This is a genomic window from Longispora urticae, from assembly GCF_053902585.1.
Genome location: NZ_JAQZSH010000040.1, coordinates 1 through 56,481 on the forward strand (window position 1 = coordinate 1; position 56,481 = coordinate 56,481).

Annotated in this window: 52 protein-coding genes (1 of these 52 only partly in view); 27 read left to right on the plus strand and 25 right to left on the minus strand. The window is 75.1% G+C overall.

Annotated features, from left to right (window positions below; translation table 11 throughout):
• Positions 1–85: 85 nt before the first annotated feature.
• From PT931_RS26730 to bla, 4 genes are all read left to right on the plus strand, one after another.
• Positions 86–1,063 (plus strand): TolB family protein, encoded by a 978-nt coding sequence (locus tag PT931_RS26730; protein WP_456248461.1) that lies wholly within the window; start codon positions 86–88, stop codon positions 1,061–1,063.
• Positions 1,064–1,246: 183 nt separating this feature from the next.
• Complete coding sequence (locus tag PT931_RS26735; protein ID WP_456248462.1) at positions 1,247–2,800, plus strand: GMC family oxidoreductase; 1,554 nt, start codon at positions 1,247–1,249, stop codon at positions 2,798–2,800.
• Positions 2,801–2,924: 124 nt separating this feature from the next.
• Complete coding sequence (locus PT931_RS26740) at positions 2,925–3,980, plus strand: methyltransferase (protein WP_456248463.1); 1,056 nt, start codon at positions 2,925–2,927, stop codon at positions 3,978–3,980.
• A 126-nt stretch (positions 3,981–4,106) separates the two neighbouring features.
• Positions 4,107–5,003 carry a class A beta-lactamase gene (gene bla, locus PT931_RS26745; RefSeq protein ID WP_456248464.1) on the plus strand — a complete coding sequence of 299 codons (897 nt, stop codon included), beginning with the start codon at positions 4,107–4,109 and terminating at the stop codon, positions 5,001–5,003.
• Between the two features lie 19 nt (positions 5,004–5,022).
• Here bla and PT931_RS26750 read toward each other — a convergent pair whose 3' ends face one another.
• Positions 5,023–5,913, minus strand: a complete 891-nt coding sequence (locus PT931_RS26750) for a helix-turn-helix transcriptional regulator (protein ID WP_456248465.1) — start codon at positions 5,911–5,913, stop codon at positions 5,023–5,025.
• A gap of 102 nt (positions 5,914–6,015) precedes the next feature.
• Here PT931_RS26750 and PT931_RS26755 point away from each other — a divergent pair, with 102 nt between their 5' ends.
• On the plus strand, positions 6,016–7,437 hold the full coding sequence (locus PT931_RS26755) for an MFS transporter (RefSeq protein ID WP_456248466.1): 1,422 nt from the start codon (positions 6,016–6,018) through the stop codon (positions 7,435–7,437).
• Positions 7,438–7,516: 79 nt separating this feature from the next.
• Here the strand turns inward: PT931_RS26755 and PT931_RS26760 are convergent, their stop codons facing one another.
• The 3 genes from PT931_RS26760 to PT931_RS26770 all read right to left on the minus strand — a co-directional run bounded on the left by PT931_RS26760 (position 7,517) and on the right by PT931_RS26770 (position 9,374).
• A complete protein-coding gene (locus tag PT931_RS26760; protein ID WP_456248467.1) occupies positions 7,517–8,167 on the minus strand; it encodes an MFS transporter in 651 nt (216 codons plus the stop codon).
• A gap of 129 nt (positions 8,168–8,296) precedes the next feature.
• The gene (locus PT931_RS26765; protein ID WP_456248468.1) at positions 8,297–8,707 is read right to left on the minus strand and encodes a hypothetical protein; all 411 of its coding nucleotides are present in this window, start codon (positions 8,705–8,707) and stop codon (positions 8,297–8,299) included.
• Between the two features lie 25 nt (positions 8,708–8,732).
• Positions 8,733–9,374: a TetR/AcrR family transcriptional regulator gene (locus PT931_RS26770; RefSeq protein WP_456248469.1), complete on the minus strand. Its 642-nt coding sequence runs from the start codon at positions 9,372–9,374 to the stop codon at positions 8,733–8,735.
• A gap of 223 nt (positions 9,375–9,597) precedes the next feature.
• Here PT931_RS26770 and PT931_RS26775 point away from each other — a divergent pair, with 223 nt between their 5' ends.
• Complete coding sequence (locus PT931_RS26775; protein ID WP_456248470.1) at positions 9,598–10,875, plus strand: protein kinase domain-containing protein; 1,278 nt, start codon at positions 9,598–9,600, stop codon at positions 10,873–10,875.
• A 217-nt stretch (positions 10,876–11,092) separates the two neighbouring features.
• On the opposite strand, the gene PT931_RS26780 is transcribed toward PT931_RS26775, so the two are convergent.
• On the minus strand, positions 11,093–12,058 hold the full coding sequence (locus tag PT931_RS26780) for an NADP-dependent oxidoreductase (RefSeq protein WP_456248471.1): 966 nt from the start codon (positions 12,056–12,058) through the stop codon (positions 11,093–11,095).
• A 144-nt stretch (positions 12,059–12,202) separates the two neighbouring features.
• Between PT931_RS26780 and PT931_RS26785 the strand changes: the two genes are divergently transcribed.
• The gene (locus PT931_RS26785) at positions 12,203–13,165 is read left to right on the plus strand and encodes a LysR family transcriptional regulator (protein WP_456248472.1); all 963 of its coding nucleotides are present in this window, start codon (positions 12,203–12,205) and stop codon (positions 13,163–13,165) included.
• Between the two features lie 126 nt (positions 13,166–13,291).
• Here the strand turns inward: PT931_RS26785 and PT931_RS26790 are convergent, their stop codons facing one another.
• Entirely contained in the window at positions 13,292–14,836 is a 1,545-nt protein-coding gene (locus PT931_RS26790; RefSeq protein WP_456248473.1) for an MFS transporter, read from the minus strand.
• Between the two features lie 78 nt (positions 14,837–14,914).
• Between PT931_RS26790 and PT931_RS26795 the strand changes: the two genes are divergently transcribed.
• Complete coding sequence (locus PT931_RS26795; RefSeq protein WP_456248474.1) at positions 14,915–15,553, plus strand: TetR/AcrR family transcriptional regulator; 639 nt, start codon at positions 14,915–14,917, stop codon at positions 15,551–15,553.
• Positions 15,554–15,584: 31 nt separating this feature from the next.
• Here PT931_RS26795 and rph read toward each other — a convergent pair whose 3' ends face one another.
• Positions 15,585–18,320, minus strand: coding sequence for a rifamycin-inactivating phosphotransferase (gene rph, locus PT931_RS26800; RefSeq protein WP_456248475.1), 2,736 nt, complete (start codon positions 18,318–18,320; stop codon positions 15,585–15,587).
• Positions 18,321–18,837: 517 nt separating this feature from the next.
• Here rph and PT931_RS26805 point away from each other — a divergent pair.
• Positions 18,838–19,602: a 3-keto-5-aminohexanoate cleavage protein gene (locus tag PT931_RS26805; RefSeq protein WP_456248476.1), complete on the plus strand. Its 765-nt coding sequence runs from the start codon at positions 18,838–18,840 to the stop codon at positions 19,600–19,602.
• 81 nt (positions 19,603–19,683) lie between these two features.
• Here PT931_RS26805 and PT931_RS26810 read toward each other — a convergent pair whose 3' ends face one another.
• The 3 genes from PT931_RS26810 to PT931_RS26820 all read right to left on the minus strand — a co-directional run bounded on the left by PT931_RS26810 (position 19,684) and on the right by PT931_RS26820 (position 20,888).
• Positions 19,684–20,160 (minus strand): SRPBCC domain-containing protein, encoded by a 477-nt coding sequence (locus tag PT931_RS26810; protein ID WP_456248477.1) that lies wholly within the window; start codon positions 20,158–20,160, stop codon positions 19,684–19,686.
• Complete coding sequence (locus tag PT931_RS26815) at positions 20,157–20,495, minus strand: ArsR/SmtB family transcription factor (RefSeq protein WP_456248478.1); 339 nt, start codon at positions 20,493–20,495, stop codon at positions 20,157–20,159. Before PT931_RS26815 ends, PT931_RS26810 begins: the two co-directional genes overlap by 4 nt.
• Before the next feature lie 207 nt (positions 20,496–20,702).
• Positions 20,703–20,888 (minus strand): antitoxin, encoded by a 186-nt coding sequence (locus PT931_RS26820; RefSeq protein ID WP_456248479.1) that lies wholly within the window; start codon positions 20,886–20,888, stop codon positions 20,703–20,705.
• A 196-nt stretch (positions 20,889–21,084) separates the two neighbouring features.
• Here PT931_RS26820 and PT931_RS26825 point away from each other — a divergent pair, with 196 nt between their 5' ends.
• The 4 genes from PT931_RS26825 to PT931_RS26840 are packed head-to-tail and all read left to right on the plus strand — an operon-like array spanning position 21,085 to position 24,126.
• A complete protein-coding gene (locus PT931_RS26825; protein ID WP_456248480.1) occupies positions 21,085–22,245 on the plus strand; it encodes an LLM class flavin-dependent oxidoreductase in 1,161 nt (386 codons plus the stop codon).
• Positions 22,245–22,685: a MarR family winged helix-turn-helix transcriptional regulator gene (locus tag PT931_RS26830; RefSeq protein ID WP_456248481.1), complete on the plus strand. Its 441-nt coding sequence runs from the start codon at positions 22,245–22,247 to the stop codon at positions 22,683–22,685. Before PT931_RS26825 ends, PT931_RS26830 begins: the two co-directional genes overlap by 1 nt.
• Positions 22,682–23,392 (plus strand): CE1759 family FMN reductase, encoded by a 711-nt coding sequence (locus tag PT931_RS26835; RefSeq protein ID WP_456248482.1) that lies wholly within the window; start codon positions 22,682–22,684, stop codon positions 23,390–23,392. Before PT931_RS26830 ends, PT931_RS26835 begins: the two co-directional genes overlap by 4 nt.
• Positions 23,389–24,126 carry an SIR2 family NAD-dependent protein deacylase gene (locus PT931_RS26840; RefSeq protein ID WP_456248483.1) on the plus strand — a complete coding sequence of 246 codons (738 nt, stop codon included), beginning with the start codon at positions 23,389–23,391 and terminating at the stop codon, positions 24,124–24,126. The genes PT931_RS26835 and PT931_RS26840 overlap by 4 nt, the downstream gene beginning before the upstream one ends.
• Before the next feature lie 75 nt (positions 24,127–24,201).
• On the opposite strand, the gene PT931_RS26845 is transcribed toward PT931_RS26840, so the two are convergent.
• The gene (locus tag PT931_RS26845; RefSeq protein WP_456248484.1) at positions 24,202–24,837 is read right to left on the minus strand and encodes a hypothetical protein; all 636 of its coding nucleotides are present in this window, start codon (positions 24,835–24,837) and stop codon (positions 24,202–24,204) included.
• Between the two features lie 142 nt (positions 24,838–24,979).
• On the opposite strand from PT931_RS26845, the gene PT931_RS26850 reads away from it, so the two are divergent.
• The gene (locus tag PT931_RS26850) at positions 24,980–25,825 is read left to right on the plus strand and encodes a trypsin-like serine peptidase (protein WP_456248485.1); all 846 of its coding nucleotides are present in this window, start codon (positions 24,980–24,982) and stop codon (positions 25,823–25,825) included.
• 116 nt (positions 25,826–25,941) lie between these two features.
• Positions 25,942–27,261, plus strand: a complete 1,320-nt coding sequence (locus tag PT931_RS26855) for a helix-turn-helix domain-containing protein (protein WP_456248486.1) — start codon at positions 25,942–25,944, stop codon at positions 27,259–27,261.
• Between the two features lie 49 nt (positions 27,262–27,310).
• Here the strand turns inward: PT931_RS26855 and PT931_RS26860 are convergent, their stop codons facing one another.
• Entirely contained in the window at positions 27,311–28,114 is an 804-nt protein-coding gene (locus tag PT931_RS26860; RefSeq protein WP_456248487.1) for a S1 family peptidase, read from the minus strand.
• Positions 28,115–28,226: 112 nt separating this feature from the next.
• Between PT931_RS26860 and PT931_RS26865 the strand changes: the two genes are divergently transcribed.
• Entirely contained in the window at positions 28,227–31,070 is a 2,844-nt protein-coding gene (locus PT931_RS26865) for a BTAD domain-containing putative transcriptional regulator (protein ID WP_456248488.1), read from the plus strand.
• Between the two features lie 261 nt (positions 31,071–31,331).
• Here the strand turns inward: PT931_RS26865 and PT931_RS26870 are convergent, their stop codons facing one another.
• Positions 31,332–31,562, minus strand: coding sequence for a hypothetical protein (locus tag PT931_RS26870; protein ID WP_456248489.1), 231 nt, complete (start codon positions 31,560–31,562; stop codon positions 31,332–31,334).
• 99 nt (positions 31,563–31,661) lie between these two features.
• Here PT931_RS26870 and PT931_RS26875 point away from each other — a divergent pair, with 99 nt between their 5' ends.
• Both PT931_RS26875 and PT931_RS26880 read left to right on the plus strand, forming a co-directional pair.
• Complete coding sequence (locus PT931_RS26875; protein WP_456248490.1) at positions 31,662–33,338, plus strand: BTAD domain-containing putative transcriptional regulator; 1,677 nt, start codon at positions 31,662–31,664, stop codon at positions 33,336–33,338.
• A gap of 91 nt (positions 33,339–33,429) precedes the next feature.
• On the plus strand, positions 33,430–34,455 hold the full coding sequence (locus PT931_RS26880) for a hypothetical protein (RefSeq protein ID WP_456248491.1): 1,026 nt from the start codon (positions 33,430–33,432) through the stop codon (positions 34,453–34,455).
• Positions 34,456–34,468: 13 nt separating this feature from the next.
• On the opposite strand, the gene PT931_RS26885 is transcribed toward PT931_RS26880, so the two are convergent.
• Genes PT931_RS26885 through PT931_RS26910 form a run of 6 tightly spaced genes read right to left on the minus strand, consistent with a single transcriptional unit; the run spans position 34,469 to position 42,127 of the window.
• A complete protein-coding gene (locus PT931_RS26885; protein ID WP_456248492.1) occupies positions 34,469–35,608 on the minus strand; it encodes an MFS transporter in 1,140 nt (379 codons plus the stop codon).
• Positions 35,605–36,510 carry a family 3 encapsulin nanocompartment shell protein gene (locus PT931_RS26890; protein WP_456248493.1) on the minus strand — a complete coding sequence of 302 codons (906 nt, stop codon included), beginning with the start codon at positions 36,508–36,510 and terminating at the stop codon, positions 35,605–35,607. Before PT931_RS26890 ends, PT931_RS26885 begins: the two co-directional genes overlap by 4 nt.
• A 1-nt stretch (position 36,511) precedes the next feature.
• Positions 36,512–37,219 carry a sulfotransferase-like domain-containing protein gene (locus PT931_RS26895; protein ID WP_456248494.1) on the minus strand — a complete coding sequence of 236 codons (708 nt, stop codon included), beginning with the start codon at positions 37,217–37,219 and terminating at the stop codon, positions 36,512–36,514.
• A complete protein-coding gene (locus PT931_RS26900) occupies positions 37,216–38,202 on the minus strand; it encodes an aldo/keto reductase (protein WP_456248495.1) in 987 nt (328 codons plus the stop codon). Before PT931_RS26900 ends, PT931_RS26895 begins: the two co-directional genes overlap by 4 nt.
• Positions 38,199–41,051, minus strand: coding sequence for an amino acid adenylation domain-containing protein (locus PT931_RS26905; RefSeq protein ID WP_456248496.1), 2,853 nt, complete (start codon positions 41,049–41,051; stop codon positions 38,199–38,201). The genes PT931_RS26900 and PT931_RS26905 overlap by 4 nt, the downstream gene beginning before the upstream one ends.
• Positions 41,048–42,127, minus strand: coding sequence for an NAD(P)/FAD-dependent oxidoreductase (locus tag PT931_RS26910; protein ID WP_456248497.1), 1,080 nt, complete (start codon positions 42,125–42,127; stop codon positions 41,048–41,050). The genes PT931_RS26905 and PT931_RS26910 overlap by 4 nt, the downstream gene beginning before the upstream one ends.
• Before the next feature lie 298 nt (positions 42,128–42,425).
• Between PT931_RS26910 and PT931_RS26915 the strand changes: the two genes are divergently transcribed.
• The gene (locus tag PT931_RS26915) at positions 42,426–43,025 is read left to right on the plus strand and encodes a superoxide dismutase family protein (protein WP_456248498.1); all 600 of its coding nucleotides are present in this window, start codon (positions 42,426–42,428) and stop codon (positions 43,023–43,025) included.
• A gap of 216 nt (positions 43,026–43,241) precedes the next feature.
• Positions 43,242–43,601: a YciI family protein gene (locus PT931_RS26920; protein WP_456248499.1), complete on the plus strand. Its 360-nt coding sequence runs from the start codon at positions 43,242–43,244 to the stop codon at positions 43,599–43,601.
• A 207-nt stretch (positions 43,602–43,808) separates the two neighbouring features.
• Here PT931_RS26920 and PT931_RS26925 read toward each other — a convergent pair whose 3' ends face one another.
• The 3 genes from PT931_RS26925 to PT931_RS26935 all read right to left on the minus strand — a co-directional run bounded on the left by PT931_RS26925 (position 43,809) and on the right by PT931_RS26935 (position 46,885).
• The gene (locus PT931_RS26925) at positions 43,809–44,474 is read right to left on the minus strand and encodes a response regulator (protein ID WP_456248500.1); all 666 of its coding nucleotides are present in this window, start codon (positions 44,472–44,474) and stop codon (positions 43,809–43,811) included.
• Positions 44,471–45,253 carry a sensor histidine kinase gene (locus PT931_RS26930; protein ID WP_456248501.1) on the minus strand — a complete coding sequence of 261 codons (783 nt, stop codon included), beginning with the start codon at positions 45,251–45,253 and terminating at the stop codon, positions 44,471–44,473. The genes PT931_RS26925 and PT931_RS26930 overlap by 4 nt, the downstream gene beginning before the upstream one ends.
• 189 nt (positions 45,254–45,442) lie before the next feature.
• Complete coding sequence (locus PT931_RS26935; protein WP_456248502.1) at positions 45,443–46,885, minus strand: serine hydrolase domain-containing protein; 1,443 nt, start codon at positions 46,883–46,885, stop codon at positions 45,443–45,445.
• A gap of 226 nt (positions 46,886–47,111) precedes the next feature.
• Here PT931_RS26935 and PT931_RS26940 point away from each other — a divergent pair, with 226 nt between their 5' ends.
• The 3 genes from PT931_RS26940 (at position 47,112) to PT931_RS26950 (ending at position 48,745) form a co-directional block, all read left to right on the plus strand.
• Positions 47,112–47,513 carry a hypothetical protein gene (locus PT931_RS26940; protein WP_456248503.1) on the plus strand — a complete coding sequence of 134 codons (402 nt, stop codon included), beginning with the start codon at positions 47,112–47,114 and terminating at the stop codon, positions 47,511–47,513.
• A 38-nt stretch (positions 47,514–47,551) separates the two neighbouring features.
• Positions 47,552–47,992, plus strand: a complete 441-nt coding sequence (locus PT931_RS26945; protein WP_456248504.1) for a VOC family protein — start codon at positions 47,552–47,554, stop codon at positions 47,990–47,992.
• Positions 47,993–48,097: 105 nt separating this feature from the next.
• Positions 48,098–48,745, plus strand: a complete 648-nt coding sequence (locus PT931_RS26950; RefSeq protein WP_456248505.1) for a class I SAM-dependent methyltransferase — start codon at positions 48,098–48,100, stop codon at positions 48,743–48,745.
• A 29-nt stretch (positions 48,746–48,774) separates the two neighbouring features.
• On the opposite strand, the gene modA is transcribed toward PT931_RS26950, so the two are convergent.
• Together modA and PT931_RS26960 are read right to left on the minus strand one after the other, a co-directional pair.
• Positions 48,775–49,557 carry a molybdate ABC transporter substrate-binding protein gene (modA, locus tag PT931_RS26955; protein ID WP_456248506.1) on the minus strand — a complete coding sequence of 261 codons (783 nt, stop codon included), beginning with the start codon at positions 49,555–49,557 and terminating at the stop codon, positions 48,775–48,777.
• The gene (locus tag PT931_RS26960; RefSeq protein ID WP_456248507.1) at positions 49,554–49,970 is read right to left on the minus strand and encodes a TOBE domain-containing protein; all 417 of its coding nucleotides are present in this window, start codon (positions 49,968–49,970) and stop codon (positions 49,554–49,556) included. The genes modA and PT931_RS26960 overlap by 4 nt, the downstream gene beginning before the upstream one ends.
• Before the next feature lie 211 nt (positions 49,971–50,181).
• On the opposite strand from PT931_RS26960, the gene PT931_RS26965 reads away from it, so the two are divergent.
• The 4 genes from PT931_RS26965 (at position 50,182) to rho (ending at position 55,653) form a co-directional block, all read left to right on the plus strand.
• Positions 50,182–50,418, plus strand: a complete 237-nt coding sequence (locus PT931_RS26965; protein WP_456248508.1) for a hypothetical protein — start codon at positions 50,182–50,184, stop codon at positions 50,416–50,418.
• A 146-nt stretch (positions 50,419–50,564) separates the two neighbouring features.
• The gene (locus tag PT931_RS26970) at positions 50,565–52,181 is read left to right on the plus strand and encodes an ABC transporter transmembrane domain-containing protein (protein ID WP_456248641.1); all 1,617 of its coding nucleotides are present in this window, start codon (positions 50,565–50,567) and stop codon (positions 52,179–52,181) included.
• Positions 52,178–53,917, plus strand: coding sequence for an ABC transporter ATP-binding protein (locus PT931_RS26975; protein ID WP_456248509.1), 1,740 nt, complete (start codon positions 52,178–52,180; stop codon positions 53,915–53,917). Before PT931_RS26970 ends, PT931_RS26975 begins: the two co-directional genes overlap by 4 nt.
• Positions 53,918–54,231: 314 nt before the next feature.
• Complete coding sequence (gene rho, locus PT931_RS26980; protein ID WP_456248510.1) at positions 54,232–55,653, plus strand: transcription termination factor Rho; 1,422 nt, start codon at positions 54,232–54,234, stop codon at positions 55,651–55,653.
• Between the two features lie 78 nt (positions 55,654–55,731).
• Here the strand turns inward: rho and PT931_RS26985 are convergent, their stop codons facing one another.
• Positions 55,732–56,481: the 3' portion of an MFS transporter gene (locus tag PT931_RS26985; RefSeq protein WP_456248511.1), read on the minus strand. The gene runs 513 nt beyond the window's last position; only the last 750 of its 1,263 coding nucleotides appear in the window; the start codon falls outside the window, past its right edge; it ends in the stop codon at positions 55,732–55,734.

Genomic DNA, 56,481 nt, shown 5'->3' on the forward strand with positions numbered 1-56,481 from the left:
CGGCCCCCGCCCGAGTCGACACCGGGCGCGGTCCCCCGCTCCCGGCCGAGGCCGCGCCGGGTCGACCCCCACCCTGGAGGAAGCAGTGCGCCACCGTACCCCCATCGCCGTGCTCTGCGCCCTGGTTCTGGTCGCCGTGGCCGTCGGCTACACCCTGCACGTCCGGGCGGGCCAGGCCACCCCGGGCGCGCCGGACGCCACCCGGGCGGAGTCGCTGCGCGCGGCCGGTCCCCGGCTCCAGGTCCTCAGCAACGGCGCACTGTCCATGGTGGACGCCCTGCGCCCGGACGGGCCGCGCACCGTCACGTCCCAACTGTGCGACCGGGCCTACCGGGCGGCCGACACCATCGCCTGCCTGCGGCCGGTCGACGCGCTCGCCACCACCAGCCTCGTGGTCCTCGACCCCGACCTGCGCGAACAACGGTCGGTGCCGCTGGCCGGCTTCCCCAACCGGGTCCGGGTCTCCGCCTCCGGCCGGATGGTCGGCTGGACGCTGTTCGTCAGCGGGCACTCCTACGCCACCCTCGGGTTCGCCACCCGGGCCGGGATCCTCGACACCCGCACCGGCGCGCTCGCCGACAACCTGGAGGAGTTCGCGGTCACGGTCGACGGCCGGCCCCACCGGGCGGCGGACATCAACGTCTGGGGGGTCACCTTCGGGGCCGACGACAACCGGTTCCACGCCACGATGGCGACCGGCGGGCACCGCTACCTCGTCGAGGGCGACTTCGCCGGCCGGACCCTGCGCACCGTCGCCGACAACGTGGAGTGCCCGTCGCTGTCGGCGGACGGTACCCGGATCGCGTTCAAGTCCGCCGTCGACGGGGACCCGAGGAAGGGCTGGCGACTGGCCGTGCTCCGGCTCGCCGACGGCGCGGTCACCACGCTGGCCGAGACCCGCAGCGTGGACGACCAGCCGGCCTGGCTGGACGGCGCCACGGTCGGGTACGCCGTCCAGCGCCCCGACGGCGGCAACGACGTGTGGGCGGTGGCCGCCGACGGGAGCGGGCAGCCGCGGCTGGTGGTCTCCGGGGCGAACTCCCCGGCGGCCGTGACCGGCTAGCCCCGGCCGCCGGGCCGCCCGGGAGCCGGAGTGCCCGGCCGCTCGGATGCCGGGGTGCCGTGGCCCCTCCGCCCCGCCGCGAGAGCAATCTGGAAGAAGTTCCGTCCCGCAGACGTCGGTACGCTCCGCTGTGTCGCCGGCACGTTGGCAGCACAGCGAGTCCACCACGACCGGAGGACGTTCATGAGCACGCTGGACATCTACGACTACATCATCGTCGGCGCCGGCAGCGCGGGGATCCCCCTGGCGGCGCGGTTGAGTTCCGATCCGGCGGTGCGGGTCGCGCTGATCGAGGCGGGGCCGGACTACCCGACCCCGGCCGAGACGCCCGGGGACCTGCTGGACGGCAACCAGATGTCCCTGGTGGAGCACGACTGGCGCTTCACCGCCGACATGCTGCCGGACCGCCGGACGCGGTACTTCCAGGGCAAGGTGGCCGGGGGCGCGTCCTCCGTCGGGAACACGATCGCGATCCGGGGTATCCCCGACGACTTCGACAGCTGGGCCGCCGCCGGGCACACCGAGTGGTCCTGGGACAAGGTGCTGCCGCACTACCTGGCGCTGGAGAACGACCTGGACTTCGGCGGCGAGTACCACGGCAAGGACGGCCCGGTACCGATCCGGCGGTGGCGGTCGGAGGAGCTGACCACCGCGCAGCGCGCCTTCTACGACGGGTGTCTGGCGGCCGGGTTCCCCCAGGTCGACGACCACAACCATCCGACGTCCACCGGGGTGGGGCCGGCACCGTCGAACCGGTGGGACACCCACGGCCGGGTGTCGACGGCGACGGCGTACCTGGCGGAGGCGCGGTCGCGGGAGAACCTCACGATCCTGGCCGGCACGGCGGTGAGCCGGGTACTCCTCGACGACGGGGTCGTGCGTGGCGTCGAGGTGCTGACGGGGGCTACCACCCAGGAGCTGCGGGCGCGCCGGGTGGTCCTCGCGGCCGGGGCGGTGTGCACGCCCGCGATCCTGCTGCGGTCCGGGATCGGGCCGCGCGAGGACCTGCGGCGGCTCGGGATCGACGTGCGGCTCGACCGGCCGGGGGTCGGCGCGGGGCTGAGCGACCAGGCCCGGACCGGGGTCTTCATGGTGCCCAAGCCGGGAGCCGAGAACTTCGGCGCGTCGGTCGGGCAGATCGTGCTGCGCACGGCGGGTACGAGCTCCCGGCGCGACAACGACATGTACTACGCGATGGTCAACCACTTCGACCTGTCCGTGCAGTTCCCGCACCTGCGGGAGGCCGCGGGGGCCGACCGGGTGTTCTGCGTGCTGGTCGTGGCCCGCGAACCCAGCTCCCGGGGCCGGGTGACCCTGGACTCCCCGGACCCGAGGGTCGCGCCGCACATCGACCTGAACTTCCTGACGACGGAGTACGACCACCGGCTGTTCGCGGACGGGTTGCGGGTCGGCTGGGAGCTGGCGCAGACCCCGGCGATCCGGGACCTGGCCGAGCGGGTGGTGATCCTCGACGACAAGGTCCTCGACTCCCCGGACGCCGTCCGCGACTATGTGACGTCCACGGTGGACTCGGCGTACAACCCGATCGGGACGGCGCGGATGGGTACCGCCGACGATCCGCTGGCCGTGGTCGACCAGCGGTGCGCGGTACTCGGGGTCGAGGGGCTGTTCGTGGCCGACGCCTCGGTGATGCCCAGCATGGCGCGGGCGAACCTCAACCTGACCACGATCATGATCGGCGAGCGGGTCGCGGAACTGCTGCGCACCAGCCGTTGACCGGCGACATCCGCCCCGCCGGTGAGACGTCGGCGGTTCCGTGCGATCGGTGGGGCGGCGGCGGACACGCCCGTTCGGAGCGATCGGTGGGCGCGGACGGCCGGACAGAGGCGGAGGACGCACGATGACGACAGTGGACAACCATCGGGCCGGACCCGACGGGCCGCCCGGGCCGGACACTGCGACCGGGTCTGACGCGCAGGCCGTCTCCCCGGCACGGATCCTGGAACTGGTCAGCGGGTTCCGGGCCGCGAAGTTCCTGATGGCGGCCAGCGACCTCGGCGTGTTCGAGGCGCTCGCCGACGCGCCCGCCCCGATCGAGGTGCTCGCCGCGCGCACCGACCTCACCCGGCGGGCGGCCCGGATCGTCGCGGACGCCATGGTCGCGCTCGGGCTGCTCGACCGCACCGGGGACACGTACCGCAACAGCGCCGCGGCGGCCGCGTACCTGGCGGGAACCGGCTCTTCCGATCTTCGTCCCTTTCTCCGGTTCTCCGACCGGATGAGCTACCCGGCGTGGACGGACCTCGCGCGGGCGCTCCGGCACGGCCCCACCACCCAGATCACCGACCTGGACCCCGCCCGCCAGAAGGTCTTCTCCGAGGGCGTCGAGGCCCTCAACGCCGGCCCGGCCGACGCGCTCGCCGCGGGCGTGGACCTCGCCGGCCGGCACCGGCTGCTCGACGTCGGCGGCGGCACCGGCTCGTGGTCGATCAGTGTGGCGCGGGCCCACCCACGGCTGACCGCGACGGTGGTCGAGCTGCCGCAGGTGGTCGACCTCGCCCGGCGGCGGATCGCCGAGCACGGGCTGGCCGGGCGGATCGGGGTCGTCGCCGGGGACATCCGGACGGCCGACCTGCCCACCGGCCACGACTGCGCCCTGCTCGCGAACGTGGTGCACTGCTTCTCGCCGGTGGACAACCAGCTGCTGCTGGGCAACGTGCGCCGCGCGGTCGGCCGGGGCGCGCTGCTGCTGCTCGCCGACATCTGGACGGACCCGACGCACACCGAGCCGGTGATCGCCGCGCTGATGGCCGGCGAGTACGCGGTCAACATCACCGACGGCGACGTGTACAGCGTCGCCGAGGCCCGCGGGTGGCTGGCCGGCACCGGGTGGCGGTTCGTGGACCACCGGGACCTCGGGGGCGCCAAGTCGGTGGTCGTCGCCGAGGCCGTCTGACGCGACGACCCCGGCGGTGCCAGCGCCACCACGACGCGGGTCTGACGCGCCTCCAGCGCCCGCCGCGAGGTCTGTAACGTCACGTATGGCGGATGTGTCGGGGTCCGCACATACCGAGGGAGCAGCATGTCCACTCGCCGCACGTTTCTGACCACCGGCGCCGCCGCGGCGATCGGCGCACTCGGGACGACCGGGACCGCCGTCGCCAGCCCGTCCGCGACGGACGGCCTGCGGGGCCGGCTCCGACAGCTGGAGCGCGAACACGACGCCCGGATCGGCGCCTACGGACACAACCTGCGGACCGGGGTGACCGCCGCCTACCGGGCCGACGAGGTGTTCCCGATGTGCTCGGTGTTCAAGACCCTCGCCGCCGCGGCGGTGCTGCGCGCCTTCGGCTCCGGTGAGCGGGCACTGACACGCACCGTCCACTACACCCGGGCCGACGTCGACCGGGCCGGGTACTCCCCCGTCACCTCCACCCCCGAGCACCTCGCCCGGGGCATGACGATCGGCGAGCTGTGCGGGGCCGCCCTCAGCCACAGCGACAACACGGCCGCCAACCTCCTGCTGGCCGAGGTCGGCGGACCGGCCGCGGTGACCAGGCTGTGCCGCACGCTCGACGACCCGGTGACCCGGCTGGACCGCTGGGAGTCCGAACTCAACTCCGCCGAGCCCTGGCGGCGGGAGGACACCACCAGCCCCCGCGCCATCGCCGACACCTACCGGCGGCTCCTGCTGGGCAGCGCCCTCGACCGCGAGGGCCGGGCCCTGGTGGGCACCTGGCTGCGGCAGAACACCACCAACCGCGACACCTTCCGCGCCGGGCTGCCCGCCGACTGGGTCCTCGCCGACAAGACCGGGTCCGGCGGGTACGGCACCCGCAACGACGCGGGCGTCGTCTGGACGCCGACCGGTACCCCGATCGCGCTCGCCGTCCTCACCACGCACGCCGACGCCGCGGCCCAGCCGGACAACGCCCTCGTGGCCGCCACCGCCGCGCACCTGGCGGCCGCGCTCGCCTAGACCGGCGTCGGCGCCGGGGTCAGCCCGCCATCGCCCTGGGCGCGGCCGGAGGCGGCTGGGGCAGGACCCGGGGCACGATCGACGCCAGGACCTCGAAGCCGGCCCGGGTCTCCTCGTCCAACGGCAGGTGCACGGTCATCCGCACGGTGTGCTGGTCCGACAGCCACAGGTGACTGGCCTCGCACCGCAACCGGCCGGCCTGCGGGTGCCGGTACTCCTTCACGGTCGGGTCCATCGGCGCCACCTCGTTGCGTTCCCACAGCTCGCGGAACTCGGGCGAGTGCTCCCGCAGGTCCGCCAGCAGCCGGGCCCAGGCGGGGTCGCCGATCTGGGCGGCGCTGTCGGCGCGGGCCTTGGCGACGATCAGGCGGGCCCGGTCCGGCCAGTCCCGCAGCAGCCGGCGCCACTCCGGGTCGGTGAACACCATCCAGAGCGTGTTGCGGTACCTGGGCGGCATGGCGCGGTAGTCGCCGTACAGGCCGAGGTGCGCCCGGTTGCCGGCGAGGAACTCCCACCGGGGCCCGATCACCACGGCCGGGAACGGGTCGAACTGGTCGAGCATCATGCGCACCGCCGCGCTGACCCGCGGGGCCTCCGCCTCGACCAGGTCGGGGTCGGGCACCTCGGCGAGGGTGAACACGTGCGCGCGTTCCGTCGCGTCCATGCCCAGCACCCGGACCACCGCCCGGAGCACCTGGGCGGACACGTTGATCGGCCGGCCCTGCTCCAGCCACGTGTACCAGGTGATGCCCACCCCGGCCAGCAGCGCCAGCTCCTCGCGGCGCAGCCCCGGGGTACGGCGGCGCAGGCCGGGGGGCATGCCCACCATCTCGGGGGTCGTCCGTTCCCGCCTGGACCGGATGAAGTCCCCCAGGTACCGCCGGCGTTTCGCCGCCTGTTCCGCGTTCACCCGGCCATCCTGCCCCGGCGCGGACCGGCGTGCCAGGTTCTGTCAGTACCAGCATCCGCACGCACTTGGTACCAGGTGACGCCGGGCAGCAGAGTCCCGATCATGGCGAACACGAGTGTCCTACCGGGTCCGTCCGCGACCCGTCCCGCCCCGTGGCGGGCCCTTCCCGTCCTGCTGACCGGCGCGTTCCTGCCGGTGCTGGACGCCTTCATCGTCAACGTGGCCCTGCCCAGCATCGGCGGCACCCTGCACGCCGGACCGGCGGAGCTGGAGCTCACGGTGTCCGGCTACGGCGTCGCGTACGCCTGCACGCTCGTCGCGGGCGGCCGGCTCGGGGACCGGTTCGGCCGGCGGCGGCTGTTCATGGTCGGGATGCTGGCCTTCACCCTGATGTCCACCGGCTGCGGCCTCGCGCCGTCCACGGCCGCGCTGATCGGGTTCCGGGTGGCGCAGGGTCTGGCGGCGGCTCTGATGTTCCCGCAGGTCCTGGCGGCGATCCAGGCGGGCTTCTCCGGCGGGGAACGGCAACGCGCGCTCGGCGTGTTCGGGGCCGTGATCGGCGCGGCGGGCGCGGTCGGTCAGGTGTTCGGCGGCTGGCTGCTGTCCGCCGACGTGGCCGGGCTGTCCTGGCGGCCGTTGTTCCTGGTCAACGCCCCGGTCGGCGTCCTCGCCCTGCTGCTCTGCCGGCGGCTGGTGCCCGAGACCCGGTCGGACTCGTCGCCCCGGGTCGACGTGCGCGGCTCGGTGTTCCTGGCGGTCGCCATCGCGCTCGTCCTGGTGCCGGCGACCCTGGGCCGGGCCGACGGCTGGCCACTCTGGACGTGGCTGTGCCTGGCCGCCGCCGCCCCGGTCGGGATCGCGTTCGTCGTCTCCCAACACAGATCAGAGGCCTCGGGGGGTACGCCGCTCCTGCCGCCCTCGTTGCTGCGCCTGCCGGCCGCCCGCCGGGCCCTGGTGGCGATCACGCTGTTCGCGACGTGTATCGGCGGTTTCCTGTTCACCACGGCGATCACCCTGCAGGTCGGCCACGGGTTCACCCCCGTCGAGGCCGGGTTGACCATGGGCCCGTGCACCCTGGCGTTCCTCGGGGTTGCGGTGTGCACCGGCCGGCTGGTCGCCCGGTACGGCACCCGGCTGCTCGTCGGCGGCGCCGTGACCTTCGCGGTGGGGCTCGCCGGTTTCGGGGCGGTCGTCGCGCTGTCGGACCGGGTGACCGTGCCCGGGGCGGCGCTGCCGTTGGCCGTGGCCGGGGCGGGGTGGGCGGCTCTGCTCGTACCCCTCATCGGGTTGGTCCTGGCCGGGTTGCCCGCCGAGCGGGCCGGACTGGCGGGCGGGGTGCTGTCCACCGCGTTGCAGATCGGCCTGGCCCTGGGCGCGTCGGTTCTCGGGTCGGTGCTGTTCGCGATCGTCGGGACCGGCGGGGATCCGGGCCGGTGGCGGGCCGCCACGCTGACCGGGGTGGCCGTGGAGTGCGCGCTGGCCCTGACCGTGGCGGGGATCGTGGGCGGGCTCCGGGCACGGTGAACCGCGACGGCCGGATCCCGTGCCGCTCATGCCCCGGCTGTGGCCGGTCGGGCCCTGGTCGAGGGTGTCGGACGCCGGTTCAGACCAACGGTCCGGCCTGCGGCGGGGTCGGCCGGGACGCGCGGCCCGTCAGCAGGACGATCCCGCCCACCGCGGCGATCAGCAGCGCCACGATCCCGACCGGCAGGGCCAGCATGAAAGGCAACCGCCAGCTCGCCAACTGCTCCGTGACCGCCCCGACCACCGGCCCGAGCACCAGCGCCACCAGCACCGCGCCCGCGACGACGGCCGCCGGCACCCCGCGTCGCGCCATCCGCGCGACCAGCGCGCCCGTGACGCCCCAGGCCAGCCCGGCCCCGAGCCCGGTCACCGCGCGGCCGACGAGCAGCAGGACGCTGTCGGGGGCGAAGGCGGTCAGCAGCGCCCCGAGCATGAGGAGCACGCTCGCGGGCACCGCGACGGAGGTCGGCCACCGCCAGCCGACCAGGGCGCCGACCGCGACGGCCAGGATCGCCGGCAGCAGGTAGGCGACCAGCACCAGGGCGAGCATCGAGTTCGCCAGGGCCAGGCCGCGCTGGATCGCGGTCCACTCCGGCCCGACGGTCACGAGGGCCAGGAACGCGCCCAGCGACGCGGCGATCGTCGGCCCGATCAGCAGCCAGGCGGGCCGGGGGCCGGGGCCGGGACTCGGGGCGAGCTGGTGCGGGGCGGTGGGGAAGGGCTGCGTCATCCCGCAGAGGATACGGACGCGGCGCCACCCCGGCGGGTGCGCGTGACCTTCCTCATCGGAGGCCGGCCCCGGCCCCCGCCGCCGTCAGCGGCCGGTGGACGACGAGCGGGCCGCCCGCTCCCCCGTGGCTCAGGCCCGGGGCCGGAGCCGGGCCAGGGGGATCAGGACCAGCAGCGGGACGAACAGCGTCCACTGGGGCAGGGTGAACACCGCCGGGCCGAAGGCGGCCAGGTTCACGGTGAGGAACACCACGGTGAAGGTGGCCGCGAGGAACCAGGTGTAGAGGAGTACCGGGCGGGCGAGGGTCCGGTCGGCGCGGGCCGCCCAGAGCAGGGCCACGGGCAGGGACGCGAGGACCAGGGTGCACACGTGCCACAGCACGCGGAACAGCTGCCTGGTCGGGGCGTCGAGGCCGGAGGCGAGCAGCGGGTCGACGAACTCGGGGGTGCCCCCGAACACGTGGAGGGCGGTGACGGCGGCGGCGAGGGCGGCGGCCACCCACAGCGGCCAGCGGCGGGTCGGGGCGACGGCGACGGGCATGGAGTTCCTCCGGTGGGGTGGGTGACTACTCGCGGGGCGGTCGCGGCCTCGGGGAGCGGGCGCCGTCGAGGACCAGACGCACCAGGTCCTCGGCGGTGTCGGGGTCGGCGGGTTCGCCCAGGACGACGCAGCGGAAGAACACGGCGCCGCCGAGGGCCCCGCTGATCGTGTCGACCGCGACGGCGTCCCCCAGTTCCCCGCGCGCGACGGCGGTGCGCAGCACCAGCTCCACGGCCTGTTTGACCGGCGCCAGGAACTGTTCCCGGACGAGGGTGCGGAACCCCTCGTCGGCGCCGAAGTCCGCCAGCACCCCGGCGGCGGCGGCGACCGCGGCCGGGGTGCCGAACTCGGCGATCATGGCGCGCACCAGGGTGCGGAGGTCGGCCGCCACGTCGCCGGTGTCCGGGATCGTCCGCGGGCCGACGTCGGTGAAGACCGTCTCGTAGACGAGGTGGGCCTTGCTGGGCCAGCGCCGGTAGATGGAGGTCCGGGCCACCCCCGCGCGGCGGGCCACCAGCTCCAACGAGGTGCCCGGGTAGCCGACCTCCACCAGCAGCTCGCGGGTGGCGGCGGCGATGGCCTCGTCGACCCGGCCGTCCCGGGGGCGCCCGCGTGCCGGGGGCCCGGAGCCGCGGGCGGGCGGGGGTTGGCCGTCGTCTCTCACCATGGTTTTACGCTACACGACGTACCGTATCGTTAATCGGCGGCATCCCCGGCGCCACCCGTGGTCGCGCGACCGGGTGTCGGGGCGGCCGACCCGGGCCCCGGCTGCCGGTACCCGTCCCGATCCGGAGGTTGGGGGGTGGCCGGGGTGTCGGAGGAGACCGCCGTGCCGGTACCCATCCGGGGCTGGGGGTTTCTCCCGGTCCTCGGCGGGGCATCCTTATGACATGAACCCCGCGCTGCTGGGCGGTCGCTACCGTGTCGAGGAAGAGCTCGGCCGGGGCGCCATGGCCTGCGTGTGCCGCGCGACGGATCTGCGGCTCGGGCGGTCCGTCGCCGTGAAGATCCTCGACAAGGCCGACGTCTTCGGGCCGACGACGCTGAAGCGCTTCGAGCGCGAGGCCCGCACCGTGGCCTCGCTGTCGCACCCGAACATCGTCGGGGTCTGGGACACGGGCAGCGAGGCCGGGGTTCCGTACCTGGTGCTGGAACTCGTCGACGGCGACAGCCTCGCCACCCGGCTGGCCGACGGGCCGCTGTCCGTCCCCGAGGCCGTGCGGATCGCCGTCCAACTGTGCGAAGGGCTGGCCGCGGCCCACGCCGCCGGGGTGGTGCACCGCGACATCAAACCCGCCAACATCCTGCTCACCCCGACCGGCGTGGCGAAGATCTGCGACTTCGGGATCGCCCGCCTCCGGCAGACCGACGTCACCGAGGAAGCCCTGACCGCCGCCGGCATGATCATCGGCAGCAGCGACTACCTCGCGCCCGAGCAGGCCACCGGCCGGCAGGTCGACGGCCTGACGGACCTGTACGCGCTGGGCGCGGTCCTCTACGCGATGGTCAGCGGGGGCCCGCCGTTCACGGCCGACACCCCGCTGGGGGTGGTGCACCAGCACGTCACGACGGTCCCGCCCCCGCTGTCGGCGGCCGTGCCCGGGGTGCCGGCCGCCCTGGAGGACCTCGTCGCGGGGCTGCTGGCCAAGGACCCGGCCGCGCGCCCGGCGACCGCCGGGGAGGTCCGGTCCGCGCTGCTCGCCATCGGAACGGAGGCCACCGCGGCACTGTCCGGGGCCACCCGGGTCGAGGGCGGGCGGCGGCGCGGCGCCGTACTCGTCGGGGGTGGGATCGCGGCCCTGGTGGCGGTGGGTGCGCTGCTGGTGGCGGTGTCCGGGGACGGTGGGCCGACCGGGGGCGCCCCGCCCGTGACGCCGGTGTCCGTGGCGCCGTCCGGTGCGCCGGCGCCGGTGCCGGTGGTGAGCGGCGGGACAGGATCCGTGCCCTCCCCCGCCCGGTCTGCCGGCGTCGGCCCGTCGCCGTCGGCCGTCCCGAGTCCGACGGCCGCGCCCTCGGCGGAGCCGTCGGCGAGTGCCGGGCCGTCGGCGTCCCCGACCGCGCAGCCGCCCACCGGCGAGCCCTCCGCGGGGCCGGAGCCGACCGAGCCCCCGAGGACACCCGACGGTTCTCCCGTGCCGGTCGCCGGGACGCCGTCACCGGTCGGCTAGGCGGGCGCTCCCGCCCGGCATCGCAGTTCCCGGGGATGCCGGCCCACCGAGTTCGGCGGTGGCTTCGACTGCGACTCCGGACATACCCAGCGGCCGCTCCCCCTGCGACAGCGGACGGCCGGCGCCGGCACGGGTGCCCTCCGACCCGCGCCGCGACGTGCCGATCCGGAGCCGCGGAACGGTGTCGCCGCTGCGGGAACGAGGGGCGGCGCGCCGGTCAGGGGATGAGCACGAGCTTGCCGGGGGCGTGCCCGGCGAGGCCGACCTCGTGCGCCTTCGCGGCCTCCGCCAGCGGAAACGTGGTGTCGACGACGACCCGCAGCGCCCCGGACCCGGCGCGGTCGACGAGCTCACCCCTGGCCGCGTCCCGGAGCTCGGCGCCCGCGTCCTCCCCGGGGCCGTAGCCGAGCAGCCTGATGCCGGCCGTGGCGCGGAGCGGCGAGGACCCGGTGATCGACGCGATCCGGGTGCGGTCGGCCACCAGGTCGAGGGAGACGTCGAGCGCCTCGTCGGTACCGGCGAAGTCGACCGCCGCGCTGACGCCCCCGGGTGCGGCGGCGCGCACCCGGTCGGCCAGCCCGGGCCCGTAGGCGACGGGGACGGCGCCGAGCTCGCGCAGCAGTGCGTGGTTGCGTTCGGCGGCGGTGGCGATCACCGTCGCCCCCGCCGCGGCGGCCAGTTGCACGGCCATCAGGCCGACCCCGCCGGACCCGCCGTGGACGAGCACGGTGTCACCGGCGCCCACCCGGGTGGCGTGCAGCGCGTGGACGGCGGTGGTGCCGGTCAGGATCAGCGACCCGGCCTCGGCCCACCCGAGACCGGCGGGCTTGGCGAGCACCGAGGTGGCCGGGGCGGTGACGTAGTCGGCGTAGGCGGCCGTCACGGGGTACACGATGACCTCGTCGCCGGTCCGCACGCCGGTCACGTCCGGGCCGACCTCGGTGACGACGCCCGCGCACTCCAGGCCGAGCGAGGGCATCGGGGCGGCGGTCCCGGCGGCGTCCCGGTGGTCGTCGGCCACCGTGTGGAAGGCCCCGCTGTAGAGCTTCCAGTCGATCGGGTTGACCCCGGCGGCGCGGACCTCCACGACCACGCCGTCGGCGGCCGCGCGCGGGGTCGGCACCTCGGTCACGGCGAGCACGTCGGGCGTGCCGTAGGCGGTCGGACGCACGATTCTGGGCATTGCCGGACTCCTGACGTGGTGGTGGACTGCGTGCCCCGCGGTCGATCGGGGGCTCCTGGGAACCAGTATCGAACCGCTCCGGCATAATGCCCAGTGCACTGTTGGTAGCGAGTAAGTGCGTCAAACGCACGAATGGGGGTACCGGTGCCGGCGGATCTGGATCTCAACCTGCTGCGCGTGTTCGACGCGCTGATGGACACCGGCAGCGTCGCGAAGGCCGCCGTGCGCCTGCACCTGTCCGCGCCGGCGACCAGCCGGGCGCTGAGCCGCCTGCGGCGCGCGATGAACGACCCCATCCTGGTACGGGCGGGCCGCGGCCTGGTCCCCACCCCGTTCGCCCTGCGCTCGGCCGTCACGGTCAAGGCGCTGCTCGACGCCGCGGACCGCCTGCGCACCGACCCCGCCGACAGCGACCCGGGGTCCTGGCGGCGCACGTTCACCATCCGCCTCAACGACGCGCTCGTCCCCGTCATCGCCCCGCGCCTCACCCGCCGGATCGCGGGCGAGGCACCCGGGGTCCGGCTGCGGTTCCTCGGCCAGGACTCGGAGGAACCCGACCCGCTGCGCGACGGCTCGATCGACCTGGACGTCGCGGTCGGGAACCCGCCGCCGCCCGACGTGCACACCGCGACGTTGTTCACCGACCGCTTCGTCGCCGTCGTCGCCGCCGATTCGGAGCTGGGCCGGTCGCCGGGCCTCACCCTCGACGACCTGTGCCGCCATCCGCACGTCTCCGCCTCGCGCCGCGGCCTCGCCCGGGGCCCGCTCGACGACGCCCTGGAACGGACCGGGCGGTCCCGGCACGTCGCCGCGGTCGTGCCCTCCTACGCCGTGGGGGCGCTGATGGCCCTTGAGGACGACGTCATCTGCCTCGTGCCGCGGGTGATCGCCGCGCACCTGGTCGAGCGGGGCGTTCCCCTCCGGTACCACGAGGTGCCCCTCGACCTGCCGACCGCCGACGTGGAACTGCGCTGGCACCGTCGGGTCCACGACGACCCCTCCTCGCGGTGGCTCCGCGACCGGCTCCGGGACGCCCTCCGGCCGCTCACGGTCGGCCCGCGCCCGACGGGATCGCGGGCCGGCGACGCGCACGCCCCTACGACCTGACCTTCTCGGGGAACTACCGGCCGGTCGCGCACCGGCGGGGTGGACAGTGCCCGCGCACCGGATCCCCCGGACCCCGCGTTCCGGCCCCCGAACTCGCCGACACCCGGCGCCGCGTCCCGCAAGGTGTCAGGACACGGGCTGGTGCTCCACCCGGGGCGCGGGCTCGACGACGGCGGCGCGGGACGGGCGACCGAGCCACCGCAGGGTAGCGAGCGCGCCGAGCAGGGCGATGCCGGCGCACACCAGGGCACCCTGTCCCATCGCGGCGGTGAACGCGCGGTCGGCGGCGGTGAGCAGCTCGGCGGCGGAAGCCGGGGGCAGGTGACCGGCGAGGACGTGCGCGGCGGTCAGGTCCTCGATGGCCGGGGCGGGGGCTGTAGGCAGGTCCTCGGCGAGCCGGCTGCGGTAGGCGGCGGAGACGACGCTGCCCACGACGGCGATGCCGAGGACGCCGCCGAGTTCGCGGACCACGCCGTTGATCGAGCTGACCGTGTGTGCCCGGTCCCGGGGCAGCGCCGCGATGGTGGCCTCGCTGGCCGGGGCCATGATCAGGCCCATGCCGGCCCCGGTGACGCCCATGGTGAGGGCCAGGACCCAGAACGGGGTACCCACCGTGATCAGCGCCAGCCCGCCCAGCCCCGCGGCCATCGTCACCAACCCGGCGCCGATGGTGTACCGGACGCCCAGCCGCGCCGCCACCAGGGCACTGGTCCCGGCCGTGGCCGCCATGGACAGGGCGAACGGCAGCGCGCCGAGCCCGGCCTCCAGCGGGCTGTACCCGTGCACGAGCTGCAGGTACTGGGTGTAGACGAACAGCGCGCCGAACAGCGCGAAGAAGGTGACGGCGAGGGTGAGGCTCGCGACGCTGAAGGCCGGGTTGCCGAAGACCCGGATGTCCACCATGGGGTGTGCGGCACGCAGTTCCCAGAGGGCGAACGCGGTCAGCAGCACCGCCGCCGCGCCGGCCTCGGCGAGCGAGGTGGCCGAGAGCCAGCCGCGTTCGGGGCCGTGCACGATCGCGTCGACGAGCACCGCCAGGCCGGTGGCCGACAGCAGCAGGCCCGGTACGTCGAACCGGCCGCCCCGGTGGCCCGGCAGGGCGGGGATCAGGGTGAGGGCCGCGACGAGGGCCAGCCCGACCAGCGGGACGTTGATCCAGAACGCGCTGCTCCAGGAGAAGTGTTCGAGCAGCACGCCGCCGAGGACCGGGCCGATCACGATGCCGATCCCGGCGGTCGCCGACCAGATCGCGATGGCCTTCGGGCGTTCCCGGGGGCCGAACAGCGCCACGATCATCGACAGGGTCGCCGGCATGATGAGGGCGGCGCCGAGGCCCATCACCGCGCGGTACCCGATGAGCTGGCCGGTGCCGGTCGCGGTCGCCGCGGCCACCGAGCCTGCGGCGAAGACCACGAGGCCGCCGATCAGGGCCCGGCGGTGACCGAACCGGGCGCCGAGGCCGCCGGCCACGATCAGCATCGAGGCGAATACCAGGGTGTAGGAGTTGTTGATCCACTGCAGGTCGGCCGTCGAGGCGCTCAACGCCCGGGCGAGGGCGGGCAGGGCCGTGTTGAGCACGGTGTTGTCGATGGTGGTGATGACCAGCGAGGCGCAGAGTACGGCCAGCGCGGGCCAACGGCGGGGGTGTCCGGTTTCCTGGTCGGGCGACATCGGGGGCTCCTAACCTTACGGTCGTTAACTAACAGCCGTTAGGCTATCCGCTCGACTAACAGGTGTAAAGTCACGACGGTGAAGAAGTCCGAGACGGCCGCCCGGAACCGCAACCCGCGCGGGGAGGGCGGGCGGCTGCGCGGGGAGATCCTCAGCGCCGCGACGGCACTGATCGTGCGGACCGGCTCCGACGAGGCCGTGACGCTGCGCTCGGTGGCCCGCGAGGTAGGCATCTCGGCCCCGTCGATCTACTCCCACTTCGCCGACCGCGACGCGATCGTCGCCGCGGTGGTCGAAGAGGCGCTGGCGCAGCTCGCCGACGCGGTGCGCACCGCGACCAACGAAGCCGACGAAGCCGACGAGGCCGCTGACCCGGTGGACCGGCTGGTCGCCGGCTGCGCCGCCTACGTCGACTACGGCACCCGGGAGCCCGCCCGCTACCAGGTGCTGTTCGGCTTCGCCCGGCAGAAGGCGGAGCTGGAGGACGACGGCGCGGGCCCGGAGTTCCTCGGCGGGTTCGACCTGCTCGTCGACGGCGTGACCCGGTGCGTGGCCGCCGGCCGCTCGGCCAGCACCGACCCGTTCGCCGACGCGGTGCTGATCTGGACGGCCCTGCACGGCCAGGTCGTGCTGCGCGCCAACGTGCCCTTCTTTCCGTGGCCGGCGGACGACGGGGTGCGGCAGCTGGTCCTCCGGCTCGCCCGGATCACCGACTGAGCGGTCCGCTGAGGACGCCGCGCGCGGCCGCTCAGGACAGCAGCTCGACGTACCCGTCGCCGCCGTGCACCCGGATCCGCTGCCCGTCCCGGATCAGCCGGGTGGCCCGCTCCACGCCCACGACGGCCGGCAGACCGTACTCGCGGGCGATGACCGCGCCGTGGGTCATCAACCCCCCGACCTCCGTCACCAGGCCCGCGACGGCGACGAACAGGGGCGTCCAGCTCGGGTCCGTGTGGGTCGTGACGAGGATGTCGCCCGGTTCGAGGTCCGCCCGCGCCATGTCCAGGATGACGCGGGCGCGCCCTTCCACGGTCCCGGAGGAGACCGGTAGTCCGACCAGGGCGCCGGCGGGCACGCCGTCCCGCCGGTACGAACCCGCGACGGCCTCGCCGTCCGAGGTCAGCACCCGGGGCGGCGTGAGCGCCCCGTACGACCGGAACGCGTCCCTGCGCCGCTCGATCAGTTGGCCGTCCACCCGGTGCGAGCGCGCGACGTCGTGGAACTCCCCGAACGTGAGGTAGAAGACGTCCTCCTCCTCGGCGAGCACGCCGGCCCGCACGAGGCGCCCGGCCTCCGCCATCAGGGCCCGCTTGTAGACGAGGTACCGGCTGACGATGTTGTACTTCGGGTACTCCCGGTACCCGATGAAGGTCCGGACCCGTTCGATCATCCGCCCGGTCTCCTCGGCCCGGCGCTCGCCGTCCGGCAGGGCCCGCAGCCGTTCGAGCACCTCCCGCGCCGTCCGCTCCGCCTCCCGCCGGCCCTGCTCGAAGCGCCGGTGGGCCTCGCCCGGCCCGAAGAGCCTGACGTTGTCGAGGATCACGGGCACGAGCATGCTGGGGCGCTCGCTCCACCGCGGCCTGGTGATGTCGATCTCGCCGACGCACCGCATCCCGTACCGGTCGAGGTACGCCCGGATCGCGTCCCGCGCCCCGGTCCCGCCCGCGAGTCTCGGCAGCTCGTCCAGGAAGCCCTCGTCGTCGACGCCGCGCAGGAACGCCACCACCTCCGGGTGCGGACGGATCACGTCCGCGACGTCGAGCAGCGCCAGTCCCATCTCGGAGGTGACGTTGTGCGGGGCGGACAGCGTGAGGGCGTCGGCGGCGTTCTGCTCGCCCAGCCACTCCCCCAGCTGGTCGTTGAGCCACCAGGTGGCCTCCATGCCGGCCATGATCGCCCGCATGCTCAGCGGATCGCCGAGGACCCGCCTGTGCTCCGCGAACGCCTCCAGCAGGAACTCGAACAGCGCCGGTCCGGTCAGGTCCGCGATGTCTCGCCGCAGGGCGGCGAGGGACGTCCGGCCGCGGTCGATCAGCTCGGTGACGAGGGCCGGATCGGTCTCGATCGGGGCGGCCGCGCCGCGCACGGGCGGCCCGCCGGGAGCCGCGCCACGCACCGGCGGCTCCCCGGGACCCGCCCCGCGCGCCGGCGGCCCCCCGGGACCCGCGTCGGGGAAGGTCAGGACGAAGTCGGCGCGGTCGAGGACGGTCTCCAGCGCGTCCCTGATCAGCGGGTCGCCCCGCCCGACCAGGTCCAGGAAGCCGGCGCGGCGGGCCGGGGCCAGGTGCGGGGTGGCGTCCACGAACAGCCGCCCGCCGGCCTCGAGCATCGGCGCCATGGCCGTCAGCTGCCACAGGGAGACGCCCAGGGGCTTCATCGGGTCGGTCATCATCTGCTGGTGGCCGACGGAGACGTAGACGTGGTTCCCCCCGTCGCCGATCTCCGGGACGGGGAACAGGGTGGTGACCGGCCGGCTCTGCACGATCCAGAACGCGTCGTCGACCAGGCACCACTCGATGTCCTGCGGGCGGCCGAAGTGCGCCTCGATCCGCCGCCCGAGCCGCACCAGCCGCACGGCCTGCGCGTCCGTCAGCGCCGGCCGGTCCCGCCGCCCCGGGTCGATCGCCACCTCCCGCGTCCCGCCCGCCGGCAGGGCCCGGACCTCGAGCCGCTTGGTGGCGACCGTCCGGGCGACGACCTCGCCGTCGCGCACCCGGAACACGTCCGGGTTCACCAGGCCGGAGACGAGGGCCTCGCCGAGTCCGAAGCCGGCGTCCACGGTGGCGACCTTCCGGTTGCCCGTGACGGGGTCGGCCGTGAACAGGATGCCGGCCGCGTCCGGGAGGACCATCCGCTGCACGACCACGGCCATGTGGACCTTCCGGTGGTCGAAGCCGTTGCGCAGGCGGTACGTCACGGCCCGCTCGGTGAACAGCGACGCCCAGCACCGGCCGAGGTGCCGCAGGACCTCCGCCGGGCCGACGACGTTCAGGTAGGTGTCCTGCTGGCCGGCGAAGGAGGCCGTCGGCAGGTCCTCCGCGGTCGCGCTGGACCGCACGGCGTAGGCGGCCCGACCGGCGGGGGCGGCCCGCTCGGCGGAGGGAGGTTCCTCTGCGTGGGCGGCCCGCCCCGCGCGGGCAGCTTCCTCGGCGTCGGCGGCCTGGCCGGCGAGTGCTCCGGTGACCTCCGCCGCCACGTCCTCCGGGACCGCGACCCCTTCGAGCGTCTCGCGGATCTCCGCGCTGAGGGTGCGGATCGCCTCCCGGTCGTCCGGGTCCAGGCGCGACAGCCGTTCGAGGCGGTCGTCGACCGACGGCGCCCCCGCCATGAACCGCTGGAAGGCCGCCGTCGTCACGCAGAACCCGGGCGGCACCCGGACACCGTCGATCCGCGACAGCCCGCCCAGGTGCGCGCCCTTGCCGCCGACGTCCGCGACCCGCGTCCCGTCCACGTCCCGGAGGTCCACCACATAACGCCCGCTCATCGCGACACCCCCGCGGTGGTCATGCCCCGTCGGGCAGATCGAACAACCAGAACCCCGAGCTTCGACGGGTACTCGGCTGGCCGGCTCTCCCCAGCCGGTTCGGGTGCCGCGCACCCCTGGTCGAGCACTCGCAACCGCGCGGCCGAGCCCGTCAGCGGTGCGTGGTCGGCGCGTCCCCCGTGCATCGACAAGGCGTCGTACCCCCAGTTTCTGGTCGGTCCCGTGTCCGGCCGACGACGATTCTGCGGCAGGACCCGGGCCTTGCCGCAAGCCCCCCGGTGCGTTATACGTTAGAAGTGGCGGGTGACGTTTCCCCGCCTTCTCCTCGAACCGGGTGCCGACGTCGATCCCGACCGGGCTGCCTCCCGACGTCGCCCCCGCCCGGCGGCGCTGCCCCAGGTCCCACACCTCGCCACCCGCGGCGTCAACGTCCTCGCCGGCCACTTCGGGTTGCCACGCGCGCCAGTGCCGCCCGCAGGCGCTCCGCCAGGTCACGGGTGGGGTGCGAAAATGGGGCATGCGGATCGAACGGGTCAAGGCCTGTCTCAACGGCGGTCGGCAGGTGTCCGAGCACCCGGCCGTGCCGGTCACGCCGGCACAGTTGGCGGACGCCGCGCTCTCCGCGACCGCGGCGGGTGCCGAGGCCGTGCACATGCACCCCCGTGACGGGCACGGCGCCGAGACGCTGGCCGCCGCGGACATCGGTGCGGCGGTCCACGCGGTACGGCGGGCCTGCCCGGCCGTACCCGTCGGGGTCTCCACCGGGCTGTGGATCGCCGGACACGACCCCGGGGCCCGCCTGGACGCGGTGGCCGGGTGGTCGCGCCTGCCCGCGTCCCATCGGCCCGACTTCGCGTCGGTCAACCTCAGCGAACCGGGCTTCGGCACGCTGGCCCGGGCCCTGTGGTCCCTCGGCATCGCCGTCGAGGCCGGGGTGTGGTCGACCGCCGACGCCGACGCCCTGGCCGGGTCGGGGCTGGCCGGGCGGTGCCTGCGCGTCCTCGTCGAGATCATCGCGACGCCCCGGAACGCCGCCCCGGACGCGGCCACCGCCGTGCTCGAACGACTCGACGCGCTCCACCTGCCGGGGCCGCGCCTCCTGCACGGCGAGGACGAGGCCACCTGGCCCCTGGTCGCTCTCGCCGGCCGGCTCGGCCTGGCCACCCGGATCGGCCTGGAGGACACCACCACGGACCCCGACGGCGCACCGGTCACCGGAAACGCCGAACTCGTGCGGCGCGCGCTGACCACCTGGACCGCGCAGCGACCCGCGCCCGCCTGATCGCCGCGGTGCCCCGGCGCCCGCGAGGAGGCGGGCTGGTCACCGGCCGGACCTGATCCCCGTGGTGGGTCGGGGGGCTCGTCAGCGCACGTCGTGGCCCTCGGCGATCCGGGCGAGTTGTCCGGTGACCGAGCCCCAGCCGTCCACGAAGCCGAGCTTCTCGTGCAGGGCCCGGGCGGCGGGGTCGCCGTGCCGGACGACGACCCGGTAGTCCGTACCGTCCGGATGATCGCTCAGGGTGATCTCCGCGGTCATGGCGACCGGGGCCGGCGACGCGGGTCGCCAGGCGCCGTCGACCGCGTTGGTGAACACGATCCGCTCCAGCTCCTCCACGACGAGGAAGCACGCGTCGAGGTGCGGGAGGAACTCCACCCCGTCCTCGCTGAGCCGGGTCACGAGCCCGCCGCCGGGCCGGACCTCCAGGCGGTCGACGCGGCACAGGGTCGGCGCCGGGAGCCACCACCGCGCGAAGCTCGCCGGGTCGGTCCAGGCGTTCCAGACGGCCGTGCGCGGGGCGCGGATGATCCGCTCCAGGCCAAGGTCCAGGTCGGGGTTCATGGTCGGTTCTCCCTGGTGTCGGTGAGGAAATCCTCGAGCTGGTCGGTGCGTTCCTCCCAGACCCGGCGCTGCTCCGCGAGCCAGTCGTCGAGGACCGCGAGGCGTTCGCGGTTCAGCACGCACGTGCGCACCCGGCCGGACTTGGCCGTGCGGATCAGGCCGTTGGCCTCGAGGGTCCGCAGGTGCTTCATGAAGGAGGGAAGGGTCATCGGGAACTCGCGGGCGAGGTCGCCGACACTCGTCGGACCGCGGCCGAGGCGCCGGATGACCCCGCGCCGGGTCGGGTCGGCGAGGGCGACGAACACGCCGTCGAGTTCCGCCAGATACTGTGCCACGAGGCTAAGTATTACCCTGGACCAACACTTAGCGCAAGGGCACAGTATCCGGCGCCCCGACCGTGATCCGGCAGGTCCGGGCGGTGGCCACGGAGGTCCGGGCGGTGACCAGGCAGGCCTCGCGGCCTGGGCCCGGTGCGGCCCGGGAGCCCCGGGACACGACCGCGCCCGCCCGGGCTGTGCTCGGACGGGCGCGGCGGGCGTACTTCAGCTGTTGTTGCCGATGGCGCCGTCGGCGGCGTTGCGGGCGCCGTCGATCTGGTCGCCGAACTTGCCGTCGGAGAGCTTCTTGGCCAGGTCGGCCGCGCCGTCGAGCGCCTTGTCGCTGACCTGCTCGCCCTGGTCGGTGTTGAGGAAGTCGGTCGCCTTCTTGGCGAGGTCGTCGAAGCCCATGCTCTGCTCCCGGTGCTCGGTGGAATGGTGCGCCAGCCCGGGCGGAACGTGCCTGGGCTGCGCAGACGATGGTAGTTCAGGTGGGCTGGTGACCCGGCCCGGCCGGTACCCGGAATATTCTCCGCGCCCCCGTGTTGAGGAGTATGCAAACGCATATAGCTGCCGGCGCCACCGGCACGTGGGAAGCAGGTACACAGTGCAGTTCGGCGTGTTCTCCGTGAGCGACATCACCCGCGACCCGGTCTCGGGCTCCACCCCGAGCGAGGCGGAGCGGATCGACGCGGTCGTGCGGATCGCGAAGAAGACCGAGGAGGTCGGGCTGGACGTGTTCGCGATCGGCGAGCACCACAATCCCCCGTTCTTCTCCTCGTCCCCGACGACGCTGCTGGCGTACATCGCGGCGAGCACCGAGAAGCTCATCCTGTCCACGGCGACGACGCTGATCACCACGAACGACCCCGTCCGGCTCGCCGAGGAGTACGCGATGCTCCAGCACCTGGCGAAGGGCCGGATGGACCTGATGCTCGGCCGGGGCAACACGGCACCGGTGTACCCGTGGTTCGGCCAGGACCTCCGCGAGGGCCTGCCGCTGGCGCTGGAGAACTACAACCTGCTGCACCGGCTGTGGCGCGAGGACGTCGTCGACTGGGAGGGGAAGTACCGCACGCCGCTGCAGGGCTTCACGTCCACGCCGCGCCCGCTCGACGGGGTGCCGCCGTTCGTCTGGCACGGCTCGATCCGCACGCCCGAGATCGCCGAGCAGGCCGCGTACTACGGCAACGGGTTCTTCGCCAACAACATCTTCTGGCCGAAGGAGCACTACGTCCGCCTGATCGAGTTCTACCGCCAGCGCTTCGCCCACCACGGGCACGGCACGCCGCAGCAGGCCATCGTCGGCCTCGGCGGGCACGCGTTCATCGCCCGCAGGTCCCAGGACGCGATCCGCGAGTTCCGGCCCTATTTCAACGAGGCCCCGGTCTACGGGCACGGCCCGTCGATGGAGGACTTCATGGCGCAGACCCCGCTGTCGGTCGGCAGCCCGCAGGAGGTCATCGACAAGACGCTGACCTTCCGCGAGCACTTCGGCGACTACCAGCGCCAGCTGTTCCTGCTCGACCACGCCGGCCTGCCGCTGAAGACCGTGCTGAACCAGCTGGACCTGCTCGGCGAGGAGGTCGTGCCGGTGCTGCGCAAGGAGCTCGCCGCCCGCCGCGCGCCCGGGGTCGCCGAGGCGCCGACGCACGCCGACCGGGTCCGGGCGGTCTACGGCGACGGGGAACCGCGCCAGAACCGCCCCCGCGCCAACCGGGGCGACAACGTGACGGGCTCGTCGCCGTACCAGGATTCGGCGTCCTGATGGCCGGCGGGACCCGGCTGGCCAACACCGCGTGGGAGGCGCTGATGGCCGCGCACGCCACGCTCATGAAGGAGTTCGCCGCCGAGCGGACCTGGCAGGAGCTGAGCATGCGGGAGTACGACGTCGCGTACACCCTGTCCAAGTGCCCGGAGCCGATCAGCGTCACCGAACTGCACCGGCACGTCCTGCTCAGCCAGCCGGCCCTGTCCCGCCTCGTGGACCGGCTGGCCGAGCAGGGCCTCATCCAGCGCGCCCCCGACCCGTCGGACGGCCGCGTCGTCCTGGTGTCCCTCACCGCCCTCGGCCGGGACACCCAACGCCACATCGGCCGCCAGCACGCCCGCAGCGTCGCCCGCGCCGTCACCAGCAGGCTCAGCCCCGCCGAACTCGGCCAGCTGGAAGCCCTGTGCCGCAAACTCGCCCTAAGGAACCCGGAATGACCTCGTACCGCCTGGCCGTCGTCTCCGCTGGAGCCAGCGACCCGTCCTCGACCCGGATGCTCGCCGACCGGATCTCCCAGCGGGTCACCGCCCTCGCCGGGCGGCGCGGCCACGACACGGCCGTCACCGTCGTCGACCTGCGGGAACTGGCCAGCGAGGTCACCGCGGCCCTGGTCTCGCGGATCCAGGGCCCGAAACTGCGGCAGGCCGTCGCCACGCTCGCCGACGCCGACGGCATCGTCGTCAGCACCCCGGTCTACGCCGCCGGCGCCAGTGGCCTGCTGACGTCCTTCTTCCAGATCCTCGACAGCGACCTGCTCATCGCCAGGCCGGTGATCGTCGCCGCGACCGCCGGCACCGCCCGACACTCCCTGGTCGTCGACGAGCAGCTCCGGTCCCTGTTCGCCTACCTGCGGGCCCTGACGGTGCCGACGTCGGTGTTCGCGGCGCCGGAGGACTGGAACGCCCCCGAACTCGGCCGGCGCCTCGACCGGGCCGCGTTCGAACTGGTCCTGCTGATGGAGAGCGGCTTCGCCCGGGCGGTCCGCGACGAGTCCTGGCACGCCTACCAGCACGAGTTCGGCGGCGCGGGCGGCACGGAGGTGTCCATCGACCTCGGCTCGGACCTGATGCGGCTGGCCACGGGCGGCTCGGCACGGGTATCCGGTGGCGGCGACGGGCTACCGGCCGTACCTTCGTCGGCATGACCACCCCCCGCCCCCTGATCGCCGTGATGACCGGAGCCGGCATCTCCACCGCCTCCGGCATCCCCGACTACCGTGGCCCGCGGGGCGTCTGGCGGCAGGACCCGACCGCGGAGCGGCTCGTGACGATCGGCCCCTACCTGGCCGATCCGGAGGTCCGGCGCCGGGCCTGGCGGATGCGGCTCGACATCGGGGCGCACGCCGCGCTGCCCAACGCCGGACACCTCGCCCTCGTCGAGCTGGAACGCGGCGGGCTGCCGGTCCGGGTGCTCACCCAGAACGTCGACGGGCTGCACCAGCGCTCGGGCCTGCCGGCGCACAAGGTGCTCGAACTGCACGGCACCGCCGCCGAGGTGCGGTGCGCGGGGTGCGGGGTCCGCGGCGGGATGGCCGAGGCGCTCGACCGGGTCACCGCCGGCGAGGAGGATCCGGCGTGCCGGGCGTGCGGGGGCGTGTTGCGGCCCTGCACGGTGATGTTCGGCGAGCCGCTCGACTCGACGGTGATCGGGCAGGCCGAGACCATCGCACGGGCGTGTGACGTGTTCGTCGCGATCGGCAGCAGCCTGCAGGTGTACCCGGCGGCGGCTCTCCCGCTGATCGCGTTGGAGGACGGCGCCCGGCTGATCGTCGTGAACGGGGAGCCGACCCCGTACGACGCGCTGGCCGCCGAGGTGATCCGCGAGCCGATCGAGGAGGCCGTGCCGGCCCTGGTGCGGCGGCTGCTCGCCGGGGAGTGAAGCGGACCGGGCCAGCCCGCTCACGAGTCGGCGGGCGGCGGCAGGAGACCCGACGGTGCCCGAAGCCGGCGGCCGTCAGGGGCGCGGGGTCCGCAGTGCCGGGTCCAGCACCTCGGACGGGTCCCAGCCGGGTTCCTCCCCGTCGCCGTCCACGGTCGCGTCGAAGTAGGCCCGCTCCACCGGCCCCAGTTCCTCGACCAGGGCCGCCATCGGGTACGAGTCGGTGAAGCGGGCACCGTGCGCGTCGACCAGCAGCACGGCCAACGGCGGGTCCCCCGGAACCGGCAGGCCGGGGTAGACCATGCCGCCCCAGTACAGCACCGGGGCGACCACTCCCCCGGCCATGTATCCGGACGCGCCGGCCAGCATCAGCAGGTCGGCCTGGGTCTCGGCGACGTCGCCGTAGTAGTCGTACAGGTAGACCTCGAGCGCGCCGTCGTGGTGGCGGGCCAGGGTCTGGCCGGCGGCGGCCCGGGCGGTGAGGCGGTCGAGCGGGGTCCTGGCCCACTCGGCCCGGTAGTGCGCCCGCGCCTCCGGGTGCGCCCCGGTCAGCTCCCAGTCGGCCGGTTCGCCGTCGTTGGCCCAGCCGGCCCACATCGCGTCGGGGTTGGCGATGACGGCCACGCCCGGCGGGGTGGCCCGCAGCCACGCGTCGAAGCCGGACCTCGGCATCGGAATCCTCGCCGACACCATGAACGAACGGGCACCCATGGACAGCATGGTAACGCCCCTCGGAAGCGGGCCGGTTGTTGACAGGACTTGACGGCTCGGCGCCCCTGCCGCCCGAGGACCCTCCGGCGCATACCTTGTGCGAGGAAAGGCACAACCTCTCTCGGGAAAGCAGGCACCCCTCATGTCTCCTTCCATCCTCCGGCGCTCGCTCACGGGCGCCGGTACGGTCGCCACCGTGCTCCTCACCTCGGCGCTGTGCGTCACGTCCGGCGCGGCGGCCAGCACCTCCACCGGTGACGTCCTCGACTACTGGACCGCCTCGCGGATGGCCGCGGCCACCGCGTCCGACGCTCCCACCCGGACGGCCCCGGCCGACGCGGCACCGGCCGTGCTCGCCGAACTGACCCGCGCGCCGCGCCCCTACACCGACGCCGGGACCCGGGTGCACGGCAAGGTGTTCTACACCCAGAGCGGCGGCCGGAACAGCTGGTGCTCGGCGTCCGTGGTCACCGCGCCCAACCGGAGCCTGGTGTGGTCGGCGGCGCACTGCCTGTCCGGTACCACCAATGTGCTGTTCGTGCCCGCCTACAACTCCGCCGGCACCGGCGACGCCCCCTACGGCCGGTGGCCGGCCCGCCGGGTGGTCACCAGCGGCAACGACCACGCCGTCGTCGTCGTGTCCCAGGTCGGCGGCCGGTATCTCCAGGACGTGGTCGGCGCCAACGGGATCCGGTTCACGGGCCCGGTCAACGGCCGCACCACGATCTGGGGGTACCCGGCGGCGCGGATCTGGACCGGCCGCGACCTGACCTACTGCCACCAGCCGACCCGCCCCGACGGCGGCGGCACCACCACGGCCTGCGACACCGAGGGCGGCAGCAGCGGCGGCGGGTACGTGACCGGCAACACCACCCCGACCGGCCTGGGCTACCTGTGGGCCAACCACACGGCCGGTTCCGGGGCGACCGCCTACGGTTCGGTGTTCGGCACCACCGCGAAGCGGCTCTACGACGCCAACAGCTCCTGACCCGACGGCGGGTGGCGGCCGGGCCGGGCCGCCACCCGCGTGCCAACCTGTCGGCCGCCGGCCCGCTCCGGGTCGACAATGGTGTGTCCTGCCCGTCGGCGCGCGGTGGAGGAGTCATGGACGCCGAGGCGACCGAGGTGGAGCGGGCCCGGTTCGGCGCCCGGCTGCGGTACTGGCGCACCGTGGCCGGTCTCACCCAGGCCCAGCTCGGCAAGCTCCTCGGCTACCACCACTCCTACCTCTGCAAGGTGGAACGCGGCCAGCGCTGGCCGCCGGGTTCCCTGCCCCGGCGGGCGGACGACCTCCTGGCCACCGGCGGGGAACTCGACGCCCTGTGGTGGGCCATCGGCCACGATCCGCCGCCGGGCCCGCTCCCGGCACCGGGCCCCGACGTGCCGGGCACCTCCGGGCGCGGCCACCGGTTCCCCACCCTCGGGATCACCTGTCCCCTGCACGGCCTCGCGGGCTGCACGGCCAGCGTCGACCCCGCCACGGTGCGCCGCCCGGCCATCCGCGTGGACCCGGCCGCCGTGCACACCTACACCGCACTGCTGGCCACCTACACCCAAGCCGACCTGGAGAGCACCTCGACGGGTACCGGGGCCCGCGTCGAGGAGTCCCTGCACGCCATGACGCACGCCCTCCGGGCCGGCGGGCGGTTCACCGGGGCCCTGCTGGCCCTGTGCGCGCACTACGCCCAGCTCGCCGGCTGGCTGCGGGTCGAGCGCGGCCAGTACGGACTGGGCATGGCCTGGTTGCACCGCGGGCTCGACTGGGCCCGGGCCAGCGGCAACATCGTGGCCGGGTGCGAGATCCTCGGCCGGATGAGCACCATCGCCCGGCTGGAGGACGATCCCCGGCGCGCCCTCGACTACGCCCGGGCGGCGGGCGCCGTCGGGCGTCGGCACCGCTGGCCGGCCGTCTGGTCCGCGCTCCTGGCGGCCCGGGCCCACGCGCTGCTCGGCGACGGGCGCGCGTTCGACCACCACCTGCGGCACGCCCGCGTCCTGCTCGACCGGCTGGGCGACCTCGACCGGATCCACGCGCCGTGGCTGCACGGGGCGGAGGGGGCCGCGTTCGTCGACGCCTTCGCCTCCGGTGGGCTCCGCGACCTCGCCGCCGCGAGCGGTGACCGCCGGCTCGCGGTGCGGGCCGCCGACTCGGCGCGGTCCGCGCTCGCCTTCTACCTTCCGGCGCGGATGCGCCTGTCCCACGTCCTGCTCGTCCTGCGCCTCGCCGACACCTACGCCTGCGCGCGCGACCCCGAGGCGGCCGTGGCCACCGCGACCGGGGTCCTCCACACGGTGACCTCGGCGCGCGAGACCCTCGTCCACCGCGAACTGGCCGGGCTGCGGGCCCGGTTGCACCACGACTGGGCCGACACGGCAGGGGTCCGCGACTTCGACCGGCAGCTCCGGGCCCGCTCCGGTCGGTGAGGCGGGCGGACGCCCTGGGGGGTGGCATCCGCCCGCCGCCGTGCCGGCGCTAGGCCAGCGGTCCGGTGACGCTCTCGATCCACGTGCGGTGCGTGGTCACGTCGGTGTAGATGCCCAGGCCGCTGGAGCAGTCCGGGAACTGCACGGGGCCGTTCGGGTCCTGCGGGAGCACCTCGACGCGGCTGAACGCGCCGTTGAGCCGCCAGACGCCGCCGACCTTGCGGAGCAGCGGGCCGCCGGAGTCCCCGAAGCAGGCGCCCTGGTGGGTGTCCGGGTTGCCGGTGCAGATCTCGTTGGCCGTGTTGATCGGGGCCTCGACGTTGGTGCACAGCGCCGGGTCGCGGAACCCGGTGTCGAGCTGCTTGAGGGTGGTGGTCCGGCCGTCGTCGCCGCAGAAGGTGCCGACCGTGGTGCAGCCCCAGCCGATCAGCCGGGCGTCCCCGCCGACGGGCTGGCGGGTGTCGAGCTTGACCGGGGTGTTGGTGACCGGGCGGTCGAGGCGGATCAGCGCGACGTCGTTGGCCTGCGCGCCGCCCTGCGGGTGCGTGACGATCTGGGTGGGGGTGCGGACCTGGCCGCCGGTGTCGGTGTAGCGGCTGCCGATCCGCAGCCGGATCGCGCCCGGCTCCTTGCCCGCGACGCAGTGCCACGCGGTCACGACCCAGTTGGCGGAGATCAGGCTGCCGCCGCAGAAGTGCGGCGCCTCGGTGCGGGCGGGATCCTGGAGGGAGACCATGAAGGAGTACGCGCTGGGCGCGTACTGGCCGCCGACGATGGCCATCGACGTGCCCGGGGTGGAGGCGAGGATGACGGCGGCGGCGGCAGCCGCGAAGCCAATGCGCAGAAGTCTCAAGACACGTGCCTTTCGTGGGGACCGCGGGTCCGGTTCGGACCCGATGTGACCAGCCTCGCCAGCGGCGCTAACGGCCGGCTGGTCCGGCGCTAACGCGGCTACCCTCGGGCTGGTGACCACGGGGATGGACGACACGTTGCGGTTCACGGTGCTCGGCCGGCTGGCCGCGCGCCGGGCCGGCCGGGAGTTCGACCTCGGGGCCCCCGGCCCCCGGACGCTGCTCGGGCACCTGCTGCTGCGCGCGAACGTGGTGGTCCGCCCCGCCGAGCTGTTCGACGTGCTGTGGGGCCCGGCGCCGCCGGCGACCGCCGGAAACGTGGTGCAGGCCTATGTCGGCAGGCTGCGCCGGGTGCTGGAGCCGGGCCGGGCGCCCCGGGGCACGGCCAGGGTGCTGGCGTTCACCGACGGCGGTTACCTGCTGCGGGTCGCCCCCGGGCAGTTGGACCTGGACGAGTTCCACGCCGACCTGGCCCTCGGCCGGGGGCTGCTCGGCGGCGGGGACCTGCCCGGGGCCGCCGACGCGTTCCGCCGGGCCCTGGACCGGTGGACCGGGCCGGCCCTGGCCGGGCTGCCCGACGGGCCGCAGCTGGGCCGGGAGCGGGCCCGGTTGGAGGAGAGCCGGGTGCAGGCGTTCGAGGAGCTGGCGGCCGTGGAGCTGGCGTTGGGCCGGCCGGCCGGGGTGATCGCGCAGCTCACCGAGCTGACCGCCGGGCACCCGACCCGGGAGCGGCTGTGCGAGCTGCTGATGACCGCGTTGTGCCAGGCCGGCCGGCCCGCCGACGCGCTGACCGCCTACCACGGGCTGCGGCACAGCCTGGTGGGGTTGACCGGGCTGGATCCGGGGCCCGCGGTGCAGCGGCTGCACCAGCGGATCCTGACGGGCGCGGAGCCGGGCGCCGGGCCGGGCGCCGGGCCGGGCACCGGGCCCGAGCCGGCCCCCACCGCGCCCGCGCAGCTGCCGCTCGGCCCGGTCGGGTTCACCGGCCGGGTCGCGGAGCTGGCCGCCGTGGACCGGCTGGGATCGGGCGGCCTGACGGTGGCCGCCGTGACCGGGCCGGCGGGGGTGGGCAAGAGCGCCCTGGCCCTGCACTGGGCGCGGCGGGCCGCCGGCCGCTATCCCGACGGGCAGCTGTTCGCGGACCTGCGCGGGTTCGACGAGGCCGCGCCGGTGTGCCCGGAGCAGCTGCTCGGGGAGTTCCTGGCCGGGCTGGGGGTGCCCGCCGACGCGATCCCCGCCGGTGGTCCGGCCCGCGCGGCGCTGTACCGCTCGGTGCTCGCCGCCCGCCGGGTGCTCGTGGTCCTCGACAACGCGAGGGATTCCGCGCAGGTCAGACCCTTCCTGCCGGGTACGCCGTCCTGCGCGCTCGTGGTGACCAGCCGCAACCGGCTCGACTCGCTGACCGTGCGGGAGGGCGCGCTGCCGGTCCGGCTCGGGGTGCTGGGCGCGGCCGAGGCGGAGGCCCTGCTGGCCGCGGGCGTGGGTGCCGACCGGGTGGCGGCCGAGCCCGGGGCGGCCCGCGAGCTGGCCGTACTGTGCGACGGGCTGCCGTTGGCCCTGCGGATCGCGGCCTGCCGGCTGGCCGAGCACCCGGGCCGGCCGATCAGCGCCGCCGTGGCCGAACTCGACGACGAACGCCGCCGGCTGGCCGCGCTGTCCGCCGAGGACGTCGGGGTGTCCGCCGCCCTGGCGTTGACCTACCGGGCGTTGCCCGCCGGGCAGGCCGGACTGCTGCGGCTGCTGGGCCTGCACCGGGGCGCCGCCGTGGACGCCCATGCCGCCGCCGCGCTCGCCGGGTGCGAACCGGCCGGGGCCGCCGGGCTGCTCGCGGGGCTGGCCGGCACCCACCTCACGACCGAGTCCGCGCCCGGCCGGCACGCCCGGCACGACCTGATCCGGCTGTACTCCCGGCAGCTGGCCGAGACGGAGGTGCCCGCCGCCGAGCGGTCCGCAGCCGCCGCCCGGCTCCTGGACTACTACCTCGACACCCTGGTGCACACCCGGCCGTACTGGAACCCGGGCACGCCCGCGCCGCCCGGGCTGCGGGTGACGTTCCCGCCGGTCCGGCCGCGCCGGTTCGCCGACCGGGCGGCGATGACCGCGTGGTTCGAGGAGGAGGACCTGACCTCGGCGGTGGAGACCGCCGCCGCGCTGGGCGAGCACCAACGCTGCTGGTGGCTGGCCCGCGAGCTGTGGCCGTACTACTACGGCCGGCGCACGCACGCCGAGTGGGCGCACGCCCTGCGCCTGGGTCTGGCGTCCGCGCTGGCCGTGGGCGCCGAACGCGGCGAGATGGTGATGCGCGCACACCTGGCCACCGCGCTCGGCCTGGGCGGCGACCCCGAGGCTGCCGTGGAGCAGCACACCCTGGCGGTGGCGATCGCCGAACGGCTCGGCGACCGGCTCAGCGCCGCCTCGATGCGGGTCAACCTGGGCGCGGCGCACGCGCTCACCGGGGGCCTGGACCTGGCCGTCGAGCACTACCGGTCGGCGGCGGCGACCGCGCACGCCCTCGGGGCCGGGGCCCTGGCGGCCCGCTGCCTGGCCAACATGGCCGAGCTGGCGCTGCGGCGGGGCGATCCGGCGGCGGCGCTGCGGCACGTGGACGAGGCCCTGGCGGCCGCGCCCTCCGACGCGGTCTGGGGCCAGCCCGCCGAACTGCTGCTCTACAAGGGGCAGGCGCACCGGGGCCTGGGCCGGCCCGAGGAGGCCGCGCACGCGCTCCGCCGGGCGGTGGCCACCGCCGGGGCCGGCGGGCAGCGGCACACCGAGGCCGAGGCACGCTTCGAGCTCGGCTCGGCGCTGCGGGAGGCCGACCCGGAGGCCGCCGGGGCCGAGTGGCGGGCGGCCCGGGCCCTGGCCGCCGGGATCGGCAGCCCGCTCACCGCCGCCCTGGACGCGCTGCTGACGCCCGGGGGCCGGCCGGCGCCGGGGTTCCACGACCCCGGCTTCGACTAGGTATCCGCGGCTCCACGCGCCGGTTCCCGCCCGGCCGAGCGTGGTCCGCGACCGCCGGGCCATCGTCGTCGGGCGACCCCGAGTCGGGTACCCGCGGCGGCCAGCGGTGGACAGTCGTCCCCCGGTCGCGCGGCTCCGGCCGAGCACCCCGGCGGGCATCGGACCAGGCGGGACACGCGCCGTGCGAGCGGTCCCGCCGTTGTCGCCGGGGTACCGGGACCGCCTCCGGTGCGGGCGCGCCCGGTACCCCCGTGGTGGTTGTTAGTGCTCTTCCTCGAACCAGCCGCAGTCGATCGTGATCGCGCCCGGGCCGCAGATGCCCATGGTCGGTTCCTCCGGCGTCGGCTGCGCCGGGCACTCACTGACCGTGAGCGCGCACATCACATCCCCGTCGGCCCGCGGCTCGCCCGGCGTGACCCCTGTCACCCCGATGACCAGCGCCGACAGCGCCACAACCCCTGCGAGCAGCACACCTACGCGTCGCTTGAACATTCTTGTCCCCCAACAATCCGTGTCCGTTGAAACCCGGAACAGCCTCCCCGGACTCAGCATGGAGGGGCGCACTGAACGCCCACTGAACGAGGGGGCGTCATGGAGTTCCGGCTACTCGGCCCGGTCGAGGCGCACGCCGCCGGCGGGGCCGTGCCGGTGCCCGCCGGACAGGGCGCGGTGGTGCTCGCCGCCCTGCTGCTGGCCGACAACCGGGCGGTGTCCGTCGACCACCTGCTGGAGGCGGTGTGGGGCGGCGCACCGCCCCGGCACGCCCGCACCGCCCTGCAGGGGCACGTGTCCCGGTTGCGCCGCCTCCTCGACGGCCTCGACGCCGGCCGGTGCGGGGTCGGGCTGCACACCCGGCCGGCCGGCTACCTGTTGACCGTCGGGCCGGATCTCGTCGACGCGCACCGGTTCGAGCGGCTCACCGCGACGGCCCGGGTCCGCGACGACGAGGCCGCGATCGGGCTGCTCGACGAGGCCCTGGGGCTGTGGCGCGGGCCGGCGCTGCTCGGGGTGCCGCTGGCCCGGGAGGCCGCCCGGCTCGACGGGGCCCGGCTCGACGCGGTCGAACAGCTCGCCGACCTGCTGCTCCGCGCCGGGCGCGCCTCCGACGCCGCCGGGGTGCTGGAGCCGTGGGTGGCCGGCCATCCGCTCCGGGAGTCCCTGGTGGAACGGGGGATGCGGGCGCTGTGCGCCGGTGGGCGGCAGGCCGAGGCGATCGCGCTGTTCCACCGGACCCGGGAGGCGCTGTGCGAGGCGTTGGGGGTGGATCCGGGGGCGCGGCTGGTGTCGGTGTACACGGAGATCCTGCGGGGGGACGGCCGGGTGGTGGCTGAGGTGCCGGGCCGCGCCGCCGGGGTGGGGGGCGGCACCACCGGGGCCGGGGCCGGGGCTACTGAGCCGAGAGCAGGTGCCGGGGTCGGGGCCGCGTCCGGCCGAGCCGGGACCTCCGCCCAGGCCGGGGTCGGGGCCGTAGCCGGGGCCGGGGTCGGGGCCGGGGCCGGGGCCGGGGCAAGGGCGCGTGCCGCCGGCCCGTTCGGCGGGTTGCGGCTCCGGCTCGACGCGGGGCTGGCCGCGTTCGCCGACCGGGACCCCGCACAGGTCGGTGCCGCCTTCGACCGGGCCGAGCCCGAGCTGGCCCGGTTGGCCGCCGGACTGCTGGCCGCCGGGGATCCGGCCGGGGCCTGGCGGCTGGTGTCGGCGCTCGGCCGGCTGTACCACGACCGGGCCGAGCGGCCGGTGTGGGCCGCCGCGCTGCGGACCGGGCTGGCCGCGACCCGGGCGGCGGGCGACCGGCCCGGGGAACTCGCGGCCCGCCGGCAGCTGGGCGTGGCCCTCGCCGGGACGGACCCCGAGGAGGCGGCCACCTGTTTCCGGGCGGCCCTGGAACTGGCCCGGGAGCTGGGCGACCCCGACGGTGAGCGGTCCGCGTTGACCAACCTGGCGGCGCTGGCCCTGGGCCGGAGCGCCCCGGAACAGGCCCGGCGCTGGGCTTCGGCGGCAGTGGGCCTGGCCGGGAAATGCCGGGCGCCCGGCGGGCACGTGCTGGCGCTGGCCAACCTGGCGACCGCGAGCGCGGCCCTGGGCGCGGGGCTGGAGGCACGCCGGCACGCGGACAGCGCCCTGGCGGCGGCGGAGGGCTCGCCCCGGCTGCGCGCGGTGGCGTTGGCGGCCCGGGCGCACGTGCTGGGCGCGGACGACGACCGGGTGGGCGCGGTGCCGGCGGCCCGGGAGATCGGGGACCGGTACCCGGCACGGCGGTGGGCCGGATAGCGGAGCACCGTCCACCATGGCGGTGGTGGCCGGCCCGCTGGGCACCGCGCCGGGTCCGCCGCTGACCGGTTCCGACCGATATGGTGGCGGGATGCGCAGACTTCGGCGGTGGTCGATCCGGTGTTGGGCCATCGGGGTGCCGGTGCTGCTGGCCGCGGCGGGCTGCGGCACGGAGCCGGCCGCGCCCGACTGGCGGCCGGTGGACCTGCCCGCCACCGGCACGGCGACGGTCAGCGAGATCGCCCGGTGCGCGGACGGCTGGTACGCGGTCGGGGCCGTCGACGGTCACCCGGCCGCGTGGCGCTCGGCGGACGGCCGCGGATTCACGGTGGTGCCGGTGACGCCACGGTCGGCGTACGGGCCGGAGCACGAGCTGGTGTCCGTGGCGTGCGCGGCCGGCCGGCTGACGGCGCTGGGCGTCGCGCACGGCGGGGCGCACGGCAACCGGCGCAGCGGCACCTGGTCCCTGCGCGACGGCGTCCTCGTCGAGCAGGTGGCCCCGCCGGAGCTGTACGGCGGCCCGCGCGACGCCGGCCTGGCCCGGGTCGCGGCCGGCCCGGCGGGTTTCCTGGTCAGCGGTAACCATCCGGGCTCGACGGGCTGGGTGTCGGCCGACGGCGGGGAGTTCCGGCCCGGGTACGCCGACGAGAACCTGCGCGCGTACGACGGCGCGGTGACCACGGCCGGCTTCGTCCTGGTCGGCGACCGGGTATGGCGTTCCGCCGACGGTGCCCGGTGGAGCGTCGAGACCCCGGGGCTGACCCTGCACCGGGCCGCGACCGCCGACGGGGAGCTGCTGGCGGCCGGGCCGTCGGGTCGGCGGTTCGAACTGTGGGGCGGGCCGGGCTGGCGGCGGCTGGTCCGGTTCGGGGACACGGCCGGGACGACTCCGCCGCACGTCGTCGGGCTCGCGCCCGGCCCGGGTGGCGCGTACGCGGCGGTGGCCTCCGGTACCCGTCTGGGGCTGTGGTTGTGTCAGGGCGACGCTGCCCGGTCGGTGCCGCTGCCGGTCGCCCCGGCGCATGTGCCCGGCGCCCGGCTGGTGCTCGCGACCGGCGACGGGCAGGTCGTGGTGGGCGCGGGGGACGGGCGGCTGTGGTTCGCGCAGACGCGGTGAGGCCGCGCGTCCGCTATGTCTCCGCGGGCGTGGGGGCGGCCCGCCGCCCCGCCAGGGACAGCGCCGCCGAGCCCAGCGCGCACCCGGCCATCACGTAGAAGATCGCCGGATAGCCGGCCAGCCCCGCGATCCAGCCGGCCAGGGGCCCGCCCACGGCCAGGCCGACGTCCCAGAACGAGGTGAACGCGCCGAGCGCCACCCCGTGCCGGGACGGGTCGGTCCGGTTGAGCACGACCAGGGCCAGCGCCGGGAACAGCAGCGACAGGCCCGCGCCCATCACCAGGCCGCCGACGATCGCGACCGCCAGGTTCGGGGCCGCGCCGACCAGGACCAGGCCGACCGCCTCGGTCAGCGCGGACCACAGGGCGACCCGGCCGGCGCCGAGCCGGTCGGGCAGGTTGCCGATGAACAGCCGGACGCCGACGTAGGTGACGCCGAACGCGTTGAACGCGGCGATGCCGCTGCCGATGTCGCGCCGGGCCAGGTGCAGGGCGACGAACGCGGCCAGTGCCGCGTAGCCGAACGCGGCCAGCGACAGGGCGACGCCGGGCAGGACGGCGCTGCCGGCGACCAGGCCGGTCCGGGGCGGTCCGGTGGGCCGTTCCGGGCTGGGCTTGGCCGCGACCAGCGCCAGCCCGCCGAGCGCGGCCGCCGCGGCGAACCAGCCGACCGCCGCGAAGCCCGCGTTGTCCAGGAGCAGCACGCCGACCAGGGCGCCGAGGGTGATGCCGAGCCACATGCAGATGCCGTACAGGCCGACGACCCGGCCGCGCCGTTCCAGCGGGGAGAGCGCGACCAGCCAGGTGGCGCCGGCGGTGTAGACGGTGCCCTCGCCGATCCCGTGCAGGATCCGCACGGCGGTGAGCGGCACGATGCCGCCGCCGAGCAGGTAGCCGAGGCTGGCCAGGACGCACAGCGCCACCCCGGCGAGCATCAGCGGTTTGTAGCCGTGCCGGTCGGCGAGCCGGCCCGCGATGGGCCGGGCGATGACCGCCGAGACCGCGATCGCCATGACGACGACCCCGATCTCGACGTCGGTGGCGTGCAGGTCGCGGCGCAGGTACAGCGGGAGCGCCCCGAGGGTCGCCCCGACGCCGAGCAGGCAGCAGAAGATGGCGCCGAACAGCGGTGCGAAGGGTTTGTAGAAGCTCATTGCCCGGTCCGGGGTCGTGGCGCGGAGGCGCTCAGCGGGGGCGTGAACGCTGCCGGCGGGGCCGCCGCGGCGGTCAGGTGCGCGGCCGACGCCGCCGGCTCGACGAGGAAGAAGTGGGTCGGCAGGTGCAGGGCGATGCCCTCGTGGATCTCGGCGCACACCGCGAGCCCGGGCTCGGCGAACGTACCGGCCGGCGGCTCGGCCACCCGGATCACGGACCGGCCGCCGTCGAGCAGCCGGGCGGCCATCGCGAAGTCCCCGACCAGCGCCCGGCCGCGTTCGACCATCCGGGTCCGGCTGATCAGGGTCCCGCCCCGGGCAAGGTCCTCCAGTACGCCGCTGCCGACCATGTGGAAGTAGTAGTCGTGCGGGTTGACGATCATCGCGTGCGCGGTGGCCCCGGTCTGTTCGATCTCGTTGCAGGCGGCCATCACGCCGGCCACGTAGTCCCCGTGGTAGGGCAGCCGGGCCACGTCCGGCCGGTCGAGCAGCGTGTAGGTCAGCGCCTGGTTCTCGGCGGTGGCGAGCCGGACCAGCAACCGGAAGTCGATGAACGCGGCGACGGCCTCCTCGTCGTCGGCGAGCTCGGCGGGCACCTGGACCCAGGCGGTGATCGGCTGCGTCCCGGCCTCGGCGACGCCGGACCGGAACGCCGCCTCCCTGCGCAGCCCGGACTCGTGCACCCTGGCCGCCTCGGCGGCGGTGGGCCGGCTCTCGGTCCAGAACCGGACCGGCCCGTCGGGCGCGGGCCGCTTGCGGAACAGGTTGCGGACCGTCACCCGCGGCCGGTCCTTGGTCGGCTGGAAGGCGTCGGTGATCGTGAAGTCGAAGGCCACCTCCGCCCGGTCGCCGTCCTTGGCGAAGGCCCGCGCGAACGCCTGCCCCGGTGTCAACTCGGACATGTCAAACCCCCTGGATCGCGTGGCTGATCAGCCGCTCGTAGAACGGCCGGTGGTGGTCGTGGAACGCGCGCAGTCGGGCGTCGTTGTCCACAGTGGTCGCGTAGGTCTTCTCCGACGCCGCGAAGCCCGAACTGCGGGCCGCGTCGACGTGCCAGCGGGCGGTGCGTTCCCACTCGGGCCGCTCCGCCGGCGCCCAGTTCAGCGCCTCCGGCAGGAAGGGCAGGCCGACCGCGGCGCAGTACGCGGCCACCACGCCCGGGGGGTCGGCGAGCAGCCGGGCGGCGTCGATGACGACCGGCCGCTCCCCGGTGACCTGCCAGGCGAGTTCGAAGAGCTGGTGCTGGTGCTCGTAGCCGATCTTCGCGCAGGTCACGTCCGGCAGCAGGGCGTGGTGCGAGGCGATGGTCTGCTTCGGCTCGCGGACGATGAACGTGTGGGTCAGCCCGGCCATGCAGTCGGGGTCGGCGAACAGCCCCTCGTAGCGGTACTCGACGGTGTCCTTCATGAACACCGGGGCGAGGTCGCGGACCGCGCGCAGGACGTCGGGCGCGGTGCGTAGCGTCCGGCCGCCGACCGGCACCGCGCCGAAGTCGACGAGGGTGACCAGCGGTTCGTGCACGACCGCGACGTCGCCGCGCTCGATCATCATCCGGCCGAAGGCGGTGGAGACCGAACGCGGATGCGCCCACATCACGATCGCGGGGTTCACATCGACCAGGCCGAGGGGCGGCGGTCCCAGCGGTGCCCGCGCAGCTTCGCCAGCAGCGCCGGGTCGAGCGGCGCGCCGTCGCTGACGGCGAGGTTGGCCCGGACGTGCTCGGCCCGGCGCATGCCGGGGATCACGGTGCCGACCGCCGGGTGGTGCAGGATGAACCGCAGGCTCGCCTCCGGCATGCTCATCCCGGCCGGCAGGTCACCGGCCAGCCGGCCCGCGCGTTCGACGGTCGCCGGCAGGTTCTCCGGTCCGAAGTAGGTGGCGCGCCAGTCCTCGGCCGGGAAGGTGGTGTCGGCGGTCAGCGTGCCGGTCAGCCCGCCCTCGTCGAACGGCACCCGGGCGATGATCCCGATGTCGTCGGCGAGCGCCCGGGCGAACAGCTCGTCCTCGGGCGCCTGGTCGAAGACGTTGTAGATCACCTGGATGACGTCGATCAGCCCGGAGTCGATGGCCCGCAGGCAGTTCGCCGGCTCCCACCGGTTGACGCTGATCCCGACCCCGTCGACCACGCCCTCGGCCTTGAGGTCGCTGATCGCCTTCTGCCACCGTTCGTCGGCGGCCCACCGGTCCTCCCAGACGTGCAGCTGGAGCAGGTCGATCCGGTCGACCCCCAGATTCTCCAGGGACTTGTAGGTGTACTCGCGGATGTGGTCGGCCGGGAACACCTCGTCCAGGGTGTCGGCGGCGCGCGGCGGCCACTCCCGGTTCTTCGGCGGCACCTTGGTGGCCACGTAGATCCGGCGGTCGGAATGGTCGCGCAGCACCCGGCCGAGGAGCTGCTCGCTGACGCCCCGGCCGTAGATCCACGCGGTGTCGAAGAAGTTGCAGCCCAGCTCGAGGGCGAGGTCCAGGCAGGCCGGGGCGGTGTCGTAGTCCCAGCCGGTGAAGCCGCCCGGGCCGCCGCCGATCCCCCACATGCCGTAGCCGACCTCACTGACCTGCCAGCCGAGCCGGCCGAGCCTGCGGTACCGCATCATCGTTCCTCTTTCTGTAGATCCAGCCGGGCGCCGTGCTCCCTGCGGAACAGGCGCGGGTTGTCGATCACGAGCTCGTGCAGGGGTTTGCGGTCCAGGAGGCCGGCGAGCAGCCGGCAGGCCGGGTCGGCCCGCAGCAGCTCGACGAACTCCGGCACCGGCACCCGGCGCGCGGCCAGCCCGGAGCGTTCGACGAGGTCGACGCTGTCGGGGTGGAACACGTGCAGGTTGCGGCCCCAGGCGCCCGGGTCGAACAGGCCCGCCACGACGGCGCGGGCCGCGTGGTCGGCCGGGGTCCAGTCGGTGCGCAGCGCGACGTCGGGGGCCACGCCGAGCCGGGCGACGGCGGCCAGCAGCAGTTCGGTGGCGGCCCGGCCGTTGGGGTGCCCGGTGTCGGTGGCCGCCATCACCTCGCCGAGCCGGTAGATGGTGACGTGCGCGCCCTTGTGCCGGGCCTCGGTGAGGCAGCGTTCGGCGACCCACTTGGACCGGCTGTAGCCGCTGCCCGGTCGGGCGGCCGAGGCCGCGTCGGTGCACTCGGCGAGCGGCCCGGACCGGCCGGCGGCCTCGTCCTCGAGCACGCCGAGGGTGGAGACGTGGTGCAGCGCCTTGGGCCGGCCGGTGAGCGCGAGCCGGAGCAGTTCCCGGGTACCGAGGACGTTGGCGGGCCGGTGGGTCAGGTAGTCGAACAGGAAGTTCACCATCGCTCCGCTGTGGACGACCGCGTCACAGCCGGCGGCGAGCGCGTCCCAGCCGCGCCCGGACAGGCCGAGCCCGGGGGCGGCCAGGTCGCCCGCGTGGCCCCGCAGCCGGTCGGCGAAGGCCGGGTGCCACAGGCCCTGGGTCTGCAGGACACCGGCGACCCGGCGGGCGGCGTGCTCGTCGTCGGCCGCCCGGCACAACACGTGCACCCGGACGGTGGTCCCGGCGAGCAGCTCGTACACGATCCGGCTGCCGACGAAGCCGGTGGCGCCGGTGACCAGCACCTCCGTCGGCGGGTCGACGGGGCCGGGCGCGGCGGCGTCCAGTCCGGCCGGGAGCGCGGCGTCGGCCTCCATCAGCTCGTTCTCGTCGGCGACGGGCGGGGCGAGACGCCCGGCGAGCCGGGTGGCGGTGGGTGCGGCGAACAGGTCCGCCACCCCGACGGGCCGCGGGGCCCCGTACCCGTCGGAGTCCGGGGTGGTGCCCCGGAGGTCCGCGATCACGCGCAGGGCCGCGAGGGAGTCACCGCCGGCGTCGAAGAAGTCGTCGTCCGGGCCGAGATCGGGGCGGAGCAGCACCCGGCGGAACACGCCCAGGATCCGGTCCGCCGCGGTCACACCGGCCCGGTCACCGGTGCCGTCGGCGGCCAGCAGTGCCGCGTCGGCGGCCAACTGGGCGTCGAGGAGGACCCGCAGCCGGGCCCGGTCGACCTTGCCGCCGTCGGTGAGCGGCAGTTCGGGCAGCACGAAGCGGTACCGTGGCCGCCGGTCCCGGGGCAGCTCGCGCCGCAGGTGGGCGCCGAGGGTGGTCTCGTCCAGCCCGGCCGCCGCGACGAACACCGCCAGGGCCGGCGGCCGGGTCGGCGCGAGCAGCACCCGGGCCTGCCGCACGCCCGGGCAGCGCTCGGCGGCGGCGGCGATCTCGCCGAGTTCGATCCGGACCCCGCCGATCTTCACCTGGAAGTCGCGCCGGCCGTGGAAGAACAGCCGGCCGCCCGCGTCGAGCCGGCCCAGGTCCCCGGTCCGGTAGAGGTGCCGGCCGGGGATGTCGGGGAACGGGTTGGGTACGAAGGCCTCCGCGGTGCGGACCGGGTCGCCGAGGTACCCGAGGCCCAGGCACGCGCCGCCGATCACGATCTCGCCGACCTCGCCCACGGGCAGCGGCCGGTCGTCGGGGCCGAGGATCACCGCGTAGCAGTTGTCGATCGGCCGGCCCAGCGGCACCGCGTCGCCGTCGGCCGGCGTGACCGGGTGGAACGCCATCCCGATCGACGCCTCGGTCGGGCCGTACCCGTTGGTGATCCGCAGCCCCGGCAGCAGCTCGCACAGCCGGTGCACGACGGGCGCGACGATCTCCTCGCCGCCGACGACCAGCTCGGTGAGGCTGCCCAGCCGGGCCAGGGCGGCCGGGTCGGTGTCGGCGAGGGCGACCAGCGCGCCGAGCAGGCTGGGTACGAAGTCGGTCAGGGTGACCCGGTGCCGGTGGATGGTGGCCACGGTGTGTTCGAGGTCGACGTAGCCGGTCCGGACCGGGATCACGCTGCGCGCGCCGACGGTGAGCGGCCAGAACAGCTGCCAGACCGACGAGTCGACGGTGTGCCGGCTGTTCTGCAGCACGACCTCGGCGCCGGTGGCCGCGAAGTACCGGGTCATGAACGCGAACCGGTTGACCAGTCCCCGGTGGGTGTTCAGCGCGCACCGCGGGGTGCCGGTACTGCCGGAGGTGAAGATGCCGTAGATCAGGTCGTCGGGCCCGAGGACGGTCCCCGGTCGGTCTAATGTGGACTGATAGGTCGTGTCCCCGTCGACGACCAGCCGCGGCGCGAGCACCGCCAGGGTGGCCCCGATGGTCGCCGCCGGCCAGTCCGGGTCGAGGGGCACGAACGCCGCGCCGAGCTTCATCAGCGCCAGGCACGCGACCGCGAAGTCCAGGCCGTCGGGCAGCAGCACCGGCACCACGTCGCCGCGGCGCACCCCGGCCCCGGCCAGGTGCGCGGCGAGCCCGTTGGCCCGGCCGTCGAGTTCGCGGTAGCTCAGGGTGCGCTCGCCGTGCGTGACGGCCGGCCGGTCCCCCAGCAGGTCGACCTGGCGCTCGATCAGCGCCGGCACCGCGTGGAACGCGCCGTGGTCCACGCCCGTCCCGGAGATCACCGGAACCGGCCAGCCGCGAGTGCCGCGGGCAGCGGACCCCCGGTCACCTCGGCCGCCAGCAGGCGACCGGCCTCGACGGCGGTCTGGATGCCGGAGCCGCCGAGCCCGGCCAGCCAGTGGAAGCCCGGCCGCTCGGCGGCACCCATGACCGGGGTGTCGTCCGGCGCGAACGTCCGCAGCCCGGCCCAGGCCCGCCGGATGCTCCGGATCACCAGGGTGGTGGCCTGCCCGACCCGCTCGGCGGCGAGGGCCACGTCCAGGTCGGCGGGGCGGGCGTCGCCGGGCGGCGCGGGCGTCTCGTCGGCCGGCGAGAGCAGCAGGCCGCCGGACTCGGGCCGGAAGTAGTAGGTCTCCGGCACGTCGTGCACCAGCGGCCAGTCCCGGGCGTCCATCCCGGCCGGCAGGGAGACCAGGCAGGCCGTCCGGCGCCGGGCGACCAGTCCGACCGGCCTGACCCCGGCCGCGACGGCGAGCTCGTCGGCCCAGGCACCGGCGGCGTTCACCACGACCGGGGCCTCGTACTCCCCCAGGTCGGTCCCGACCCGCCACCGGCCACCGTGCCGATCCACCGCCCGGACCCGGGCCCCGGTCAGCACCCGGCCGCCGGAGCGGCGCACCCCCGCCAGGAACCCCTGGTGCAGCGCGGCGACGTCGATGTCCATCGCGCCCGGCTTGTGCATGGCGGCGGTGAACGTGCCGGGCCGCAGTACCGGGCAGCGGGCGACCGCCTCGGCGGGGTCGATCCTCCGAACCGGCTCGGGCGCGCCCTCCCCCTCGGCGAACTCCGCCGCGAACTCGGCACCGTCCGCCCCGATCGCCAGCGCGCCGCGCGGGTGCAGCAGCGGCGTGTCGCAGAAGCCGGCCGGCGGCGCGGTCAGGAAGGCGCGGCTGGCGGCGGTGAGTTCGCGGACGGGAGCGGTGCCGAAGTACTCGGAGAACAGTGCCGCCGAGCGACCCGTCGCGTGGTAACCGGCGGCGGACTCCATGTCCAGGACGGTCACCCGGCCGTGCGCGGCCAGGAAGTACCCGGCCGCGGCGCCCGCGATGCCGGCGCCGATCACGAGAAAGTCCGGCACCGTTGCCCCCCGACTGTCGACAGTGACCAGACAGTACTTGATCGTTCGACCTCAGGGAATAGGCTCTGATGAATGCATTCCGCACGGCGTTCGGTCCATCCGGGACCACTCTATGAATAGGCGCCCGCGAATGAATGGTGTGATGGAAATACCTTTGTGAGCGGCCCCATTCCGCGTTCTCCGGCGGCCGACGGGCGTGTCCACCGGAAGCCCGCCGCGCGACGCGAGGGGTACGCAAGGGCTGCGAAGGGTTCCATCGGTGGCAACATGTCCACTAACACCATTGAAAGAGGTGAAGATGCGACATACTGCGATACTTTCGCGTGCCGTGGCCGTGGCGGTCGGCGCCGCCGGTGCCCTGGGTCTCTACACCGTCGGCTCCACCAACCCCGACCAGGCGACCGAACGCCTGTGGGCGAGCGCGACGATCCGCAACGCCGACGGTGCGGCGGTCGGCCGGCTGACCATCGTCGGTCGGGGCCGGGGCGTCGTCACCGTCCAGGCCCACGGGCTCACCCCGGGTTTCCACGGGCTGCACCTGCACTCGACCGGGATCTGCGACCCCAGGACGACCGACCCGAACGGCAACCCCGCCCCCTTCCTGTCCGCCGGCCCGCACCTCGGCGCGGGTCACCACGGCCAGCACGCCGGAGACCTGCCCCTGCTCCTGGTCGGTCAGGACGGCACGGGCAGCGCCGAGGTCCGTACCGACCGCCTGACCGGCGGGGCCCTCTTCGACGCCGACGGCACAGCGGTCATCGTGCACGCCGGACCGGACAACTACGCCAACATCCCCTCCCGGTACAGCTCCGGCGCGACCCCGGGCCCGGACGCGGCCACGTTGGCCACCGGGGACTCCGGCGGACGGTTCGCCTGCGGCGTGCTCGGACGGTACTGACCCAGGGCGACGGCCCGGCGGGTCACCCCCGGGCCGTCGCCCTGTCGTCCGGTCGGCGGCACGGGCGGTCCCGGTCCAGGCTCCGGTCCAGGCTCCGGCTCCGGCTCCGGCTCCGGCTCCGGAGAATTTTCCGGCCGAGTGTGTCCGATCGGCCGGACGCTGTTCGTAGCGTAGGTGGGGGCGGACACCGGGTCCGGCCGAGCAGAGGGAGCAGCCATGCCCGAGTACCTCATCTACTTCAACCAGCAGTGGGTGGGCGACCACTCCGAGGAGTGGTTCCGCGGGCGCGGGCCACTCGCGAAGGCGGTCGTCGACGAGATCAAGGCGGCCGGGGAGTACCTCTTCGCCGGCGGCCTGGAGGAGGACGGCCCGGTCTTCAGCGCCGACGCCACGAGCGGCACGGTGCTGTTCACCGACGGCCCCTACGTGGAGACCAAGGAGTTCCTGGGCGGCCTGACCGTGGTGGACGTGCCCGACGAGGAGAGGGCCCGGATGTGGGCCGGCAGGATCGCGGAGGCGTGCGGCTGGCCCCAGGAGGTCCGCCGGTTCGGATCGATGCCCGAAACCCGCGGCTGAGCTGATCCGGCCCGGCGGTGCGCGGCGCCCCGCACAGGCTGCGGGCCGGCGGTGCGCGGCGACCCGGCACGGGCGGCGGCCCAGCGGTGCGCGGCGACCCGGCACAGGCGGCGGGCCAGCGGCGCGCGGCGACCCGGCACAGGCGGCGGGCCGGCCGCGCCCGGTCGCCCGGGAAGCCGCGCCGAAGACCGCCGGGCACCGCCGAACTCAGACCTGCGGCGGCCCCGCCACCAGACCCGCCTCGTAGGCGACAATCGCGGCCTGCACCCGGTTGCGCGCGCCCAACCGCCCCATGAGCGTCGTCATGTACGCCTTCACGGTGCCCTCCACCAGGTGCAACCGGCGCCCGATGGCCGCGTTGGACAGCCCCTCGCCGACGAGGGCGAGCACGTCGCGCTCCCGGGGCGTGAGCGCCTCCACGCGGCCCCGGGCGGAGCTGGTCCGGGCCAGCCGGTCGCCGCCGAGTTCGGAGAGGACGCGGTGCGCGATCCGGGGGGACAGGTACGCGCCGCCGTCGGCGACCGCCCGTACCCCGCCGATCAGTTCCCGGGGGTCGCTGGCCTTGAGGAGGAAGCCGTTCGCGCCGCCGGTCAGGGCCCGGGCGACGTAGTCGTCCTCGCCGAAGGTGGTGAGCATGACGACCTGGGTGTCGGGGAGGGCCCGGCGGATCTCGGCGGCGGCGGCCAGGCCGTCGAGGGTGGGCATCCGCACGTCGAGGACCGCGACGTCGGGCCGGTGCGCGAGGGCCAGGTCGATCGCCGCCCTGCCGTCGCCGGCCTCGGCCACCACCTCGATGTCGGGGTCGGCGGACAGGATGGCGCGCACGCCGGCCCGGACCATCTGTTCGTCGTCGGCCAGCAGTACCCGGATCATGGTTGTGTCCTCCGCAGTGTCGCGACCACTTCGAATCCGCCGTCCGGCAGCGGCCCGGCCCGGAACGTGCCCCGGGCGAGTTCGACGCGTTCCCGCAGCCCGGGCAGGCCGTGTCCCCGGCCGTCGCCCGCGCCCGGTCCGGCGGGCGGTCCGTTGCGCACGGCCACGGTGGTGGTGGCGGCGTCCTCGGTCACCCGGACCGTGATCGCGGCCCCCGGCGCGTGTTTCACCGCGTTGGTGACCGCCTCCCGCACGACCCGGTAGGCGGTGCGGTCGGCGAGATCCGTGTCGGCCGGTTCGAGGGTGACCGGCGCGCCAGCCCCGGCGGCGCGGGCGACCAGGTCGGCGACCGGCTCCCCGACCGGGGCGAGGGTGGCGGCCTCGGACTCCTCGCGGAGCAGGCCGACGATCTCGCGGAGCTGGTCGGTCGCGCCGACCGCGTCGCGCCGCAGCTGACCGGCGGCGGCCCGGTGGTGTTCGGGCTGGTCGGCGGCGAGTTCCAGGGCGCCGGCCCGCAGCGCGATCAGGCTCAGGCCGTGGCCGAGGGCGTCGTGCATGTCGCCGGCGATCCGGTGGCGTTCGCGGAGCCGGGCCTGCTCGGCGATGTGCCCGCGTTCCCGTTCGAGCTGTTCGGCGCGTTCCCAGCCGGCCCGGCCCAGGGCGATGTGCTGGCGGCGGTACCGGCCGACCGCCCACGGGCCGAGGACGGTCACGGCCAGGCCGATCAGCGCGTCGGACACCTGCCAGGGCGTGTGGGCCAGCAGCGGCACGGTCGCCACGCCGAGCACCCCCGCCGGGGCGAGCGGCAGCGGCCCCGCCAGCCACCGTCCGGCCAGGTAGCCGGGGACGGCCAGGAGAAACCCGAGCAGGAGCCTTTCGGGGGGGTACGGCCTCGCCGAGGGCCAGCGCGTTCCACACGATCACGGGCGGGGCCACCACCAGGGCGGCCCACAGCCACATGATCTTGTTCATCGGGCCAAGGCTACCGTGCGGTTCCGCAGCACGCGGACCGTGCGGACGGTGGCTGTGACCAGGCCCGCGACCGCGCCCAGGACCAGCAGGACCAGCAGCGCCGGGGAGGCGTAGGCGACCTGGGACCAGGTGGCCGTGCGACCGCCCAGCACGAACTCGACGATCGACAGGTACCCGGCCAGCAGCGCCACCGGGAGCAGCACCGGCAGCATCCGCGCGCCGATCCGCCAGGTCGGGGTGCCGGCCCGCCGCCCCGCCCACCGCCGGGCGCGCCGCGTCCCGAGCACGCCGAGCAGCACCGTGAGCACGGCCAGGCCGGCGAGCACCGCGTCCACGACCGGCAGCACCGCGGTGTACGACCCGGGGTCGCGGCCCTCCGACAACGCGATCAGCCCCTCGACGACCGGGTACGCGTCGTCGGTGAGTCCCGCGCTGTTGGACAGCACCGCGAAGCCGTAGCCGCTGGCGGGCAGCAGCGTGACCGAACTGGTGGCGGTGAACAGGTTCCCGCCGTGCTCGATCCGGGGCGGCCCCTCGCTGTCCGGCACCGACCAGCCCATGGCGTACTCCGACCCGGCCGGCGGGGTGTGCATCGTGGCGAGTCCGGCGGCGCTCACCAGCCGACCGGGGACCTGCTGGGCGGCCAGCCACCGGCCCAGGTCCCGCGCGGAGCTGACCAGGTGCCCGGCCCCGAGGTTGAACGTGTCCAGCTCCGGCCGCGGAACCCAGGTGCCGAACACGTCGACGTGTCCCCGGGGCAGTTCGGCGTCGGCCGAGGTGTCCGGCATGCCGAGCGGCCCGAGGACGGCGCGGTCCAGGTAGTGCGGGAAGCTCTCGCCGCTGGCCACCTCGACGAGGCGGGCCGCGAGGACATAGTTCGGATTGGAGTACTCGTACCGGCTGCCCGGGTCGCTGTGCAGCTTCGCGGTCCGCAACGCCGCCACCGCCCCTCTGAGGTCCCGGGCCCCGGTGACGGCAGGGATGTCGCTGGTCCGGTCGGAGATGCCGGACCGCTGGTTGAGCAGGTCCCGCACCGTGATCCTGGTGGCGCGCGGGTCGTCGGGCGCGAACTCCGGCAGCTGGTCGACGAGCGGTGCGTCGAGGCGGATTCTGCCGTCCTCCGCGAGCCGCAGCACCGCCATCGCGGTGAAGGACTTGGACACCGACGCCAGCGACATCGGCGAGCGGTCGGTGAGGGGGTCGCCGTCGGCGTCGCGGCCGTAGCCGGCGGTGTGCAGCACCTCGCCGTCCTTCACCACCGCCACCGCCAGGCCCGGCAGGCCGGTGCGTTCCCTGTGCCCGGCGACGTAGCGGTCGATCGCGGCGGAGGTGAGGCGCGGTTCGGTGTCCGGTTCGGCCAGGGCGGCGGCCGGGGCGAGCGTCGACGAGGAGACGGTGACGGCGGCGATCGTGGCCGCCGTGCGGAGCAGCGTGTTCATGGCGAGAACCGTAGGAATTCCCGCGTCGCGGCACAGTGCACCAACCGGAACGGCCCGTACCGACCTTCGTCAGTAGGCCGGCGCCCCGCCCGCCCGGAACCGGCGGCCCCGGTACCCCGCGCTGCGGTCGTCGGGGTGGCCGACCCGATCCGGTCACCTTGCCCGTGATCCGGCGAAAGTCGCGGAACGGACCGTGGGTCGGGGCCGCAGCCACGAGGATGGGGGCATGGCTGACTACACAGATCAGGAACGCGACACGATCCGCACGGCCACCTTCGGGGCGATGATGCTGGTGTCGCAGGCCGATCCGGGGTTCTTCGCGATGTTCAAGGAGAGCCTGGCCGGCGGCAAGGCGCTGTCGGGGGCGTCGCCGGAGCTGCAGGGCCTGTTCAAGGGCGGCGGCATCCCGAACGTGCCCAAGGGCGACCCCGCCGCGATGGAGGCCTCGGTGCTGACGGCGCTGCACGACTCCGTCGGCATCCTGCAGGCGAAGGCGCCCGCCGAGCTCGCCGGCTTCCAGGCCGCCATCGTCGAGGCGTGCGGCAGCGTCGCCGAGGCCTCCCAGGGCACGTCGGCCACCGAGACCGCGATGATCGGGAAGGTCCGCGCCGCGATCGGCGCGCCGTAGCCGCCCGCGGTGTCGTACCCCGGTCCTACCCTCGGGGCATGACGATTCAGCGCATGGACAACGTCGGCATCGTCGTCGACGACCTCGACGTGGCCGTCGCCTTCTTCACCGCGCTCGGCATGGAGCTGGAGGGCAGGGCGCCGATCGAGGGCGACTGGGCGGGACGCGTCGTCGGGCTCGACGGCCTGCGCACCGAGATCGCGATGATGCGGATCCCGGGCGCGCCGGGCCGGCTCGAGCTGGCGAAGTACCACCACCCGGCGGCGGTCGTCCCCCAGCCGGCGGTCACCCCGGTGAACACGCTGGGCCTGCACCGGGTCATGTTCGCCGTCGACGACCTCGCCGCCACCCTGGACCGGCTCCGCCCGCACGGCGCCGAACTCGTCGGCGAGGTGACCCGCTTCGAGGACAGCTACCTGCTCTGCTACCTGCGCGGGCCCGGCGGGATCGTCCTCGCGCTGGCCGAGCAGCTGAGCTGAGGACCCGCACCGGGCGAAGCGGGGCGGCCGGCGGACCCGGGGCGCGGACCCTGGCCGCCCACCGCAGGGCGACGCACATCGGAACTGGGAACTACTGTCGCGGGCATGATCGAACACGACGCCCTCAGTGCCACCCGCGAGGCCTACGACGCGGTCGCCGACACCTACGCGCAGATGTTCCGCGACACCCTGCGGGGCAGTCCCCTGGACCGCGCGATCCTGGGCGCCTTCGCCGACCTGGTCGGCGCGGTGGGAGACGGCCGGGTCGCGGACCTGGGGTGCGGGCCCGGGCACATCACCGCCCACCTGGACCAGCTGGGGCTGGCGGCGTTCGGTGTGGACGCCTCGCCCGCGATGCTCAGCTTGGCCCGGGACGCGTATCCGGGCCTGCGGTTCGAGGAGGGTTCGATGGCCGCGTTGGACATCGCCGACGGCGCGCTGGCCGGCGTCCTCTCCCGGTGGTCCGTCATCCACACCCCGCCGGCGGAGGTCCCGGTCATCCTGGCGGAGTTCCATCGGGTACTGGCACCCGGCGGTCACCTGCTGATCGGCTTCTCGGCGAGCGAAGGTCCGTCCCATCCGACGCAGGTCTTCGACCACACGGTCGCGCCGGCCCACCGGTGGTGGCCCGACCACCTCTCGGCGCTGCTGCGCGAGTGCGGGTTGACCGAGGTGGCCCGGCTGGTCACCGAACCCGAGCCCACCGACAAGCGGCAGTTCCAGGGGGTGCAGCTGCTCGCCCGCAAGGCCTAGAAGCGCGCGGGGCCCGGGTACCACCCGGGTCAGGGGTTCTGGAAGCCGGCCCTGGTGAGGATGGCCCTGGCCTTGTCGGAGAGTACGTAGGTGACGAACGCGGTGGCGCCGGCGCTGTTGGGGGCCTTGGTGATCGCGACGATCGGGTAGTCGTTGACGGCCTGGGCGGAGGCGGTGAACTCGATGGCCTCGACGTCGGCGGCCGCTGCCTGGGCGTCGGTGCGGTAGACGAGTGCGGCGTCGACCTCACCGAGCCGGACCTTGGTGAGCGCGGCCTTCACGTCGGCTTCGAGGGTCACCGGGGTGACCTTGACGTTGGCGGCGGCGAGGGCCTTGGTCGCGGCGGCCCCGCAGGGCACCTGCGCGGCGCAGAGGGCGACCTTGACGTTCGGCTTCGCCAGGTCCCCGATGGTCCTGATCCCGGCCTTGTTTCCCTTGGGGACGGCGATGACCAGCTGGTTCTTCGCGAACACCGTCGGGGAGGCGGCCAGGTTCGCGTCGGTGACCTGCTTCATGTTCGTCGGGCTGGCCGAGGCGAACACGTCGGCGGGCGCGCCGTTGACGATCTGGGTCGCGAGGGTGGAACTGGCCCCGAAGCTGAACGTCACCTTCACCCCGGGGTTGGCGGCCTCGAACTCCTTGCCGATCGCGGTGAAGGACTCCGTCAGCGACGCCGCCGCCAGGACGGTGACCGTGCCGGTGACCTTTCCGCCGCTGGTGGGCGTGGCCGCCGGCTTGTCGTCGGTGCCGTCGCAGGCGGTCAGGGCGAGGGCCGCGACGGTGGCGACCGCCAGCATCCGTACCAGTCTCATGAACGCTCCTGTCCCTTCGCCCCGGACCGGGGCACCTCGACCACCACGTTGGTGGACTTCACGACCGCGGTGGCGAGCACCCCGACCTGGAGGCCCAGCTCGTCGGCGGCCTCGCGGCTCATCAACGACACGATCCGGTGTCCGCCCGCGTGGATCTCCACCTGCGCCATCACCCCGTCGCGGATCACGTCGGTGACGATCCCCGACAGCCGGTTGCGCGCGGAGGACCCCGACGCCGGCTCGCCCTCCGCGGCGCGGGCCCGCAGGAACCCGGCCAGGGCCTCGCCCTCGACCACCCGGTGTCCGTGGTCGTCGCGGCTGACCGGCAGTTTCCCGCCATCGGCCCACCTCCGCACCGTGTCCACGCTGACGCCCAGCAGCGCTGCTGCCTCACCGATCCGGAATGCGACCACACCCAGACTCTAGGGCATTGCAGATGCGAGGAGTGTCCGAGGTTTCCCTCGGCATCTGCCAGGCATCTGACGCCCTGGGCATCTCTTCCACCAGGGCCGGTCCCGGTGGCGATCGGCGACGCGGCGGCGGGGCCGGGTCGGGGTGGCCTGACTCACGGCCGGTTCGATCTTGCGTTGGTAGGGTCGCGGCACCCGTAGAAAGCAGGTGCGCGTGCACGTGGTCCCCCTCAGCGCGGCCGCGCAGAGTTTCCTGCTGGGGCTCGTGCAGATCACGATCGGGATCACGGTCAACGGCGCGGTCATGCTGGCCGCGGGCTCGATCGCGGGCTTCCTGGGGCGGCGGCCCGGCTGGCTGCGGATCCAGCGGTACCTGATGGGCACCGTGCTCGCGGGTCTGGCCGTCCGGATCGCCGCCGACCGGTCCAAGGGCCTGGCCGTCGCGCCCTAGCCGGGGACGGCCCCGGCGGGGTCACGCGTCGCCGGCCGCGCGGCTAGGGTGCAGGCATGCGTGCCGCCGACCCCCTCCCGCGCGCCAAGGACATCTCGGGCCCGGGCCGGTACCTGTGGTGGCTGGTCACGTGCCAGAAGCCCCGGATCGCGGCCGGCGCCACGCTGGGCACCGTGTGGATGGTCGCCCTGACCCTGCCGCCGTACCTCCTGTCCCGCGCGATCGACGACGGGCTGCGCGTGGGGCACTCGGGCGCGCTGCTCGGCTGGGTCGCCGCGCTCGCCGCCGTCGGGGTCCTCAACGCCGGGCTGGCGATCCTGCGGCACCGCACCATGACCCGGGTGCGGATGGACGCGGCGTTCCGGACGGTACGCGCCGTGGTCCGGCACGCGACCCGGCTCGGGGCGGTCCTGCCGCGCACGGTCACCGCCGGGGAGGTCGCCACCATCGGCATCGCCGACGTCTGGGTGATCAGCATGACACTCACCGTCACCGGCCCGGGGGTCGGCGCGGTGCTCGCGTACCTCGTCGTCGCCGGGCTGCTGCTGAACATCTCCGCGCTGCTCGCCGCCGTGGTCCTGGTCGGGGTGCCGCTGCTCGCGGTGCTGGTCGGCCCGCTGCTCGGCCGGTTGCAGCGCGCCGGCGCCGCCTACCGCGAGGGCCAGGGCGCGCTCGCCGCCCGGATCGTGGACCTGGTCGGCGGCCTGCGGGTGCTCAACGGCCTCGGCGGCAAGGACCTGCACGCCGCCCGGTTCCGGACCGACTCGCGCAAGCTGGAGACCGAGGGGTACCGGGTCGGCGGCGTGACCAGCTGGATCGACGCGCTCGGCGTCGGCCTGCCCGCGCTGTTCCTCGCCGTGGTGACCTGGCTCGCCGCGCGCCTCGCCGCCCGGGGCGACATCAGCGTGGGCGAACTCGTCGCGGTGTACGGGTACGTCGCGGTGCTCGTGGTACCCGTGGCGATGTTCATCGAGGGCGGGCTCGACATCGCCAAGGGCCGGGTCGCCGCCCGCCGGGTGGTCGACTTCCTCCGGCTGGAACCTGCGGCCGACGCCGGCACGACCGAGCCGCCCGGGTCGCCGGCCGAGCTCGCCGACCCGTCCTCCGGGGTGCGCGTCGTGCCGGGCCGGCTGACGGTCCTGGCCTCCGCCCGGCCCGCGGACTCCGCCGCCGTCATCGACCGGCTCGGCCGGTTCGCCGACTCGGCGGCCACCTGGGGCGGGGTCCGGCTCGACGCGATCGGCCTCGGCCGGATCCGGGACCGGATCCTGGTCGCCGACAACGAGGCGGACCTGTTCGCCGGTACCCTGCGCGAGGTGGTGTCCGGCCGGTGGGAACCCGACGACGCGGCGATCGCCCGGGCCCTGCACGCCGCCTCGGCCCGCGACGTCGTGCACGCCACCGACGGCGGACTCGACGCGGCCGTCGAACCGCACGGCCACAACCTGTCCGGCGGGCAGCGGCAGCGGGTCCGGCTGGTCCGGGCGCTGCTGGCCGACCCCGAAGTGCTGCTCGCCACCGAACCGACCTCCGCCGTGGACGCGCACACCGAGGCGGCGGTCGCCGAGCGGCTGCACGCGGCCCGCGCCGGCCGGTCCACGGTGCTCACCAGTACGTCGCCGCTGGTCCTCGACCGCGCCGACACCGTGTACTACCTGGTCGCCGGCGTCGTCGCCGCGCACGGCACGCACCGCGAACTGCTCGACACCGAGCCCGGCTACCGGGACCTGGTCGCGCGCGACGCCGACGAGGTGGTCCGGTGAGCGGGGACCTGCCCGTCGCCGGGCGCGCCCAGGTCCGCCGGGCCGCGCTGCGCCTGGTCGGCCGGGACCGGTCCGCGGTCGCCGGCATGGTCGCCCTCAACGCGCTCGCCGCGGCCGCCGGGCTCGTCGGCCCGTGGCTGCTCGGCGACATCGTCGACGCCGTGCGCGCCGGCCGGGGCGTCGGCACCGTGGACCGGCTCGCGCTGGGGATCATCACGTTCGCGCTCGTCCAGCTGCTGCTCACCCGGTACGCGCGGTACGTCGGCTACCGGTTCGGCGAGCGGACCGCCGGGCGGGTCCGGGAGGAGTTCGTCGACCGGGCGCTCGCGCTGCCCGCCTCGGTCACCGAACGCGCCGTCACCGGGGACCTGACGGCCCGGGGCACCACCGACGTCGCGAAGGTGGCCACGGCGCTGCGGGACGCGGTACCCGACGTGTTCATCGCCCTGGTCCAGGTCCTGTTCATCCTGGGCGCCGTGTTCGTCCTCGACCCCCGGCTCGGCGCGTGCGGGCTGCTCGGCCTGGTCGGGATGGTCGTGGCGACCCGCTGGTACCTGCGCCGCGCGCACGCCGCGTACCTGGCCGAGGGCGCGGCCAGCTCGGCGCTCGCCGAGGTGCTCACCGCCACCGCCGCCGGGGCGCGCACCGTCGAGGCCCTCGGGTTGCAGCAGCGCCGGATCGACGCGTGCCAGGCGGCGGTGGACCGGAGCCGGCGGACCCGGGAGCGCACGTTGTTCCTGCGCAGCGTGCTGTTCCCGGCCGTGGACATCTCCTACGTCGTCCCCGTCGTCGCGGTCATGCTGCTCGGCGGCGTGCTGTACGACCACGGGGCGGTCGGCCTCGGCGCGGTGGTCTCCGCCGCCGTGTACCTCCGCCAGCTCCAGGCACCCCTCGACACGGTCCTGCTGTGGATGGAGGGCCTGCAGAGCAGCGCGGCGTCCTTCGCCCGGGTCGAGGGCCTGGCCGCCCCGACCGCGCCCCCGGACCGGGCGCCGGCCGCCGAACCCGCCGACGACCGGATCGAGGTGACCGGGGTCCGGTTCGCCTACGGTGCCGGCGACGACGTCCTGCACGGCGTGGACCTGACCGTGCGGCCCGGGGAACGGCTCGCCGTCGTCGGCCCGTCCGGGGCGGGCAAGTCCACCCTCGGCCGGCTGCTCGCCGGGATCGACGCGCCCCGCGCCGGCACCGTGACCGTCGGCGGGGTCCCGGTCGCGGGCCTCGCGCCGGACCGGCTGCGCCGCCAGGTCGCCCTGGTCACCCAGGAACACCACGTGTTCGGCGACTCCCTCCGGGACAACCTGCTGATCGCCGCGCCCGCCGCCACCGACGACGAGTTGCGCGCCGCGCTGGCCGCCGTCGGCGCGGACTGGGCGACGGAGCTGCCGGCCGGGCTCGACACCGTGCTCGGCGCCGCCGACCACCGGCTCGACGGCAGCCAGTCCCAGCAGCTGGCCCTGGCCCGGGTCGTCCTCGCCGACCCGCACACCCTGATCCTGGACGAGGCGACGGCGCTGCTGGACCCGACGGCCGCCCGGAACACCGAACGCGCCCTGGCCGCCGTACTGGCCGGCCGCACGGTGATCGCGATCGCGCACCGGTTGCAGACCGCGCACGACGCCGACCGGGTCGCGGTCATGGAGGACGGCCGGGTGACCGAACTGGGGTCGCACGCCGAGCTCGTCGCCGCCGGCGGCCCGTACGCCGCGCTCTGGCGCACCTGGCACGGCGGGTAGCCGGGACCCCGGCTGACCTGGGCGGATCCCGGTCGGCGACCCGCCGGTGTGCTGCCGCTGACCTGGGCGGACACCGGTCTGCGACCCGCCGGCGTTGCCATCGGGGCGGGAGCAGGCTACCGTTGGGGTGAGCCATTCTGGTGCGGGCGAGAACCACCGCCCCCAGATCGCTCGAATCCCACACCGAGTTCCGCCTTCCCGCGCACCTTCGGTAGTGGACTCCACCAGCGCCTGTCCGCGCTGTCGTTTCGAACCCGCCGCGCTCGCCGTGTCCCGGCTCAGACCCGCGTGTTCCCTCCCCATCAGGAGTACCTGTGATCGACCTCGACCTGCGCCAGTCCTCTGAGACCGGTGCCCAGACCCCTGTCCACCCTGACCCCGCCGTCCCCCGCCGCACGGCACGCAACTCTCCGAGACGACCGGCAGGCGACGCCGGCACCGGGACCGCCTCCGAGGCCGGGACCGCCGTCGGAGCCGGGACCGCGTCCGAGGCCGGGACCGCCGTCGGCACCGGGACCGCCGCCGAGACCGCGACAGCCGTCGGTGCCCGGACCGCCGTCGGAACCGGAACCGCCGTCGGAACCGAGGTCTCCGTCTCCGGGATCCTCGACATCCGCGACGGTCACGGCGTCCTCCGGGTCTCCGGCTACCGCCCGAGCTCCGGGGACGTCGCCGTCCCACCGGCGCGGATCCGCCAGTACGGGCTGCGGCGCGGCGACGCGGTCACCGGAGCGGCGCGCGCCGCCGGACCCGGCCGGCGCGACAGGTCCGACCAGCTCCTCCGGGTGGACACCGTCAACGGGTGCGCCACGGGAGCGGTCGGCGACCGGCCGGAGTTCCACCAGCAGACTCCCCTGTTCCCGCAGGACCGGCTCCGCCTGGAGACCGAGCCGCACATCCTCACCACCCGCCTCATCGACCTGCTGACCCCGATCGGCAAGGGCCAGCGCGCCCTGATCGTCTCCCCGCCCAAGGCGGGCAAGACGATGGTCCTGCAGGCCATCGCCCACGCGATCACGACCAACCATCCGGACTGCCACCTGATGGCGCTCCTCGTCGACGAGCGCCCCGAGGAGGTCACCGACATGACGCGGTCCCTGCACGGCGAGGTGGTCGCGTCCACGTTCGACCGGCCGCCCGCCGAGCACATCGCCGTCGCCGAGCTCGCGATCGAACGGGCCAAGCGGCTCGCCGAAGGGGGTCGCGACGTCGTCGTGCTCGTCGACTCGATCACCCGGCTCGCCCGGGCCTACAACCTCGCCGCGCCCGCCGGTGGCCGGATCATGACCGGCGGCATCGAGGTCAGCGCCCTGCTCGGCCCCAAACGCATCCTGGGCGCCGCCCGCAAACTCGAGGACGGCGGTTCGTTGACCATCATCGCCACCGCGCTCGTCGAGACCGGATCGGTCGCCGACACCATCGTGTTCGAGGAGTTCAAGAGCACCGGCAACGCCGAACTCCGCCTGCTGCGCGCCATGGCCGACCGGCGCGTGTTCCCGGCGGTCGACACCACCTCTTCGGGTACCCGCAGAGAGGAACTCCTCCTCGGGGCCGACGAACTCCGTCTGGTGCACCAGCTGCGCAGGGCGCTGGGGAGCGGCGACCAGCAGCACGGCGGCGAGCAGCTCCTCGACGGGCTCCGCAGGACGGGCAGCAACGCGGAGTTCCTCCTCCGGATCGCCCAGTCGACACCCGCGGCCCACCCGCTCCAGCGGACGCAGAACGCGGCGAGCTGACCGGCCCGGGTCGACGTCGACCTGCGGGTGTGCTCCCGGCAGGCTCGTCTTTCCCGGTGCGGACGGGGCGCTGGCGCGTCAGCGACGCGGCGACACCGGCACGCTCTCCGGTGGGGCGTCGGCGAAGCTGGCCCCGCGCAGCGGCGAGCAGTACGCGTACCCTCCGGTCACGGCCAGACCCACGATCCCCGCCCACAGCGCGAACCGGTGGCTGGTGTGGTCGGCGAGCAGCCCGCCGAGCGGGGCGCCGACCACGATCGCCGCCCGGTTGACGGACCGGATCGTGCCACCCATCCGGGCCTGGAGCGCGTCGGGCGTGATGGACTGCCGCCAGCCCATCTCGACCGGTCCGGACACTCCGAGGAGCAGCCAGAAGCCGAACAGGCCGAGGGCGACCATCGGCAGCGCCGCCGGACCGGGCCGGGCGGACACGACCAGCAGCCACGGCACGGCCTTGGCCATGGAACACAGCACCATGGTGCGGCCGGCGCCCAGCCGGGCGGACAACCGGCCGGACAGCGTGTTGCCCAGTACCGCGCCGACGCCGCCGGCCGCGTAGACCAGGCCCAGGCCGAACGCGCCCAGCCCGAGCTGGCTGCTCTCGACCACGTAGAAGGTGAGCACGGTGGCCAGCGCGCTGTGCACCAGGAACCACAGGTGCCCGTTGATCGCGTGCGCGCGCAGGAGCCGGTGTCCGTACACATAGGTCAGGCCCTCGCGCAGTTCGTGCCGCAGGTCGCGCCGCCCGGCCGGCTGGGGCGCCGGCTCGGGGGTGCGGATCGTGGCCAGCAGCAGGCTCGAGGCGAGATAGCTGACCGCGTCGACCAC

Coding starts and splice junctions, on each gene's coding strand:
- PT931_RS26735 (WP_456248462.1), top strand. CDS start 1,247: ATGAGCACGCTGGACATCTACGACTACATCATCGTCGGCGCCGGCAGC.
- PT931_RS26740 (WP_456248463.1), top strand. CDS start 2,925: ATGACGACAGTGGACAACCATCGGGCCGGACCCGACGGGCCGCCCGGG.
- bla (WP_456248464.1), top strand. CDS start 4,107: ATGTCCACTCGCCGCACGTTTCTGACCACCGGCGCCGCCGCGGCGATC.
- PT931_RS26755 (WP_456248466.1), top strand. CDS start 6,016: ATGGCGAACACGAGTGTCCTACCGGGTCCGTCCGCGACCCGTCCCGCC.
- PT931_RS26760 (WP_456248467.1), bottom strand. CDS start 8,167: ATGACGCAGCCCTTCCCCACCGCCCCGCACCAGCTCGCCCCGAGTCCC.
- PT931_RS26765 (WP_456248468.1), bottom strand. CDS start 8,707: ATGCCCGTCGCCGTCGCCCCGACCCGCCGCTGGCCGCTGTGGGTGGCC.
- PT931_RS26770 (WP_456248469.1), bottom strand. CDS start 9,374: ATGGTGAGAGACGACGGCCAACCCCCGCCCGCCCGCGGCTCCGGGCCC.
- PT931_RS26775 (WP_456248470.1), top strand. CDS start 9,598: ATGAACCCCGCGCTGCTGGGCGGTCGCTACCGTGTCGAGGAAGAGCTC.
- PT931_RS26780 (WP_456248471.1), bottom strand. CDS start 12,058: ATGCCCAGAATCGTGCGTCCGACCGCCTACGGCACGCCCGACGTGCTC.
- PT931_RS26790 (WP_456248473.1), bottom strand. CDS start 14,836: ATGTCGCCCGACCAGGAAACCGGACACCCCCGCCGTTGGCCCGCGCTG.
- rph (WP_456248475.1), bottom strand. CDS start 18,320: ATGAGCGGGCGTTATGTGGTGGACCTCCGGGACGTGGACGGGACGCGG.
- PT931_RS26805 (WP_456248476.1), top strand. CDS start 18,838: ATGCGGATCGAACGGGTCAAGGCCTGTCTCAACGGCGGTCGGCAGGTG.
- PT931_RS26810 (WP_456248477.1), bottom strand. CDS start 20,160: ATGAACCCCGACCTGGACCTTGGCCTGGAGCGGATCATCCGCGCCCCG.
- PT931_RS26820 (WP_456248479.1), bottom strand. CDS start 20,888: ATGGGCTTCGACGACCTCGCCAAGAAGGCGACCGACTTCCTCAACACC.
- PT931_RS26830 (WP_456248481.1), top strand. CDS start 22,245: ATGGCCGGCGGGACCCGGCTGGCCAACACCGCGTGGGAGGCGCTGATG.
- PT931_RS26835 (WP_456248482.1), top strand. CDS start 22,682: ATGACCTCGTACCGCCTGGCCGTCGTCTCCGCTGGAGCCAGCGACCCG.
- PT931_RS26840 (WP_456248483.1), top strand. CDS start 23,389: ATGACCACCCCCCGCCCCCTGATCGCCGTGATGACCGGAGCCGGCATC.
- PT931_RS26845 (WP_456248484.1), bottom strand. CDS start 24,837: ATGGGTGCCCGTTCGTTCATGGTGTCGGCGAGGATTCCGATGCCGAGG.
- PT931_RS26850 (WP_456248485.1), top strand. CDS start 24,980: ATGTCTCCTTCCATCCTCCGGCGCTCGCTCACGGGCGCCGGTACGGTC.
- PT931_RS26855 (WP_456248486.1), top strand. CDS start 25,942: ATGGACGCCGAGGCGACCGAGGTGGAGCGGGCCCGGTTCGGCGCCCGG.
- PT931_RS26870 (WP_456248489.1), bottom strand. CDS start 31,562: ATGTTCAAGCGACGCGTAGGTGTGCTGCTCGCAGGGGTTGTGGCGCTG.
- PT931_RS26875 (WP_456248490.1), top strand. CDS start 31,662: ATGGAGTTCCGGCTACTCGGCCCGGTCGAGGCGCACGCCGCCGGCGGG.
- PT931_RS26880 (WP_456248491.1), top strand. CDS start 33,430: ATGCGCAGACTTCGGCGGTGGTCGATCCGGTGTTGGGCCATCGGGGTG.
- PT931_RS26885 (WP_456248492.1), bottom strand. CDS start 35,608: ATGAGCTTCTACAAACCCTTCGCACCGCTGTTCGGCGCCATCTTCTGC.
- PT931_RS26890 (WP_456248493.1), bottom strand. CDS start 36,510: ATGTCCGAGTTGACACCGGGGCAGGCGTTCGCGCGGGCCTTCGCCAAG.
- PT931_RS26900 (WP_456248495.1), bottom strand. CDS start 38,202: ATGATGCGGTACCGCAGGCTCGGCCGGCTCGGCTGGCAGGTCAGTGAG.
- PT931_RS26915 (WP_456248498.1), top strand. CDS start 42,426: ATGCGACATACTGCGATACTTTCGCGTGCCGTGGCCGTGGCGGTCGGC.
- PT931_RS26920 (WP_456248499.1), top strand. CDS start 43,242: ATGCCCGAGTACCTCATCTACTTCAACCAGCAGTGGGTGGGCGACCAC.
- PT931_RS26925 (WP_456248500.1), bottom strand. CDS start 44,474: ATGATCCGGGTACTGCTGGCCGACGACGAACAGATGGTCCGGGCCGGC.
- PT931_RS26935 (WP_456248502.1), bottom strand. CDS start 46,885: ATGAACACGCTGCTCCGCACGGCGGCCACGATCGCCGCCGTCACCGTC.
- PT931_RS26940 (WP_456248503.1), top strand. CDS start 47,112: ATGGCTGACTACACAGATCAGGAACGCGACACGATCCGCACGGCCACC.
- PT931_RS26945 (WP_456248504.1), top strand. CDS start 47,552: ATGACGATTCAGCGCATGGACAACGTCGGCATCGTCGTCGACGACCTC.
- PT931_RS26950 (WP_456248505.1), top strand. CDS start 48,098: ATGATCGAACACGACGCCCTCAGTGCCACCCGCGAGGCCTACGACGCG.
- modA (WP_456248506.1), bottom strand. CDS start 49,557: ATGAGACTGGTACGGATGCTGGCGGTCGCCACCGTCGCGGCCCTCGCC.